Annotated in this window: 51 protein-coding genes (1 of these 51 cut by a window edge); 20 read left to right on the forward strand and 31 right to left on the reverse strand. The window is 71.3% G+C overall.

Features of this window, described 5'->3' with window-relative positions; genetic code table 11:
- On the forward strand, positions 1-282 hold a 282-nt coding region (locus ACZ3KP_RS13850), incomplete at its 5' end, for a hypothetical protein (protein WP_467499291.1).
- A gap of 138 nt (positions 283-420) precedes the next feature.
- Here ACZ3KP_RS13850 and ACZ3KP_RS13855 read toward each other — a convergent pair.
- Entirely contained in the window at positions 421-1,428 is a 1,008-nt protein-coding gene (locus ACZ3KP_RS13855) for a stage II sporulation protein M (RefSeq protein ID WP_467499293.1), read from the reverse strand.
- 130 nt (positions 1,429-1,558) lie between these two features.
- Between ACZ3KP_RS13855 and ACZ3KP_RS13860 the strand changes: the two genes are divergently transcribed.
- Complete coding sequence (locus tag ACZ3KP_RS13860) at positions 1,559-2,557, forward strand: RDD family protein (protein ID WP_467499295.1); 999 nt, start codon at positions 1,559-1,561, stop codon at positions 2,555-2,557.
- A gap of 29 nt (positions 2,558-2,586) precedes the next feature.
- Here the strand turns inward: ACZ3KP_RS13860 and ACZ3KP_RS13865 are convergent, their stop codons facing one another.
- From ACZ3KP_RS13865 to ACZ3KP_RS13895, 7 genes are all read right to left on the reverse strand, one after another.
- On the reverse strand, positions 2,587-3,204 hold the full coding sequence (locus tag ACZ3KP_RS13865) for a hypothetical protein (RefSeq protein ID WP_358977306.1): 618 nt from the start codon (positions 3,202-3,204) through the stop codon (positions 2,587-2,589).
- Between the two features lie 112 nt (positions 3,205-3,316).
- A complete protein-coding gene (gene ahcY / locus ACZ3KP_RS13870) occupies positions 3,317-4,774 on the reverse strand; it encodes an adenosylhomocysteinase (RefSeq protein ID WP_358977304.1) in 1,458 nt (485 codons plus the stop codon).
- 302 nt (positions 4,775-5,076) lie between these two features.
- Complete coding sequence (locus tag ACZ3KP_RS13875; RefSeq protein WP_467499298.1) at positions 5,077-6,057, reverse strand: cation diffusion facilitator family transporter; 981 nt, start codon at positions 6,055-6,057, stop codon at positions 5,077-5,079.
- A 135-nt stretch (positions 6,058-6,192) separates the two neighbouring features.
- Positions 6,193-7,344 (reverse strand): mannose-6-phosphate isomerase, class I, encoded by a 1,152-nt coding sequence (manA, locus tag ACZ3KP_RS13880; RefSeq protein ID WP_467499300.1) that lies wholly within the window; start codon positions 7,342-7,344, stop codon positions 6,193-6,195.
- A gap of 154 nt (positions 7,345-7,498) precedes the next feature.
- Entirely contained in the window at positions 7,499-8,626 is a 1,128-nt protein-coding gene (locus ACZ3KP_RS13885; RefSeq protein ID WP_467499302.1) for an SIS domain-containing protein, read from the reverse strand.
- A gap of 63 nt (positions 8,627-8,689) precedes the next feature.
- Positions 8,690-8,860 carry a Trm112 family protein gene (locus tag ACZ3KP_RS13890; protein WP_078633688.1) on the reverse strand — a complete coding sequence of 57 codons (171 nt, stop codon included), beginning with the start codon at positions 8,858-8,860 and terminating at the stop codon, positions 8,690-8,692.
- 239 nt (positions 8,861-9,099) lie between these two features.
- On the reverse strand, positions 9,100-9,576 hold the full coding sequence (locus ACZ3KP_RS13895; protein ID WP_358977296.1) for a DUF3499 domain-containing protein: 477 nt from the start codon (positions 9,574-9,576) through the stop codon (positions 9,100-9,102).
- A 237-nt stretch (positions 9,577-9,813) separates the two neighbouring features.
- On the opposite strand from ACZ3KP_RS13895, the gene ACZ3KP_RS13900 reads away from it, so the two are divergent.
- Positions 9,814-10,266, forward strand: a complete 453-nt coding sequence (locus ACZ3KP_RS13900) for a metallopeptidase family protein (RefSeq protein WP_467500249.1) — start codon at positions 9,814-9,816, stop codon at positions 10,264-10,266.
- Between the two features lie 45 nt (positions 10,267-10,311).
- Here ACZ3KP_RS13900 and ACZ3KP_RS13905 read toward each other — a convergent pair whose 3' ends face one another.
- The 3 genes from ACZ3KP_RS13905 to ACZ3KP_RS13915 all read right to left on the reverse strand — a co-directional run bounded on the left by ACZ3KP_RS13905 (position 10,312) and on the right by ACZ3KP_RS13915 (position 13,041).
- Positions 10,312-10,779, reverse strand: coding sequence for an NUDIX hydrolase (locus ACZ3KP_RS13905; RefSeq protein WP_467499305.1), 468 nt, complete (start codon positions 10,777-10,779; stop codon positions 10,312-10,314).
- Between the two features lie 92 nt (positions 10,780-10,871).
- Entirely contained in the window at positions 10,872-11,672 is an 801-nt protein-coding gene (locus tag ACZ3KP_RS13910) for an HAD-IIB family hydrolase (protein WP_467499307.1), read from the reverse strand.
- A gap of 40 nt (positions 11,673-11,712) precedes the next feature.
- The gene (locus ACZ3KP_RS13915; protein WP_467499309.1) at positions 11,713-13,041 is read right to left on the reverse strand and encodes a hypothetical protein; all 1,329 of its coding nucleotides are present in this window, start codon (positions 13,039-13,041) and stop codon (positions 11,713-11,715) included.
- Between the two features lie 214 nt (positions 13,042-13,255).
- Between ACZ3KP_RS13915 and ACZ3KP_RS13920 the strand changes: the two genes are divergently transcribed.
- Together ACZ3KP_RS13920 and ACZ3KP_RS13925 are read left to right on the forward strand one after the other, a co-directional pair.
- On the forward strand, positions 13,256-14,200 hold the full coding sequence (locus ACZ3KP_RS13920; RefSeq protein ID WP_467499311.1) for a GDP-mannose 4,6-dehydratase: 945 nt from the start codon (positions 13,256-13,258) through the stop codon (positions 14,198-14,200).
- Positions 14,201-14,235: 35 nt separating this feature from the next.
- Positions 14,236-15,294 carry a DegT/DnrJ/EryC1/StrS family aminotransferase gene (locus ACZ3KP_RS13925; protein WP_467499313.1) on the forward strand — a complete coding sequence of 353 codons (1,059 nt, stop codon included), beginning with the start codon at positions 14,236-14,238 and terminating at the stop codon, positions 15,292-15,294.
- A 13-nt stretch (positions 15,295-15,307) separates the two neighbouring features.
- Here ACZ3KP_RS13925 and ACZ3KP_RS13930 read toward each other — a convergent pair whose 3' ends face one another.
- From ACZ3KP_RS13930 to ACZ3KP_RS13940, 3 genes are all read right to left on the reverse strand, one after another.
- Complete coding sequence (locus ACZ3KP_RS13930) at positions 15,308-16,819, reverse strand: DUF5719 family protein (protein WP_467499315.1); 1,512 nt, start codon at positions 16,817-16,819, stop codon at positions 15,308-15,310.
- On the reverse strand, positions 16,816-20,496 hold the full coding sequence (locus ACZ3KP_RS13935) for a glycosyltransferase family 2 protein (protein WP_467499317.1): 3,681 nt from the start codon (positions 20,494-20,496) through the stop codon (positions 16,816-16,818). The genes ACZ3KP_RS13930 and ACZ3KP_RS13935 overlap by 4 nt, the downstream gene beginning before the upstream one ends.
- 182 nt (positions 20,497-20,678) lie before the next feature.
- Entirely contained in the window at positions 20,679-20,942 is a 264-nt protein-coding gene (locus tag ACZ3KP_RS13940; RefSeq protein WP_003975777.1) for a WhiB family transcriptional regulator, read from the reverse strand.
- A gap of 622 nt (positions 20,943-21,564) precedes the next feature.
- Here ACZ3KP_RS13940 and ACZ3KP_RS13945 point away from each other — a divergent pair.
- From ACZ3KP_RS13945 to ACZ3KP_RS13960, 4 genes are all read left to right on the forward strand, one after another.
- Positions 21,565-22,065 (forward strand): cysteine dioxygenase, encoded by a 501-nt coding sequence (locus ACZ3KP_RS13945; protein WP_360561794.1) that lies wholly within the window; start codon positions 21,565-21,567, stop codon positions 22,063-22,065.
- Between the two features lie 33 nt (positions 22,066-22,098).
- Positions 22,099-23,058, forward strand: a complete 960-nt coding sequence (cofD, locus tag ACZ3KP_RS13950; RefSeq protein WP_467499319.1) for a 2-phospho-L-lactate transferase — start codon at positions 22,099-22,101, stop codon at positions 23,056-23,058.
- Positions 23,055-24,368, forward strand: coding sequence for a coenzyme F420-0:L-glutamate ligase (locus ACZ3KP_RS13955; RefSeq protein WP_467499321.1), 1,314 nt, complete (start codon positions 23,055-23,057; stop codon positions 24,366-24,368). The genes cofD and ACZ3KP_RS13955 overlap by 4 nt, the downstream gene beginning before the upstream one ends.
- Positions 24,369-24,431: 63 nt before the next feature.
- The gene (locus tag ACZ3KP_RS13960) at positions 24,432-25,445 is read left to right on the forward strand and encodes a DNA-3-methyladenine glycosylase family protein (protein ID WP_467499323.1); all 1,014 of its coding nucleotides are present in this window, start codon (positions 24,432-24,434) and stop codon (positions 25,443-25,445) included.
- A gap of 87 nt (positions 25,446-25,532) precedes the next feature.
- Here ACZ3KP_RS13960 and manB read toward each other — a convergent pair whose 3' ends face one another.
- A complete protein-coding gene (gene manB, locus ACZ3KP_RS13965; protein WP_358977271.1) occupies positions 25,533-26,615 on the reverse strand; it encodes a mannose-1-phosphate guanylyltransferase in 1,083 nt (360 codons plus the stop codon).
- Between the two features lie 69 nt (positions 26,616-26,684).
- A complete protein-coding gene (locus tag ACZ3KP_RS13970; RefSeq protein WP_467499326.1) occupies positions 26,685-28,028 on the reverse strand; it encodes a peptidoglycan recognition protein family protein in 1,344 nt (447 codons plus the stop codon).
- Positions 28,029-28,157: 129 nt separating this feature from the next.
- On the opposite strand from ACZ3KP_RS13970, the gene ACZ3KP_RS13975 reads away from it, so the two are divergent.
- The 4 genes from ACZ3KP_RS13975 to ACZ3KP_RS13990 all read left to right on the forward strand — a co-directional run bounded on the left by ACZ3KP_RS13975 (position 28,158) and on the right by ACZ3KP_RS13990 (position 34,002).
- Positions 28,158-28,913 (forward strand): TIGR03089 family protein, encoded by a 756-nt coding sequence (locus ACZ3KP_RS13975; protein ID WP_467499328.1) that lies wholly within the window; start codon positions 28,158-28,160, stop codon positions 28,911-28,913.
- A 114-nt stretch (positions 28,914-29,027) separates the two neighbouring features.
- A complete protein-coding gene (locus ACZ3KP_RS13980) occupies positions 29,028-30,161 on the forward strand; it encodes an LCP family protein (protein WP_467499330.1) in 1,134 nt (377 codons plus the stop codon).
- 242 nt (positions 30,162-30,403) lie between these two features.
- The gene (locus tag ACZ3KP_RS13985) at positions 30,404-32,131 is read left to right on the forward strand and encodes an LCP family protein (RefSeq protein WP_467499332.1); all 1,728 of its coding nucleotides are present in this window, start codon (positions 30,404-30,406) and stop codon (positions 32,129-32,131) included.
- A 275-nt stretch (positions 32,132-32,406) separates the two neighbouring features.
- Entirely contained in the window at positions 32,407-34,002 is a 1,596-nt protein-coding gene (locus ACZ3KP_RS13990; RefSeq protein WP_467499334.1) for an LCP family protein, read from the forward strand.
- A 45-nt stretch (positions 34,003-34,047) separates the two neighbouring features.
- On the opposite strand, the gene ACZ3KP_RS13995 is transcribed toward ACZ3KP_RS13990, so the two are convergent.
- On the reverse strand, positions 34,048-35,082 hold the full coding sequence (locus ACZ3KP_RS13995; protein ID WP_467499336.1) for a glycosyltransferase family 2 protein: 1,035 nt from the start codon (positions 35,080-35,082) through the stop codon (positions 34,048-34,050).
- Positions 35,083-35,208: 126 nt separating this feature from the next.
- Between ACZ3KP_RS13995 and ACZ3KP_RS14000 the strand changes: the two genes are divergently transcribed.
- Entirely contained in the window at positions 35,209-36,720 is a 1,512-nt protein-coding gene (locus tag ACZ3KP_RS14000) for an LCP family protein (protein WP_467499338.1), read from the forward strand.
- A gap of 63 nt (positions 36,721-36,783) precedes the next feature.
- Here the strand turns inward: ACZ3KP_RS14000 and ACZ3KP_RS14005 are convergent, their stop codons facing one another.
- Entirely contained in the window at positions 36,784-37,332 is a 549-nt protein-coding gene (locus ACZ3KP_RS14005) for an acyl-CoA thioesterase (protein WP_366891963.1), read from the reverse strand.
- A gap of 119 nt (positions 37,333-37,451) precedes the next feature.
- Here ACZ3KP_RS14005 and ACZ3KP_RS14010 point away from each other — a divergent pair, with 119 nt between their 5' ends.
- The gene (locus ACZ3KP_RS14010) at positions 37,452-38,750 is read left to right on the forward strand and encodes an LCP family protein (RefSeq protein ID WP_467499341.1); all 1,299 of its coding nucleotides are present in this window, start codon (positions 37,452-37,454) and stop codon (positions 38,748-38,750) included.
- Between the two features lie 93 nt (positions 38,751-38,843).
- Here ACZ3KP_RS14010 and ACZ3KP_RS14015 read toward each other — a convergent pair whose 3' ends face one another.
- From ACZ3KP_RS14015 to ACZ3KP_RS14025, 3 genes are all read right to left on the reverse strand, one after another.
- Positions 38,844-39,206, reverse strand: coding sequence for a four-helix bundle copper-binding protein (locus ACZ3KP_RS14015; protein WP_467499343.1), 363 nt, complete (start codon positions 39,204-39,206; stop codon positions 38,844-38,846).
- Positions 39,207-39,404: 198 nt separating this feature from the next.
- The gene (locus ACZ3KP_RS14020) at positions 39,405-39,794 is read right to left on the reverse strand and encodes a VOC family protein (protein ID WP_467499345.1); all 390 of its coding nucleotides are present in this window, start codon (positions 39,792-39,794) and stop codon (positions 39,405-39,407) included.
- Positions 39,795-39,913: 119 nt separating this feature from the next.
- The gene (locus ACZ3KP_RS14025) at positions 39,914-41,071 is read right to left on the reverse strand and encodes an acyl-CoA dehydrogenase (protein WP_467499347.1); all 1,158 of its coding nucleotides are present in this window, start codon (positions 41,069-41,071) and stop codon (positions 39,914-39,916) included.
- A 177-nt stretch (positions 41,072-41,248) separates the two neighbouring features.
- On the opposite strand from ACZ3KP_RS14025, the gene ACZ3KP_RS14030 reads away from it, so the two are divergent.
- Positions 41,249-42,592 carry a UDP-glucose dehydrogenase family protein gene (locus ACZ3KP_RS14030; RefSeq protein WP_467499349.1) on the forward strand — a complete coding sequence of 448 codons (1,344 nt, stop codon included), beginning with the start codon at positions 41,249-41,251 and terminating at the stop codon, positions 42,590-42,592.
- A 134-nt stretch (positions 42,593-42,726) separates the two neighbouring features.
- On the opposite strand, the gene ACZ3KP_RS14035 is transcribed toward ACZ3KP_RS14030, so the two are convergent.
- A complete protein-coding gene (locus ACZ3KP_RS14035; protein ID WP_467499351.1) occupies positions 42,727-43,233 on the reverse strand; it encodes a CGNR zinc finger domain-containing protein in 507 nt (168 codons plus the stop codon).
- 113 nt (positions 43,234-43,346) lie between these two features.
- Here ACZ3KP_RS14035 and ACZ3KP_RS14040 point away from each other — a divergent pair, with 113 nt between their 5' ends.
- Both ACZ3KP_RS14040 and ACZ3KP_RS14045 read left to right on the forward strand, forming a co-directional pair.
- Complete coding sequence (locus ACZ3KP_RS14040) at positions 43,347-43,706, forward strand: VOC family protein (protein WP_358977233.1); 360 nt, start codon at positions 43,347-43,349, stop codon at positions 43,704-43,706.
- Positions 43,707-43,726: 20 nt separating this feature from the next.
- Complete coding sequence (locus ACZ3KP_RS14045; RefSeq protein WP_467499354.1) at positions 43,727-44,116, forward strand: VOC family protein; 390 nt, start codon at positions 43,727-43,729, stop codon at positions 44,114-44,116.
- 37 nt (positions 44,117-44,153) lie between these two features.
- On the opposite strand, the gene ACZ3KP_RS14050 is transcribed toward ACZ3KP_RS14045, so the two are convergent.
- From ACZ3KP_RS14050 to ACZ3KP_RS14065, 4 genes are all read right to left on the reverse strand, one after another.
- Entirely contained in the window at positions 44,154-45,242 is a 1,089-nt protein-coding gene (locus tag ACZ3KP_RS14050) for a dipeptidase (protein WP_467499356.1), read from the reverse strand.
- Between the two features lie 189 nt (positions 45,243-45,431).
- Entirely contained in the window at positions 45,432-46,610 is a 1,179-nt protein-coding gene (locus ACZ3KP_RS14055) for a dipeptidase (protein ID WP_467499358.1), read from the reverse strand.
- A 21-nt stretch (positions 46,611-46,631) separates the two neighbouring features.
- Positions 46,632-47,153: a 5-(carboxyamino)imidazole ribonucleotide mutase gene (gene purE, locus ACZ3KP_RS14060; protein ID WP_467499360.1), complete on the reverse strand. Its 522-nt coding sequence runs from the start codon at positions 47,151-47,153 to the stop codon at positions 46,632-46,634.
- Positions 47,150-48,289, reverse strand: coding sequence for a 5-(carboxyamino)imidazole ribonucleotide synthase (locus ACZ3KP_RS14065; protein ID WP_467499362.1), 1,140 nt, complete (start codon positions 48,287-48,289; stop codon positions 47,150-47,152). The genes purE and ACZ3KP_RS14065 overlap by 4 nt, the downstream gene beginning before the upstream one ends.
- Positions 48,290-48,496: 207 nt before the next feature.
- Here ACZ3KP_RS14065 and ACZ3KP_RS14070 point away from each other — a divergent pair, with 207 nt between their 5' ends.
- A complete protein-coding gene (locus ACZ3KP_RS14070) occupies positions 48,497-49,000 on the forward strand; it encodes a GtrA family protein (RefSeq protein ID WP_467499364.1) in 504 nt (167 codons plus the stop codon).
- Here the strand turns inward: ACZ3KP_RS14070 and ACZ3KP_RS14075 are convergent.
- Positions 48,997-50,268 carry an ATP-binding protein gene (locus ACZ3KP_RS14075; protein WP_467499366.1) on the reverse strand — a complete coding sequence of 424 codons (1,272 nt, stop codon included), beginning with the start codon at positions 50,266-50,268 and terminating at the stop codon, positions 48,997-48,999. The genes ACZ3KP_RS14070 and ACZ3KP_RS14075 overlap by 4 nt on opposite strands.
- Before the next feature lie 60 nt (positions 50,269-50,328).
- The gene (locus ACZ3KP_RS14080) at positions 50,329-51,006 is read right to left on the reverse strand and encodes a response regulator transcription factor (protein WP_132893872.1); all 678 of its coding nucleotides are present in this window, start codon (positions 51,004-51,006) and stop codon (positions 50,329-50,331) included.
- A 491-nt stretch (positions 51,007-51,497) separates the two neighbouring features.
- Here ACZ3KP_RS14080 and ACZ3KP_RS14085 point away from each other — a divergent pair, with 491 nt between their 5' ends.
- Positions 51,498-52,994, forward strand: coding sequence for an oligopeptide:H+ symporter (locus tag ACZ3KP_RS14085; RefSeq protein ID WP_467499369.1), 1,497 nt, complete (start codon positions 51,498-51,500; stop codon positions 52,992-52,994).
- 110 nt (positions 52,995-53,104) lie between these two features.
- On the opposite strand, the gene ACZ3KP_RS14090 is transcribed toward ACZ3KP_RS14085, so the two are convergent.
- The 3 genes in view from ACZ3KP_RS14090 to ACZ3KP_RS14100 are tightly spaced (at most 44 nt apart) and all read right to left on the reverse strand, a layout consistent with a single transcriptional unit that may run on beyond the window.
- Positions 53,105-54,418, reverse strand: coding sequence for a hypothetical protein (locus tag ACZ3KP_RS14090; RefSeq protein WP_467499371.1), 1,314 nt, complete (start codon positions 54,416-54,418; stop codon positions 53,105-53,107).
- Positions 54,419-54,420: 2 nt separating this feature from the next.
- The gene (locus ACZ3KP_RS14095) at positions 54,421-55,452 is read right to left on the reverse strand and encodes a hypothetical protein (protein WP_467500251.1); all 1,032 of its coding nucleotides are present in this window, start codon (positions 55,450-55,452) and stop codon (positions 54,421-54,423) included.
- Between the two features lie 44 nt (positions 55,453-55,496).
- On the reverse strand, positions 55,497-55,702 hold the final stretch of the coding sequence (locus ACZ3KP_RS14100; RefSeq protein WP_467499373.1) for a COG1470 family protein. 715 nt of this gene lie beyond the right edge of the window; the window shows 206 of its 921 coding nt (coding positions 716-921); its start codon lies beyond the right edge, outside the window; it ends in the stop codon at positions 55,497-55,499.

Genomic DNA, 55,702 nt, shown 5'->3' on the forward strand with positions numbered 1-55,702 from the left:
CTGGCGTTGACTTTTGGCACGCTGTTGAGTTCTCAAGGAACGGTCGCTTCCTTTGTACTCACCCTCTCGGGCTTTCCTCCGGGCTTCCCTTCGGTGTTTCCAACCTTACCAGATCCGTTTCCCGTTCCGTTTCCGGTCGGAATTCATTTCCGGTGGCCGCTGGAGGGCCTTTGCCTTTCAGCTTTTCCGACTTTATCAGAAGTTCCTGACCGGTCTGACCGGCCACTCATTTCTGAGTACATCGGAGTTTGCTTCGATGTTCGGAGAGACTCTCCGTTGTGAAGCAGATCGATTCTAACGATCGGCCCTGAACTTGTCCAGTTCTAGGCAACTGTTTGAATCTACCTCCCCACCCAACCCGTGTCAACAGGTTTTCCGGAGCGAAGAGGAGACTAGCAGCTCACGGGAGCTCTCCGCACATCAGGCGGCCGTGGGGAGGGACGCGCTGCGCTCGGTCTCCCCGAGGTCACCCGTCTCACCCGCCCGGGCGGCGCGGCCACCGAGGACGAAGACGTAGGCCAGGAAGGCCAGCTCAGCCACGATTCCAATGCCTATGCGGGCCCACGTCGGCAGGCCGGACGGGGTGACGAACCCTTCGATGGCGCCGGAGACGAACAGGACCAGGGCCAGGCCGATCGCCATGCCCACGGCCGCGCGGCCCTCCTCCGCCAGAGCCGTACGGCGGCTGCGCGGGCCGGGGTCTATGAGGGTCCACCCGAGACGCAGTCCGGTCCCCGCGGCGACGAAGACCGCAGTGAGTTCGAGCAGCCCGTGCGGGAGGACCAGGCCCAGGAAGGTGTCGAGACGGCCCACAGAGGACATCAGGCCGAACCCCACGGCCAGGTTGAGCATGTTCTCCAGCAGGATCCAGAGGACCGGCAGGCCGAGGAAGACGCCGAGGACCAGGCACATCGCGGCGGCCTGCGCGTTGTTCGTCCACACCTGGGCCGCGAAGGAGGCCGCGGGATGGCTGGAGTAGTAGGTCTCGTACTCACCGCCGGGACGGGTCAGCTCGCGGAGCTGGCCGGGGGCGGCGATGGTCGACTGCACGTCCGGGTGGGTTCCGATCCACCAGCCCAGCAGGATCGCGACGGCCGTGGATATGAGCGCGGTGGGCACCCACCAGCGGCGGGAGCGGTAGACGGCCGCCGGGAAGCCCTGTCCCAGGAAGCGGGTGACATCGCGCCAGGACGCACGGCGGGTTCCCGCCACGGCGCTGCGCGCTCGTGCCACGAGTTGGCTGAGACGTCCGGTGAGCTGCGGATCGGGCGCGCTGGACTGGATGAGGGACAGGTGCGTGGCGGTGCGCTGGTAGAGGGAGACGAGTTCGTCGGCCTCCGCGCCGTCGAGACGCCGCTGACGGCGCAGGAGGGCGTCCAGGCGGTCCCATTCGGCTCGGTGTGTGGAGACGAAGACATCGAGGTCCATCGGGTCTGCCTGCTCCTCGGCTGGTCGTCGGCTGCCTGTCGTAGCTGTCGGCTTGTCGTACTGCGGCGCGATGTGGGCTCAGCTTGGCAGACTTGCGCTGTACAAGGCAGACCAGGGGAAGGCGGCGGGCGTGAGTGAGCTGGTGACGGGCGAGGCGGTGGCGCTCGAACTGCGTCCCGCGAGGCTGCCCAGCAGGGCGCTGGCGGTGCTGCTCGACCTGGTCGTGGTCATGGCCGTGTACATCGGGGCGACAACGGGACTGGTCGCGGCCACGGCCTCGCTGGACGAGGCCGCGCAGACCGCGCTGTCGATCGCGGCCTTCCTGTTGCTGCTGGTGGGTGCGCCGATCGCGGTGGAGACGCTGAGTCACGGGCGTTCGCTCGGGAAGCTGGCGTGCGGGCTGCGGGTCGTACGCGATGACGGCGGGCCGATTCGGTTCCGGCATGCGCTGGTGCGTGGCGCTCTCGGTGTGGTGGAGATCCTGATGACGTTCGGGGTCGTCGCGTGTATCGCCTCGCTGGTGTCGGCGCGCGGTCGGCGGCTCGGGGACGTCTTCGCCGGGACCCTGGTGGTACGGGAGCGGGTGCCCGTCGGGCAGACCCGCTTCGTTCCGCCGCCCCCGCCCTGGCTGGCGGGACGTTTCACCGAGCTGGACCTGTCGGCCGTACCGGACGGGCTGTGGCTCGCCGTCCGGCAGTACCTGACGCGGATGCAGCAGCTGGATCCGCAGGTCTCCTGGGCGATGGCCGGGCAGCTCGCGGCCGATCTGGCGAACCGGACGGGTACTCCGGCGCCGCAGGACGTGCCGCCGGCCGCTTTTCTCGCGGCGGTGGTGCAGGAGCGCCAAGCCCGCGAGGCCCGGCGGGCCTTCGCCGGCCAGGGCCCCACGATGCCCGGCGCGCCCGTCGGATACGGCACGCCCGTCGGATACGGCCCCGCGGAGCCCGGTGCTGCCGGTGCCGCTGCCGGTTACGCCCCTCCGACGCCTTGGGTCCCCGCGCCCCCCTCGCCCGATCGGGCCGGGTCGGCCCCTGCCCAGCCGGGGGACCAGGCCCGGGCCTCCGCGTCTGTGGCCCCGCCCGCCCCGGCGGCCGAGCGGCCGTCCACCGGGTTCGTGCCGCCGGCCTAGGCACAGCCGGTCCGCTCGCTCGCTCCCGCTCAGTCGTCGAAGGCGGACGGGGGTGACTGCAGGTCCTCCAGTTCGATCCCGGGGGCTGCCAGCACCACGTCGCCGGCGAGGTGCACGGCGTGCCGCTCGCCGGTGTCCAGGGCTGTGACCTGGTATTCGTCCACGGTCAGCGGGCCGTTGTCAGTGGCGTGTGCTTCTCTTCTCAGCAGGGCCCAGGACTGGTCCACGGTGCGTGGGGCGAGCACCGGGTCCGTGAAGGCCACGAGGCGTACGCGGGTCGCGGCGGCGGAGGGGGTGAGGCGCAGCAGGCGGGCGGTGGCGACCAGGAACGCGGGGGACGTGCCGGTGAAGGCGTGGGCGCGCACATTGCCTTCGGTGGCATGAGTGCCGGTGGGGTCGGTGCGGACCCAGGTGACGCCGTCGAGGGCGGCGCCGCGCACCTGCCAGCTCCCGGCGTGGAGTTCGAGGCGGATGGGGCGGCCGAGGTCGTCGAGGGCGAGATCGACCGAACCGCTGTGGTCACCGGAGGGGGTGGTCACCTGGGAGACGTAACGCCAGCCGGAGGGGCCGGGGGCGCACTGGAAGTGTTCTTCGCCGAGGGGGGTGTGATCGTGCGGATCGTGGAGCGAATAGCGGCCGCGGGGCATGGGGGTCCTGGGTCTTGACGGGCTGAGGCCCGGCTGAGGCTCCGGTGGAAAGGGGCAGGCCCCCGGCACGGGGGTGCGGGGGCCTGCCTCGGTGAGCTTCAGCGGCGGTGTCTCAGTAGCGGTAGTGGTCCGACTTGTACGGGCCCTCGACCTTCACACCGATGTACGCGGCCTGCTCGGGGCGCAGCGTCGTGAGCTTCACGCCGAGCGAGTCGAGGTGCAGGCGGGCGACCTTCTCGTCGAGGTGCTTGGGCAGCGTGTAGACGCCCACCGGGTACTCGTCGGGCTTGGTGAACAGCTCGATCTGGGCCAGCGTCTGGTCCGCGAAGGAGTTGGACATCACGAACGAGGGGTGGCCGGTGGCGTTGCCCAGGTTCAGCAGACGGCCCTCGGAGAGAACGATGATCACCTTGCCGTCGGGGAAGGTCCAGGTGTGGACCTGCGGCTTGACCTCGTCCTTGACGATGCCGGGGATCTTGGCGAGGCCGGCCATGTCGATCTCGTTGTCGAAGTGGCCGATGTTGCCGACGATGGCCTGGTGCTTCATCTTGGCCATGTCCGAGGCCATGATGATGTCCTTGTTGCCGGTCGTGGTGACGAAGATGTCGGCCTTGTCGATGACCTCGTCGAGGGTCGTGACCTGGTAGCCGTCCATGGCGGCCTGGAGGGCGCAGATCGGGTCGATCTCGGTGATGATCACGCGGGCGCCCTGGCCGCGCAGGGACTCCGCGCAGCCCTTGCCCACGTCGCCGTAACCGCAGACGACCGCGGTCTTGCCGCCGATCAGGACGTCGGTGGCGCGGTTGATGCCGTCGATCAGGGAGTGGCGGCAGCCGTACTTGTTGTCGAACTTCGACTTGGTGACGGCGTCGTTGACGTTGATCGCCGGGAACAGGAGCTGGCCGTCGCGCTGCATCTCGTACAGGCGGTGGACGCCGGTGGTGGTCTCCTCGGTCACGCCGCGGATCTCGGAGGCCAGCTGGGTCCACTTCTGCGAACCGTCCGTGATGGTGCGGTGCAGGAGTTCCAGGATGACGCGGTGCTCGTCGGACTCGGCGGTGTCGACGGACGGGACCTTGCCGTCCTTCTCGTACTCGACGCCCTTGTGGACGAGGAGGGTGGCGTCACCGCCGTCGTCGAGGATCATGTTGGGGCCGCCGGTGGGGCTGTCCGGCCAGGTCAGCGCCTGCTCGGTGCACCACCAGTACTCCTCCAGGGTCTCGCCCTTCCAGGCGAAGACGGGGACGCCCTGCGGGTTGTCGGGCGTGCCGTTCGGGCCGACGGCGATGGCGGCGGCCGCGTGGTCCTGGGTGGAGAAGATGTTGCAGGACGCCCAGCGGACCTGCGCGCCCAGGGCGACGAGGGTCTCGATGAGGACGGCGGTCTGCACGGTCATGTGCAGGGAGCCGGTGACGCGGGCGCCGGCCAGCGGCTGGGCGTCGGCGTACTCCTTGCGGATCGACATCAGGCCGGGCATCTCGTGCTCGGCGAGGGTGATCTCCTTGCGGCCGAAGTCGGCCAGGGAGAGGTCGGCGACCTTGAAGTCCTGTCGGTTGTCGACAGTCGTCATGCGAGCTGCTCCTCGGGGTTGGGACGAGGGTGGATACGGCTGGTCTGCGCGGCGGCGGACACAGGGGTGCCCGAAGGAGGACACAGGCATGCCCGCGTACGCGCAGCGCAGTCCGTCGGAGGCCCTCTCTCCCTCGGCCGGCCCGCTTGCGGACCGCCCGACCGCCATCAGCAGCGACGTCTGGCTCCGTCCCAAGCTACACCGGAGCGGCGGGCCGCCCCCAGTCCAGCCCGAACAGTTCGCGCCGTTCCGGGGTCGGGAGCGGGGCCGGGGTGCGGGATACGGGCGGGGGATCGGGAGGCTCAGTGCCCGGCGGGGTGGGGGTTGGGGCCGCCGGGGGTGGCCTCCGGGTCGGGGCCCTTGGCGGCTTCGGCCTCGCTGTAGATGTCGGGTTCCAGGTAGATCACGCGGGCGATGGGGACGGCGGCACGGATGCGGGACTCGGCGGCGTCGATGGCGGTCGCGACCTCGGTGGCCGTGTCGTCGTGCTGAACGGCGATCTTGGCGGCGACGAGGAGTTCCTCGGGGCCGAGGTGGAGCGTGCGCATGTGGATGATGCCGGTGACGGTGTCGCCGTCGACGATCGCGGCTTCGATCTTCTTGACCTCTTCGATGCCGGCGGCCTCGCCGAGCAGGAGGGACTTGGTCTCGGCGGCCAGGACGAGGGCGATCATGACGAGCAGGACACCGATGCACACGGTGCCGACGCCGTCCCAGACGCCGTCGCCGGTGAGCAGGGCGAGACCGACGCCGCCGAGGGCGAGGACCAGGCCGATGAGGGCGCCGAAGTCCTCCAGGAGGACGACGGGCAGCTCCGGGGCCTTGGCGCGGCGGATGAACTGCGACCAGGACAGCTTGCCGCGCAGTTCGTTGGACTCCTTGATGGCCGTCTTGAAGGAGAAGCCCTCGGCGATTATCGCGAAGACGAGGACGCCGACCGGCCAGTACCAGTGCTCCACCGCGTGCGGGTGGCTGATCTTCTCGTAGCCCTCGTAGATGGCGAACATGCCGCCGACGGAGAAGAGGACGATCGAGACCAGGAAGGCGTAGATGTAGCGCTCGCGGCCGTAGCCGAAGGGGTGTTGCGGGGTCGCCTCGCGCTGGGCTCTCTTGCCGCCGATGAGCAGCAGGAACTGGTTGCCGGAGTCGGCGAGCGAGTGGACGCCCTCGGCGAGCATCGACGAGGAGCCGCTGAAGGCGAACGCCACGAACTTCGATGCCGCGATCGCGAGGTTGGCGCCGAGTGCCGCCACGATCGCCTTGCTGCCGCCTGACGCGCTCATGTGTCCGCGTGGTCCCTTCGGTGCTCGTCTTTGCCCGTGCTTTGCCGGTGGGTCATTCTTGCAGCCCTGCCCGGAGCCGGTTCGTCAGGTATCCACACCCCCGGTAGGACATTCCGACCGGCCGTGCGGTGCGGCTCAGACGATGACCGTGGCGCGGAACACCGTGCCCGGGCCGGACACTTCGGCCTTCTCGGCCGCCGGCACGAACACCGACTGCCCCGGGGCGAGGTCGTACTCACCCGCGCGGACCGTACCGGCCGTGCAGAGCAGGATCTGCGGGGTCGGCAGGGTCAGGTCGTGGGCGGCGGCGCCCTGCGGCAGGACGTACCGGGAGAGCCGGAACTCGTCGATCGGGGTCTCGTAGACCTCCTCGCCGTCCGGGGCGGCCTCGGGGCGCAGCACGCCCGGGTCGCTCGCCTCGAAGCGGACGACCCGCAGCAGTTCGGGGACGTCGACGTGCTTGGGGGTCAGGCCGCAGCGCAGGACGTTGTCCGAGTTGGCCATGATCTCGACGCCGAGGCCGTCGAGGTAGGCGTGCGGGATGCCGGCGCCGAGGAAGAGCGCCTCGCCGGGCTGGAGGCGGACGTGGTTGAGGAGCATCGCGGCGATCACACCGGGGTCGCCCGGGTAGTGGTGGGCGATGGCGGCGTAGGGGGCGTGGTCGCCGCCGAGGCGGGTGCAGGCGGCGGTGGCCTCGGCGACCGTGTGGGCCATCTCCTCGGGGTCCGCGGTGAGGATCGCGGTGAGGACCTCGCGCAGCGCCCCCTCTTCGGGGTGGGCGCGCAGTGCGTCGGCGTACGGCTTGAGGGAGTCGATGCCGAGGGCTTCGAGGAGTGCCGCGGCCTGCTCCGGGGCGCGGAAGCCGCACAGGCCGTCGAACTCGGTGAGCGCGCAGATCAGTTCGGGCTTGTGGTTGGCGTCCTTGTAGTTGCGGTGCGGGGCGTCGACGGGGATGCCGCGCCGCTCCTCGTCCTCGTAACCCTCCCTGGCCTGTTCCAGGTCGGGGTGCACCTGGAGGGAGAGCGGGGCGCCGGCGGCGAGGATCTTGAGCAGGAAGGGCAGCCGCGGGCCGAACTTCGCCACGGCGGCCTCGCCCAGTTCGGCCTTGGGGTCCGCGTCGATGACCTCGACGAGGGTGCCGCGCGCGGTGCGCGAGGGCGCGCCGGGGTGTGCGCCCATCCACATCTCCGCCTGCGGCTCGCCGCTCGGCTCGACCCCGAGCAGCTTCGGGATGGCGGTCGGGGAGCCCCAGGCGTAGGGGCGGACGGTGTTGTCGAGGCGGTCCATGGCTTCTCTCTGCCGGTTCTCTGTGCGTACTGCGGTGAGCGCGGGCAACGGCGCGGCGGGACTTACGTGTTCACCGTGCGTTCCGCCACCCGTTCGCCTCCGGTACGACGTTCACGTCGCCCTTCCTGCGGCGGGCCCGGTGCCGGTGTCCACCTCAGGCTCCCGAAGCGAGCGCGAGGTAAACGGCGGCGAAATCCGTGACGGCGATCAGTTCCGCCAGGGTCTCCAGCTCCTCGCCCGCCTCGGGTTCCAGTTCGCTGATCGGGGTGTCGTGGCTCAGCGCGAGGTCGCGGGCGGCGGGTGCGGCGGTGAGGCCGCCGAGGGGGCGGTCCCGGAGCAGCACCACGCGCGCGTGCAGCGCGGGCGGCTCGTCCACGCGGTCGCGGAAGAAGTCGTCGGGGTCGGCGCTGGCGGCGAGCGGTCCGGCGAGCAGGGCGTTGTGCGCGGCCAGGGCCTCGGGGAGCTCGGCGACCAGGGCGGGACGGCCGGCCAGTTCGGCGAGGGCGGCGGCGAAGCGGCGGCCGGCGGGACCGGCCGAGTCGCCCTCGGTCCAGACCACCGGGAGCGCGTCGGCGAGTTCCGCGGCGAGGGTCTTGGCGGGGTTGCTGTAGGTCACGATGGCCGGTCCGCAGCGTTCGGCGACGTGGTCGAGGCGGTCGGCGACCTTGTCCAGGGCTTCCGGCGGTGCGTTGACCAGGCCGATGCGGTCGAGGAGCGCGAGCAGGGGGGTGAGCAGCGCCCACAGGACGCCCGGGGAGGAGCCGGCCAGCGGCTCACCGTGGTCGTAGGGGGCGGTCGCCATCGGCAGGAACATGCCGTGGGCGCCGGCCACGGCCTCCGCGAGCGGGGTGCCGACGGGGGCCACGGCGGCTACCGAGCAGCCACGGCGGTAGGCCTGGTCGGCGAGGAGGGAGAGGCTGGGTTCGGCGCCGTCCGGGGTGGCGATCAGCAGCAGGTCGACCGAGCCGGCCCAACCGGGGAGTTCCCAGCGCAGGGCGCCCGCCGCCGGGGCGACTCCGGTGGCGGCGAGGCGGATGACGGGGCTGCCGGGTCCGGCCAGGCTGCCGAGGAGGTCGGCGGCGTGGGTGGCGGCGACGCCGGGACCCGCGATCAGGACGGCACGGGGACGGCCGTCCGGCTTGAGCCCCTGGACGCCGGCCTCGGTGGCGTGCCGGGCCGCGGTACGGACGCGGGCGCCCGCCTCGGCCGCGCCGCGCAGCAGACCTCGGCGGTCGGCCTCGGCGAGGCCCTCCGGGGTGTCGAGCAGCGATTCGTCGAGCATGGGAGCGGCCTCCGGTCCCGGGGTCCTGGTCCTTGGTCCTGTGCGGTTGTGGGGGGGGCTTGCCTACGCCGGGCGGCGGGCCTCGTCGACGAGGAGGACGGGGATCCCGTCGCGGACCGGGTACGCCAGGCCGCAGTCCTGGCCGGTGCAGATCAGCTCGGCGTCCTGCTCCTCGAGGGGGGCGTGGCAGGCCGGGCAGGCGAGGATCTCCAGGAGGCCGGCTTCGAGCGGCATGGGGTTTCCCTTCGGGGGCGTTTCTGGCGGGGCTGGACGTCAGCGGATGTGCCTGGTCAGCGTACCGCCGGTGAGAGTGATAGGTCGGAGTTGGCGGGGAGCCGGGGGCGGCGTCCCGGTATGAGGCCCTTGCCTGGCCGTCCCGACCGCTGAGGGCAGCGCGCCGCTTCCCGGTTCCGGGGTCGACGGGGCGCGAGCGGAGACCAACCACGCCGAACGGGAAGGGAATTACCCGGACGTCAGTTGTCCGGCGAACGCAGTACCCGCAGATGGCCGCGTCGCGCGACCTCCCGGGGGTCCGCGCCGCGTCCGCCGCCGCCCGCCTCCGCCGCCCGCTCCTGGGGGCGGGCCGCCTCGCGCACCGCGTTGGCGAGCGCTTCCAGGTCGTCACCGCTCGGCCGTGCGGGGGCGGAGCCGTCGAGGAGCCGGACGACCTCCCAGCCGCGCGGGGCGGTGAGGCGCTCGGAGTGCTCGGCGCACAGGTCGTAGCAGTGGGGTTCGGCGTAGGTGGCGAGCGGGCCGAGGACCGCGGTCGAGTCGGCGTAGACGTACGTCAGCGTCGCGACGGCGGGTCGGCCGCAGGCGGTTCGCGAACAGCGACGTACAGGGCTCACGACGTTGGACGGTACCGCACTCTTGAGCGGGCCGCGACGACTCTCCCCCAGGTCACTCCCCCGTGTCGTAGTGTGAAACGCCCCACACGCCCCTTCTGACATACCTTGCTGACCTGCGTTGACGGGGCCGTCCGAAATACCGGGCAGCGCCGCATCCGGTCATGATCCGGTACAAACACCGTCAATTGCCTTGAGCTCGTCGGACTTGTAGAGATACGGAAACGAGCCCGACCTTGGCCGGATCGGCCACCCTGCGAGGTGCCGCCGGGGCGGTGCCGGAGCGCTGTCGGTGCGTGGAACGGCGCGGGCGGCGCCCATGAGGACTACGCTTCAGCAGTGATGGACAACCGTGTACCGCCCCGTGCCGCCGGCCCCGGGCCTCGTCGACGCGATCGCCACGGTCGGGGGATGCGCGGGCCGATCGCACCGCCTCAGGTGCCGCTGGCCGCGAGCCGCGCCGACGTGTTCGCGGATCTGGTGCAGGACTCCGTGGAGCGCCTGGAGCGGCGCTGGCCGCAGCTGGCCGACATCGACTTCCTGGTGCTGGAAGTACCCCGGCTCCAGGACCGGCACGGCGAGGCCTGGAGCGACGAGGCGGTACCGCTGGGCGGTGTCATACCGGCGCGTGAGGGACGCCGGGCGCGCGTGGTGGTCTACCGGCGGCCGGTCGAGATCCGCACCAAGGGGCGTGACGAGCGGGCCGCGCTGGTGCACGAGGTCGTCGTCGAACAGGTCGCCGAGCTGCTCGGGCTCACCCCGGAGACGGTGGATCCCCGGTACGGCGAGGACTGAGCATTCCGATCTCCGCGCTGTCCGTCGGCGTGGGCGCGCCGCAGGTCACAGCAGACCCAGCGCGTCCAAGCCCAGGTACGCCAGGTCGACGTCGGTGACGTCCCCGGCCCGCAGCAGCTCACGGAGTTGCTGCGGGCGGACGCTCAGCACCTCGATGAACTCGGTGCCCTCCGGGTCCGGACGACTTCGCGGGGCGCAGGCCCGGCCGATCGCACAGAACTTCATGGACGAACTGTACGAATCGGCGAAACAGTGCCCCACCACCTCAAGGTCGCCGCCGTACCCGGTCTCCTCCAGCAGTTCGCGCTTCGCGGCGTCCAGTGGTGTCTCACCCGCATCCACATATCCGCCGGGCAATTCGAACAGGAATCGCCCGGGGCCGGGCCGGAACTGTCTGGTGACGAGGACCTCGTCCGTTGTGGTGAGGGCGAGAACCGCGACGCTCGGCCGGTCCTCACGAAGACTGAACGTGGCCTGCTCACCGGACGGCAGACGGTACCTCGCTTCCACCATGGATCGGCCGTGCGCCTCGTACACCGTGGTCCGGGAGAGCTGTTCCCAGCCCTCCGGCCCACCGGACGGGCGCCGGCCTGGCCAGGGTTCGGTCACCGCAGGTCCAGCGGCGCCAGGAGCGGGAGGACAGGGCGATCGACGTCCGTATTGAGGAGAGTGTCGATGTAGTCGGCCGTCTGCTCCCAGCCGGTGACGGCGACACACGGCACGCCCATCTCCCTGACGGGGTAGTCGTTCCCGCCCTCGTCGAGCCGGTCCCCGATGAAGAGGACCTCTTCCACCCGCAGGTCCAGGTACTCCAGCAGCCGCTGCATGCCGTAGGCCTTGTCGATGCCCTTCTTGGTCACGTCGATGGAGGTGGAGCCACCGCTACGGACCTCCAGGTCGGGCAGGCGCTTCGCGGTGTACTCCCGCAGCGCCCTGCGCCGCGACCCGTCGGGGTCCCAGGCGGCCTTCGCCTGATGGGGGGCCTGCTGCCCCAGCGCCGAGAAGGTGACCTGGCTGCCCCGGTCCTCGATCACCTCGCCCCAGGTGTCCTCCGCCCAGAGCCCGAGTGCCTTCGCCCCTTCGGTGAGCACACCGACGATGAGGGACTTCTCCTCCTCGGTGAGGTTCTCGCAGTAGATGTCCTGCCAGCCGTCCGACTCCCAGCGGAGGTAGCGCGTACCGCACGTCGGCATCAGGTGGAGTCGCTTCGCGAGGTCGGCCGTGAGCGGCAACTCCTCCAGCACCTGGGTCTGGAACTGTTCGTACCGGCCGCCCGAGATGATGCAGACGTGCCGCTGGGCCAGGAGACGCATCAAACAGTCGGCCATCCTGGGAGTGATCTTCGCCTTGGAGAGGGCGAGGGTGTCGTCCAGGTCGAACACCACGATGCGAGTCGACGGTTCCAATGCGCAATCCTTCTCTTCGTGCTCGTCGCCGGCCGGGAACTCATCGCCGGTAGCCGAGCTTGATTCTGCCGACCCTTGCGCCCGGCTTTACCAGGAACCCCTCCACATGGACCACGCCCTCCTCGTCGGGCCGTGGCCCGCTGACCCCGAGGGCGGGATTGTCCGTGACAGCGAACAGCGCGGACGCCCGGCTGGTTCCCGGTCGCACCAGATCTTTGCTCGTGTAGGGGCGGTCCTTGTCCCAGCCGGCCCCCCGGAGGGCAATCTCCTCATCTTCGGAAAAGTTGAACAAAGCGTCAAGATTCGTCAGGTCCGGCTCCGCCCGTGGGCCCGCGATCGAGGCGAGACGGAAGGTGAAGCCGAGATCAGGCGCGATCAGATCGATCAGGCCGGCGGCGAAGACCAGTTCCGACAGACCGATGGCACCGATCATGGTGTCGATCCGGGGCCGGCTCAGCCCGATGAGTGACAGGAGGTACGGCGGCTCGACGGTGACACGCTCGGGGACGAGCACCTCACTCCCCTGTCCTCGCATGAGTTCGATCAGAGTGCTGTGCATCGGTTTGGAAGCGACGGAATGAGTGGACACCGTCAACGAGTCCGGAGTCTTCCCGACGGCCTTCGCGATGCGGTCCAGCACCGGGATGACGGAGGCCTCGGGGCTGGGCCCGAGGTCGAGGTCCTCCAGCAGATGGTCGGTCGCGTAGGAGAGCAGCGCGGATATCTCCCAGGCGTAGTCGGCGGATTCCTCCACACCCCTGTACAGATCCCCGGTGGCCCGGTTCTGGGTCCCGTCGAGATTCCACACCTGGACAGCGATGGAGCCCTCCACGAGCCACGTCCTGTCGATGTCGTCGCGTGCCAGTCCGGCGGCTCGCGCCAGTTCCTCGGCAGACTGCTCGGCGAGGATCCGGGCGATGTCCGGGTCGCCCAGCAAGGAGACGAAACGGAGGAGCGTGTCGATCGTCAGAGGGGAGGACAGTTCGATCACAGCCGCTTCCTGCGTGATCGGTCCAGGAACGGAAAGGAGCAGGGGCAGGGCCGTCACCACGTACTCGCCGCCCAGCGTCACCGCAGCCTGCCGCAGTCCGGCGGAGTGACCGCTGCCGACGATCCTCGCGAGTGCCGCCGGCAGGGTCCCGGCGTCGAAGAGGGCGGAGTACATCAGCCCGGAACCAGGCCTCACCTTGCTCTGGTAGGAGCGGTCGTCCTCGATTTCGCGCAGACCTCCGCCCGTGAAGGCCTCCGGGAAGTCCGACCCCTCGGTCAGCCGATGCGCGAAATGGACGACGACCGAGCAACCACTGATGCGAAGCCGGTCGGCGGTGGGCGGCTCGGGCACATCGCCGATATCGGTGAGCACGGCCAACTGATGGTCCACTGCAGACTCCTCCGGCAGCCGCGGCGGCGAGCGACGATCCGTTTCGAAGGTATCGGCTCGGCAAGCGGATCGGGTGCTTTGACGACTACTCAACCCCGCTTCGTCAATGCCCTGTTGACCAGGTGCGGTAGCGGCCCTCTATGATTCCAGCCCGCTCGACGAGCAGCGTCTGGAGAGACATGATCTTGCCGAGTACCTTGCGATGAGAGTTGTCGTCACCGGGGCCTCGGGCTTCATCGGCTCTCAGTTGTGCGCTCTCCTGCGTTCCATGAACGAGGAGGTGACAGAGATCGACCTGCCGCACTGTGACATCAACGACACCGCACGACTGACGCGGGTACTGGACGAGGTCAGGCCGACGCGCGTCTACCACCTGGCAGCCCAGGCCAGCGTCCGGCGGTCGTGGGAGGACCCCGCAGGGACGTGGCTCACCAATGCCTGGGGCACCCTCTCGCTCCTCCGGGCCGTACGGTCCGCCTGCCCCAGCGCCAGAACCATCGTCATGAGCAGTGCAAGCGTGTTCGACGGGTCCCGCCTGGACTCGCCGATCGACGAGGAGCGGGTGCCCGCGCCGGTCTCGCCGTACGGAGCGAGCAAACTGGCCGTCGAATCGATGGCACACCACTACCTGACCAGGAACGGGCTGGCGACGATCGTCGTACGGCCCTTCAACGTGATCGGGCCCGCGCAGGGAGCGGACTACCTGGTCCCCGCCCTGACCCGCCGCTTGGCGGCCGCCAAGCGGTCCGGCGGTGCCCGCATCGACGTGGGAAACCTGGACGCTCGACGGGACTACCTGGACGTCCGGGACGCGGTGCGCGGCCTCCGTGTGCTGATGGAACGTGGCAGCCCGGGCGAGGTCTACAACCTGTGCTCCGGGATCGGCGTCCCGGTCCGCACCGTCGTCGAGACGATGATCTCTCTCGTGGACCCTCGGTTGCGGTACCGGCAGGACCCCGCTCTGCATCGCGGCGCCGACGCGCCGAGCCTGATCGGTGACACCAGGAAGACCTGGTCACGGACAGGATGGCGAGCCTCCACACCGCTCGCCGTGAGCCTCGCCGACATCCTCGGCGCCGCGGGTGTGATCACTTCCGGCGAACGGGTGGTCGCCGCTTCGGTCGTGGGCGACGCAACACCGCAGTGATCATCGACTGGCGAGCGGGTGCGAGGTGGGCCGGCATGAGGTTCCCGTTGTCCCAGCCGACGCTGGGCGGCCAGGAGTCCGAGAACGTCAGGGAAGCGATGGCATCGGGGTGGATATCCGGTACGGGTCCCTACGTCGACGTCTTCGAGCGAGCGCTGGAACAACGCACCGGCAGACTGTCCGCAACGGCCCTCTCCAGCGGCACCACGGCCCTGGAAATACTCCTCTCCGCACTCGGCGTCGGTCCCGGGGACGAAGTCGTCGTTCCCGCGCTCACCTTCGCGGCTCCCGCGGCCGCGGTGCTGAGCGTGGGAGCCACACCGGTTCTCTGTGACATCGACCCGGAGAGCTGGACCATCGCCCCCGAGGCGGTCTCCGCGCTGCTGACGCCCCGGACCAAAGCCGTCGTCGCCGTCGACCTCATGGGCCATCCATGCGACTACCGACGCCTCACCGAACTCGGTCCGCCGATCGTCGAAGACGCGGCCCAGGCCCACGGAGCACGGACCGCCGACGGGACCGCGGGCGCCTTCGGAACGGCGTCGGTCTTCAGCTTCCACGCGAACAAGGTCATCACCTCCGGCGAAGGCGGAGCCGTCCTCACCGACGATCCGGAACTTGCCGACCGGGTCCGCCTCATCGCGCATCACGGTATGCGGGCGGGGGACGGATACCGCCACCAAGTGGTCGGACGCAACGGCAGGATGACCAACCTGACCGCTGCCGTGGGTGCGGCTCAGGTGGCACGCTGGGACGAACTGGTGACCGGCCGGCTCGCGGCCGCTCGGCTCTACGACGCCCACCTCGCCGGCCACGGGTTCCTGCCACGGCCGAAAGCGTCATGGGCGTCGCCGTCCTGCTGGCTGTACTGCGTCACCTCCGACGAGCGCGACGCCGCCGTGCACCGGGCCCGGCGCAACGGCGTCGACGCCCGGGCTGTCTGGCCGGCCCTGTCCGATCTGCCGCTGTACCGCCGGTACGCCCCACGGCCCTGCCCCGTCGCCTCAACGGTCTCCAGCACCGCCATGTGGCTGCCGACCTGGTCACACATGACCCCCGAGGAGGTGACGGAAGTGGCCGAGCTGGTGCTGTGATCCCAGCACCGGTCTACTTCTGCAGCACCGCCACGTCCTGGTCCGCCACCGGTACGGCGACCGTGCCGCGGTCGTCCGGGAGGGTCTGGATCGTGAAGCCCGGGACGCCCTCCTCGGTGGCCGCCAGGGTGCGGGCGCCGTAGACCGGGCCGCCGGAGAGCGCCTCCACGGTCAGCGCGTAGGTGCCCTTCAGGCCGGACGGGACGGGGGCGTCGACGTCCTGGGTGGTGCCCGACTTGATCGTGAACGTCTTGGACACGGCCGTGCCGCCCTCGCTGCCCGCCGACGCCGTGACCTTCACCTGCGCGGTGCCGGTGGGGGCGGTCAGGGAGAGCGTGGTGCCCTTGCCGCTGTTGTCGGCGGACGTCGCGCGCGTGCCGACCGGCGCGGTCGCCGGGATGTACGCGGTCTCCTGCTTGGCGCCCTTGCCGCGGGTGACCCGCAGCGCGGCCACCACCGGCACCGACTGGTCGGTGGGCGTGAGGACGATGGAGCCCGCCTCGCCGCGCGTGACGGGGCCCAGGTCGGTCGCGGTGGTCATGCCGGCCTTCACGTGCAGCGTCTCGTTGCCGGCCGGGGTGATCAGGCCGTCCGGGGAGGCCAGGCGCACCTTCAGGTCGGCGTCGGAGTCGCCGGGGGTGAAGGCGATCAGCCGGACGTCGGTGGCGTCCTTGGGGATGCCCGGCAGCACCAGGCTGCCCGCCGGGTCGGCGGAGGCGGCCAGCCAGTCGCCGCCGCTCTTGTCGTCCAGGGCCTGCACGCTCGCGCCGACCCGTCCGCTGCGCACGTTCACGTGCACGGTCAGGTCGGTCTGCCGCTCGGCGCTGAGGGTGGACAGCAGGACCGGCTCGCTGGCGTGCGGCTGGACCGTGATGCCCTCCCCCACCGTCGACTTGAGCTGGCCGTCCTTGCCGTACAGCTCGACGTCGACCACGGCGGCGCTGTCGTCGGGGTTGGTGAGGTGCACGTAGTCGGTGCGGCCGGCGGCGGTGGAGGCGCCGGGGAACCAGAAGTCGGTGTCGGCGCCGGTGCAGTTGACCCCCTGGAGGCCGCGTCCGGTGCCGGCGGCGACCTCGGTGGTCTCCTGCACCGTCCAGCCGGGCGCGTACCTGCCCTCGGCCGTACCGACGTAGGCGGGCCCGTCGGCGCCCGAGGTGTCCCCGGTGGCCGGCGTCCCGGGCGCCTTCGGCGTCAGGACCGGCTTGGCGGTCTTCTTCTTGCCGCCGCTGCCACTGCCGTTGCCGTTGCCGTTGCCGCCAACCGACTGCTCGGTGGCCGCCTGGAGTTCGGCCTTGCCGTCGTTCGTGGTGCCCTTGGTGACGGGCGTGAACGACGTGTACGAGGTGTCGGCGATGTCGGACAGGCTCGGTGCCGGGCACAGCAGGCTGGTGCGCTCCACGGGCAGCTGGGCGGCCGCCTCGGCGGTGTGCGCGGAGGACGTGGCCGGCTGGTCGAGCACGGCGAACCCGGTGACCGCCGCGAGCGCGGTCGTACCGGCGAACAGGGAGAGGGTGGTGCGGTTCACTGCTGGCTCCCGTCATGGTGCTCGCCGCCGGTGCCGTGGTGCTGCTGGGCGGCCGGGTCGTAGGCGGGGTCGTAGCCCTGCTGGTACGTCGGGTCGTACGTCCCCTGCCCCTGCTGCCCGCCGTAGCCGTACGGGTCGTACTGGCCGGTCTGGTACGGGTCGTAGGTCTGCTGGTCGTAGCCCTGCTGGTACTGGCCGGCGTTCTGGTACGGGTCGGCGTAGCCGGTGTGGTAGCCGTCGGCCTGGGGGTAGGAGGCGGGGTCCCACTCGTCGTAGGACTGCTGCGGCGGGACCGCGGCCGGAGTCTGCTCCTGTGCCGCCGCCTCCGGGACGGCGGCCGGGTGGCCGGTGTCCTCGTCCGGCGGGGCCGCCTCCTCCTCGGCCTCGGCCTGGGCGCGCAGACGGCGGGCGCGGCGGCCCTCGCCCTCGGTGGCCTGGGCGGGGATCGGCTCCTCCTCGGGGAGGTCGTCGTCGACGTCGCGGCGGCGGCCGGGCAGGGCGAGGACGGTCAGGACGACGGCGAGCGCGCCCTGGGCCCACAGCCAGGCGGTGTGGGTGAACGGGGTGTCGTAGGTGACGTCCAGTCTCCCGCCGGCGGAGGGCAGGGCGAAGCCCTGGGCCCAGCCGTCGACGGTGGTGCGGGTGAGCGGCTTGCCGTCCAGGGTGGCCGTCCAGCCGGGCGCGGCCGTGTCGGCCAGGCGCAGGATCCGGCCGTCGGCGCCGCTCGGGATCGTGGTGTGGATGTCGACGGCTCCGGCGGGGACCGGGGCCGGGGTGCCGGAGCCGTTCGCGGAGACGATCATCGCGCGGGCGACCTGCTGGTCGACCCGCCACAGGGCGCTGCCGTCCTGCTGGCTGAGCCGGGTCAGGCCGGGCGTGGCGTCCAGCACGCGCGCGATGTCGCGCGGGGCGCCCTTGTGGACGAGGACGTAGCGCACCGCGAACCCGCCGAGCTGGTCGGCCTGGTCGGCGCCGGAACCTGCGACCAGGTTGGCGACGACCTTGTCGAGCTTGGCGTTCTCGCCGTCGGCGGCGACCGCCTCGGCGTCTCCCATGCGGGCGCCGGCGCCGCGTACCAGCATGTAGTCCACGTGTGCGGTGCTGTCGCTGTCCAGGACGAGGGTGCGGACCTGGTCGCTGGTGGTGCTGTCCTCGGCGACGAACGCGGGGACCTGGGCGGGGTTGCGGCGCTCGACCGGGCCGTCGGCGCCCGCGATCATCCAGCCGGCGGCGAGGAGCAGTGGGCCCGCGGCGGAGGCGAAGGCGATCAGGGCGGCGACCGGCTGGCGCCAGCCGAAGCTCTGCTCGGCGACCCGCGAGCGTGCGCCGTCGGCGCCGAGCGCGGCGGCGGACAGGATCGCGATGCCGTAGACGAGGGTGGCCGGGCCCGCCCAGGCGGAGCTGTTGGACAGGACCGCGAAGACCAGGCCGACCAGGGCGACCGCCCAGGCGGTGCGGATCGCGGTCTGGCGCTCGGAGCGCAGCAGCGCGGCCAGTGCGGCCAGGACGATGCCGATGAGCATCAGGCCGTCGAGCGTGCCGGGGCCGCCCGGGCTGGCGCCGAGCAGGTCGAGGGCGGAGGCCGCCGAGGCGCCGTACTCCAGTCCGGCTTCCTTGAAGAAGCCGGACGGCAGCAGGGTCAGCGACCAGGGGGCGAGGATCAGCAGCGGCGTGCCGAGCTGGGTCAGCAGCCGCAGTCCGGAGGCGACCAGGTCGGTGCGGCGGACGGCCGGCACGGCGACGCCGAGGACCAGGGCGATCGGCCAGACGATGGGGGTGAACGCGGTGGTGATGGTCAGCAGCAGCGCGTATGCCCAGGTGGCGCGCCAACTGCCGCGGGCTCCGGAGGAGTTCGCCAGGCCGCCGGCCGCGACGCCCGCGCGGGCGATGAGCGGCAGCAGGATGGCGAGGACGGCGGTGCCGATCCGGCCGCCGGCGAGGGCGCCGGTGGCGGCCGGCAGGAAGGCGTAGGCGACGGCCGCCCAGGCGCGCAGCAGCCGCGAGGTGACCAGCGGCCGGGAGGCGAAGTAGGCGGTGAACCCGGCCAGCGGCACGGAGGCGACCAGCAGGACGGTCACGGCGAGTCCGGTCGAGCCGAACAGCACGGTGGCCAGCGAGGCGACGATCGCGAGGTAGGGCGGCGCGGCCGGGGTGCCGCCGGCGCCGACCGCGTGCCAGGCGTCGAGGTAGCTCGACCACAGGGCGCCCGCACTGCCCGGGGCGGGCAGCAGGGCGCCGCCCGCGAGCGCGCCGCTGCCGAGCAGGGCCCGGCAGGCGGCCAGCGAGATCAGGAGCAGTGCCAGGAAGAGCACCGGGCCCGGTTTGCGGGCGATCCGCTTGAGGCGGGCGAACTGCTCGATCTCCAGGAAGTCGGCGTCGTCGCCGCCGGGTCCGGACTCGACGGCGCCGCCGTGCCGGCCGGCCGCGGAGATCTCGTCGTCGGCGCCGAAGAAGTTGCCCGCGACCTGTTCGACGGTGGCCCGGACGGTGGCGCCGGGCGGCGGGAACAGCGCGCGCAGCTCGCCCTTGTCGAGCCGGGAGGGGCCGCGCCGGCCCCGTCCCGCGATGATGCGCTCGGGCCGCAGCAGGGTGCCGAGCAGGCCGCGGATCTCGTCGATGGCCTGTCCGGGGACCTTGCCGACGAGATAGGCGACCGTGCGCAGCAGGGTGCCGAGGACCAGCCGGACCAGCAGCCAGGGCAGCGCGGCGGTACGGGCGTTGACGAGCAGGGTGTAGACCGCGCCGGCCTTGTCGACCTTGTGCGGGGAGGCGGTGGTACGGCCCGCGCAGTCGACGGCGCGGCGCTCGCGGGAGGCGGCCTCGGCGTGCCGTACGACGGCTTCGGGGGCGACCAGGACGCGGTGTCCCGCGTTGTGCGCGCGCCAGCACAGGTCGACGTCGTCGCGCATGAGGGGCAGCCGGCGGTCGAAGCCGCCGAGTTCCTCGAAGACGTCGCGGCGGATCAGCATGCCGGCGGTGGAGACGGACAGCACGGGCCGGACGTGGTCGTGCTGTCCCTGGTCCTGCTCGCGGCGGTCCAGGCCGGTCCAGCGGCGGCCGGAGTTGGCGATGGTGACGCCGACCTCCAGCAGCTGCCTGCGGTCGTACCAGCCGCGCAGCTTGGGGCCGACGACCGCCACGTCGTCGCGGCCCAGCTCCAGCTCGTTGTCGACGACCCGCAGCAGCTGGGCGAGGGCGTCGGGTTCGGGGGCGCAGTCGTCGTGGAGCAGCCACAGCCACTGGACCGGTTCGCCGTAGGGCAGTTCGGGCATGTCGTAGGCGTCGTCGCGCCACTGGCGGGTGACCGGGTCCCAGCCGCTGGGCCGCTTCAGGTACGGCAGCTCATCCGGGGTGAGGACGGGCGCGGTGCGGGCCGCCTCCTCGACGGCCTGGCCGAAGCCGGTGCGCCGGGCGAGGTGCACGACGTTGGCGTCGCCGAGGGACTCGGTGAGCAGCTGGGCGGAGTCGTCCGCGCTGCCGGTGTCGGCCGCGACCGCGTACTGGACGGGGCGCTCCTGGCCGAGCAGCCCGGCGAGCGCGTCGGGGAGCCAGCGGGCACCGTCGTGGGAGACGAGGACCGCGGTCACCACGTGACGCGGGAACTCGGGCGGGCGGGTCGGGTCAGACCCCGCTGGGGCAGCCGCCGCTTGGGCTGCCGTGTGACTGTGCACGGACATCGAGGTACGGGCCCCGGTTCGATGGACTGCGGTGGACTCCTGCGCCCGCTGGTGGCGGCGAGGCGTCTCGGACGAGCGCCCACACTATCGGCTGGTCATGCCGACGGCCCGCCGCCTGTGGATAACCCACGGGCGACGGGCCGTTCGCGCAGCTCAGATGTGTACGTCCGGTGGGCGTCCGGTCAGACGGCGGCCTTCTTGAGGCGGCGGCGCTCCCGTTCGGAGAGTCCGCCCCAGATGCCGAACCGCTCGTCGTTGGCGAGGGCGTACTCGAGGCACTCGGAGCGCACCTCGCAGGCGAGGCAGACCTTCTTGGCCTCTCTGGTGGAGCCGCCCTTCTCGGGGAAGAAGGACTCGGGGTCGGTCTGGGCGCACAGCGCGCGCTCCTGCCAGCCGAGTTCCTCGTCCGCGTCGTCGACCAGCAGTTGCTGCACCAGCTCGGTCATGTGCGCCCCTCGTCTGTCTTTCGCGTCCCCGTGCCTGGCCGTCACCGATGTCGGCTGAACGACACGAGTGAAATTACAAGTGTGCTGCTCCGGGCGAGTCAAGCCGAGATCTGCTATTGGGCCCGTTATTCACTCTGCGGAACCAAGGCCGTGCGGAAAGTGTTCAAATCGGCATAAACCTTGACATGCAAAAGGGGCCCGTCCGCGGGGCTCCGACCCCATACAGAGGTTGTACGGAGAAGGACGCCCAGATGTTCGATCGCGTTCCGCAAGGGCTCGCGCGGCCGGTTGTGCGCCATGTGTCCCGGGTACCCACTGAGCAAACCTTTCGGCAGCGAGGTGAACCGGATGAGGTGAAACATGTCCCACATACCGGGCGTCGAGTTGACACGGAAGGTGTGAACCGATGTCCTAGTGGGCATGCTCGCGAACTTGGCACTCACCTCGACCCGCACCGCCGGGTCCCACGGTGCTGCCCGCGCTCGCTGTAGCTGTTGCTGTTCCAGCTGTTGAGCCGTAGCCGCACCCCGGCCGCTCCAGTTGCAGACACCGAGTCCCCAGGGCTCGGTTTTTCGCATCACGTTCCCCTCTGACCTCCTTCACTGAGGAACCACCGCATCCCATGAACAGCGACAACGACCTCCAGATCGCCGGCGACATCCTCGAGGTCCAGCACCTGCTGCAGCCCCCGCGCGAGCACCCGGCCACCGTGGCCGAGTTCGTCGGCCTGGCCCGGGCGATCGCCGCCGACCGCGCGCAGTGGGAGCACCTCGTCGAGTACGACGCGACCAGCCGCTGGTACCACCGGCTGCGCACCGGCCCCGGCTACGAGGTGTGGCTGCTGTCCTGGGTGCCCGGACAGGGCAGCGGGCTGCACGACCACGGCCGCTCCGCCGGCGTGCTGACGGTTCTGGAGGGGACCCTCACGGAACGCACGGAGCGCGGCACGCGTGCGCTGTCCGCCGGCGCACAACGGGTCTTCGCACCGGGGTACGCGCACGAGGTGCTGAACGGCGCGCTGGAGCCCGCGGTGAGCCTGCACATCTACTACCCGGGCCTGACCGAGATGCCGATGCACCCGAGTGCCGGTGCCGCTTGCGAGGCCCGTCCGGCGGCTGTGTGACGCGTTGTCGCACCCGCCTGCAAGACTTGGCGCATGCGCATTGTGGTTCTGGCAGGCGGTATCGGCGGTGCCCGGTTCCTGCGCGGCCTCAAGAAGGCCGTGCCGGACGCCGAGGTGACCGTCATCGGCAACACCGGGGACGACATCCACCTCTTCGGGCTGAAGGTGTGCCCCGACCTCGACACGGTGATGTACACCCTCGGCGGCGGCATCAACGAGGAACAGGGCTGGGGGCGCGCCGACGAGACCTTCCACCTCAAGGAGGAGCTCGCCGCCTACGGGGTGGGGCCGGACTGGTTCGGGCTCGGTGACCGGGACTTCGCGACGCACATCGTGCGCACCCAGATGCTGGGCGCCGGCTATCCGCTGAGCGCGGTGACCGAGGCGCTGTGCGACCGCTGGAAGCCGGGCGTGAAGCTGATCCCGATGACCGACGACCGGGTCGAGACCCATGTCGCCGTGGAGGTCGACGGCGAGCGCAAGGCGGTCCACTTCCAGGAGTACTGGGTACGGCTGCGGGCGTCGGTGCCCGCCCACGCGGTCGTCCCGGTCGGCGCCGAGCAGTCCAAGCCGGCGCCCGGCGTCCTGGAGGCCCTCGCCGAGGCCGACGTGATCCTCTTCCCGCCGTCCAACCCGGTGGTCTCCGTCGGCACCATCCTCGCCGTGCCGGGCGTGCGCGAGGCGATCGCGGACGCCGGAGTGCCGGTGGTGGGCCTCTCCCCCATCGTCGGGGACGCGCCGGTGCGCGGGATGGCCGACAAGGTGCTCGCGGCCGTGGGAGTGGAGTCGACGGCGGCGGCGGTCGCCGAGCACTACGGCTCGGGGCTGCTGGACGGCTGGCTCGTCGACACCGTGGACGCCGGCAGCGTCGGGCGGATCGAGGCGGCCGGCATCCGCTGCCGGGCCGTACCGCTGATGATGACCGATCTGGACGCGGCCGCCCAGATGGCGCGGGAAGCGCTGGCGCTGGCCGAGGAGGTGCGTGGGGCATGAGCGACGCGGTGCCCGGGTACCGGGTGTGGGCGCTGGCCGGGATCCCCGAGGTCCAGCCCGGCGACGACCTGGCCAAGCTGATCGCCGCGACCGGCCCTGAGCTGGCCGACGGGGACGTGGTGGTCGTCACGTCCAAGATCGTGTCCAAGGCGGAGGGGCGGATCGTCGAGGCGACCGACCGGGAGGCGGCGATCGACGCCGAGACCGTGCGGGTGGTGGCCCGGCGCGGGACCCTGCGGATCGTGGAGAACCGGCAGGGTCTGGTGATGGCGGCGGCCGGGGTGGACGCCTCCAACACCCCCTCCGGGACCGTGCTGTTGCTGCCCGAGGATCCCGACGCCTCGGCCCGTGCCGTCCGCGCGGGGCTGCGCGACGCGCTGGGCGTCAATGTCGGGGTGGTCGTCACGGACACCTCCGGGCGGCCCTGGCGCACGGGGCTCACGGACGTCGCCATCGGCGCCGCCGGGGTGCGCGTGCTGGACGACCTGCGCGGGGGCGTGGACGCGTACGGCAATCCGCTGGTCGCCACGGTGGTCGCCACCGCCGACGAACTGGCCGCCGCCGGTGACCTGGTGAAGGGCAAGGCGACGGGGATGCCGGTCGCCGTGGTGCGCGGCCTCGCCCACGTCGTGACCGACGCCGACGAGGACGGGGACGACGCGCGGGCGCTGGTGCGGGACGCGGCCAGTGACATGTTCCGGCTGGGCACCTCCGAGGCGGTCCGCGAAGCGGTCACGCTCCGACGGACCGTGCGGGCGTTCACCGACGAGCCCGTCGACCCCGGTGCGGTACGACGGGCGGTCGCCGCGGCCGTGACCGCGCCGGCGCCGCATCACACGACACCGTGGCGGTTCGTGCTCCTGGAGTCGGCCGGGGCCCGGACCCGGTTGCTGGACGCGATGCGGGACGCCTGGGTCGCCGACCTGCGCGCGGACGGCAGGTCGGAGGAGTCGATCGCGAAGCGGGTGCGGCGGGGGGACGTGCTGCGCGACGCGCCGTACCTCGTCGTGCCCTGTCTGGTGATGGACGGGTCCCACTCGTACGGGGACCCGCGGCGGGACGCCGCCGAGCGGGAGATGTTCGTCGTCGCCGCCGGGGCGGGCGTGCAGAACCTCCTGGTCGCGCTGGCCGGTGAGCAGCTGGGGTCGGCGTGGGTGTCGTCGACGATGTTCTGCCGGGACGTGGTGCGGGAGGTGCTGGGGCTGCCGCAGGGGTGGGATCCGATGGGGGCGGTCGCGGTGGGCCGCGCCGCCGAGGAGCCGCGGCAGCGGGCGCCCCGGGAGGTGGGGGACTTCATCGAGGTGCGCTGAGTGCCGCGCTTGGGCACTTAGGCTCGTAGTCACAGCAGGCACCTCACACAACCGGGATCTTTCGTGGCTGGACGGTTCTCTCCGCGGCCCACTCGTACGACCGTGCGGGGCGGGCAGGTCGTCGTGCCCGCCGTGGGGGTGCCTCGGCAGGCCGTGGCGTCCGGACGGGTCCGGGTGTGGAAGCCGGACGGGGCGCTCGATCTGGGGCTCGTGCTCGGACCGTTGCGACGCGGGCCCGGAGATCCGACGTTCCGGGCCACGCCCGACGGGTCCGTGTGGCGGGCCAGTCGCACGCCTGCCGGGCCGGGGACGCTGCGGGTGCGGGCGTACGGCGGTGAGGTGCGCGGGGAGGCCTGGGGGCCCGGCGCCGAGTGGCTGCTGGAGCAGTTGCCCGAGCTGCTCGGTGCCGCCGACGACCCCTCCCTGTTCGTGCCCCGGCACCGGGTCGTCGCCGCTGCCCGGCATCGGCGGCCGGGGCTGCGGCTGACGCGGACCGGGCTGGTGCTGGAGTCGTTGATCCCCTCGGTCCTGGAGCAGAAGGTCACCGCCGACGAGGCGTACCGGGCCTGGCGGTTGCTGGTGCGCGGGTTCGGGGAGCGCGCGCCGGGGCCCGCGGGGGTGAGCGAGCGGCCGATGTGGGTGATGCCGGCGCCGCGGACCTGGGCGCTGATCCCGTCCTGGGAGTGGCACAAGGCCGGGGTCGACGACAAACGGGCCTCGACGATCCTGCGTGCGGTACGGGTCGCCGCGCGGCTGGAGCAGGCCGTGGGGATGGCGGCGGAGGCCGCGCGGGCGCGGCTGGAGGTGGTGCCGGGGATCGGGCCCTGGACGTCCGCGGAGACCGTGCAGCGCAGTCATGGGGCCGCGGACGCGGTGACGGTCGGGGACCTGCATCTGCCGGGGATCGTGGGGTGGGCGCTGGCCGGGGACCGGCACGCCGACGACGAGGTGATGCTCCGGCTGCTCGAACCGTACGCGGGCCAGCGGCACCGGGCGGCCCGGCTGATCCTGCTGAGCGGGAACACCCCGGCGAGGCGGGCGCCGAAGATGCCGCGGGGGGACATCAGCCGGTGGTGACGTGCGGGTGGGTGCCGGGACGGGGGTTCGGTTCACCGGCGCCGGCCGGGTGCCGGTGAGCCCGCCCGCACCGCCTCCACTGGACCCCTACTGGTCCGAGGAGAACCGCACCGCCCCCGCCGGGATCATCGCGTCGCACCACACCCTGGCGCCCTCGCGCAGCTCGTTGTCGGCGCCGATCACCGCGCCGTCGCCGATGACCGTGCCGGTGAGGACCGAGCGTTCGCCGACGCGCGCGTGGTTGCCGATCAGGGAGTCGGTGATGACCGCGCCGGGTTCGATCACGGCGCCCGGCAGGATCGTGGAGCCGAACACCCGCACACCCTCCGCCACGGACGCGCCCTCGCCCACCACCGTGCCGCCCGCCAGCTTCGCGTCCGCCGCCACCCGGGCCGTGGGGAGGATCAGCCGGTCGCCGCAGCGGCCGGGGACCGCGGGGGACGGGGCGCGGCCCAGGACGAGGTCCGCGGAGCCCCGGACGAAGGCCGCCGGTGTGCCCAGGTCCAGCCAGTAGGTCGAGTCCACCATGCCCTGCAGGTGCGCGCCGGCCGCCAGCAGCTCCGGGAAGGTCTCCCGCTCCACGGAGACCGGGCGGCCCGGCGGGATCGTGTCGATGACGGAGCGGCGGAAGACGTAGGCCCCCGCGTTGATCTGGTCGGTGACGATCTCCTCGGGCGTCTGCGGCTTCTCCAGGAACGCCCGCACCCGGCCGGTCCCGTCGGTGGGGACCAGGCCGTAGGCGCGCGGATCCGTCACCTTCGTCAGGTGCAGGGAGACGTCCGCGCCGGTCGACTCGTGCGTGGCCACCAGTGCGCGGATGTCCAGGCCCGTGAGGATGTCGCCGTTGAAGACCAGGACCGGGTCGTCGGGGCCCGAGCGCAGCCGGGAGGCGACGTTGCGGATCGCGCCGCCGGTGCCGAGCGGTTCCTCCTCGGTGACGTACTCGATGTGCAGGCCGAGCGCCGCGCCGTCACCGAAGTACGGTTCGAAGACCTCGGCGAGGTAGCTGGTCGCGAGGACGATGTGATCCACGCCCGCCGCTCTGGCTCTGGCCAGCTGGTGCGTCAGGAACGGCACACCGGCCGCCGGGACCATCGGCTTCGGGGTGTGGACCGTGAGCGGGCGCAGCCGGGTGCCTTTGCCGCCGACCAGGAGGATCGCTTCTGTCACCTGTCGTCTCTGCTTCCTGCCGGGACCGGCCGAACTCGGTGTCGGCCGGCCAGTGTATGCAGCCCGCGCTCAGCGTCCCTGGAGGTGCGCGGAGCTGGTCCGGGCCGACCCGAGTCTGGCGTACAGCTTGGCTCCCGGACAGTCGGTCGCATACCCGTCCCTATGACCCGAGATCACGTTCAGTCGTACGTTCTTCCCCTTTGGGTAGAGATTGCCACCCCCGGACCTCAGATATGTCTTCCCCTTCGGATTGGCCCCGTAGAGACCGAGCTTCCACGCGGTGAGCCGGGCGAGGGCGGTCACCGCGGCGGCGGGCGGCTGGTGCGAACCGAACGTGCCGATCACGGCGATCCCCGTGCTGTTGCTGTTGAAGCCCAGCGTGTGGGCGCCCTTGACGGCCTTCGCCACGCCCCCGGCGCGGCCCTCGTAGATGGTTCCGCACTTGTCGACGAGGAAGTTGTAGCCGATGTCCCGCCAGCCCATGCTCACCACGTGGTAGCGGTAGATACTGCGGATGACGGACGGGGCCTGTGAGCACTTGTAACCGTTGCCGGAGTCGGTGTGGTGGACGAAGGCCGCCTTGACCTTCCCCGTGTACACGAACCCCTTCTCGCGCAGCGACTCGTCGGCGCGCCAGCCGCGGCGGGTGACGATCCTCGGACGCGGTCCGATGTACGGCTTGCCGCGCGGGACGTCGACGCCGTCCAGATCCAGCAGTTCGCGTTCGGTGTCCGCGCGGTCCAGTTCGGGGATCTCGGTGGCGCCGAAGGGGGCGAGGTCGGCGTTGGTGGCGGCCGTCGTGTCGTCCTCGGTGGGCAGGCCGTCGGCGGGTGCGCCCTGGGGCGGGGAGTCGGCACCGGGGTCGACGAGTTCGAGGCGCAGCCCGGCGGGGAGCAGGTCGCGGCTGCCGTTGCCGAGCGGGCCGGGGCCCTCGTCGGCCTCGGCCCGCACGCGCAGGTCGACGCCGTCCGAGTCGCCGACCCACAGGGGTGCGGTGGCGCCGTGCACCCGGCCCGACTCGGCCTCCGCCGTGTCCGGGTCGGCACCGTGGTCGGCGTTGCGCGTGTCGACGTCCTGCCAGCCCGACCAGGTGCCGGTACCGGCGGACCGGGTGCGCACCTGGACCGTGCCGTGCAGTTGGGTTCCGGGGTTGTCCCAGACGACGCCGACGAGCGAGAAGTGCCGTACGTCCTGCCGGAACACACCCTGCTCGGGGGCCCGGCCGAGGACGCGTTCGCGGGTGCGGGGGGCGAGGGGCAGCGACTGGGTGCTGCCTGCCGTGCCTGTCGACAGGCCCCGTACCGGCACCGCCGCGGGCGCCGCGGCCGCGGACGGCGTGTTCAGGACGGCCGGCGGAAGGGCGAGGGCCACCACGCAGGTGATGCCGATCGAGGAAGTCAGGTATCCACGCATGCCCCTGATGTTGAACACAGTATGACAAATATGTCTATTGCGGATGTGACGGTCCGTCGGACGCGGTTGCGCCGAACCGGTGGCGTCGGCGGCCGGTGCGGACGGCGGCCGCGGCGTACCCTTGCGCGGGTGAACGCCACCGATCGCACCCCTGCCGACCTGCTGCGTTCCGCGCTCGCCGCGGACCCCGGACGCCCCCTGGTGACCTTCTACGACGACGCGACGGGCGAACGCGTCGAATTGTCCGTGGCCACCTTCGCCAATTGGGTGGCCAAGACCGCGAACCTGTTGCAGTCGGATCTCGCGGTGCAGCCCGGCGACCGGGTGGCGCTGCTGCTGCCCGCGCACTGGCAGACGGCCGTGTGGTTGCTGGCCTGTTCGTCGGTGGGGGTGATCGCCGACGTGGCCGGGGAGCCGGCGGCGGCCGACGTGGTGGTGAGCGGACCGGACGCGCTGGAGGCGGCCCGGGCCTGCCGGGGGGAGCGGGTCGCCCTCGCGCTGCGGCCGCTGGGCGGGCGGTTCCCGCGGACGCCGGAGGGCTTCGTCGACTACGCCGTCGAGGTGCCGAGCCAGGGGGACCGGTTCGTGCCGTTCTCGCCCGTCGACCCGGACGGGCCCGCGCTGATCGTCGCCGGGGCGGAGATGAGCGGGGCCGAGGTGGTGGAGCGGGCGGTCGGTGACGCGCCGGGGCTCGATCTGACCGGGCCCGGGTCCCGGATGCTCTCGGGGCTGGGGTTCGACACGTGGGAGGGGCTGAGCGCGGGGTTGTACGCGCCGCTGGCCGTCGGGGGATCCGTGGTCCTGTGCCGGCACCTGGACGAGTTGGGCGAGGAAGGGGTCGCCAAGCGGATCGAGAGCGAGCGGGTCACGGCCTCCGCGCGCTGAGGCCGTCGTGCGGGAGCCGCCCCTGAAGCAGGGCGGATGAAGCGGGGCGGACCGCTCGTCCAAGTGGCGTAGCCGCCACCGCCGTCACCTCCCGCCCCGGGGCACTGTGGAACCGTGACCGACGTCGTAGGGGCATCCGCCACCGGGTCCGGGCTCGCCCGGCGACGGCGTCGGCGCCTGCTCCGCGGTACGGCGCTCGCCATGGGGGTGCTCACCCTCGGTACCGTCGGCGGGGGCTGGGCGCTCTACGCCGGACTCAGCGACAACATCACCGCCGACGAGGCGGCCGCCGCCGAGCTCGCCCGGTACGAGCGGGAGCGGCCCACCGCGCTGGTGCGGGGCGCGCAGAACATCCTGGTGATCGGGTCGGACACGCGCACGGGCGACGGGAACCGCCGCTACGGCAGGGACTCGGGCACCGAGCGGTCCGACACCACGATCCTGCTCCATCTGGCCGCCGGCCGGCGCACCGCCACCGCCGTGTCGCTGCCCCGGGACCTCATGGTGCACGTGCCCGGGTGCCTGCGGCGCGACGGGCGGCGCAGCGAGCCCTCGTTCACGTTGCTCAACTCGGCTTTTGCGGTGGGAGGTTCGGCCTGCACCGTGCGTACCGTCGAGAAGCTGACGGACATCCGGATCGACCACTACGCGGTCGTCGACTTCAGCGGGTTCAAGGACGTGGTCGACGCCGTCGGCGGGGTGCAGGTGTGCCTGCCGAAGCCGATCCACGACGAGGCGGCGAAACTGCGGCTGCCCGCCGGGCGGGTCACGCTCGACGGAGAGCAGGCACTGGGGTACGTACGGGCGCGCAAGTCGCTGGGGGACGGCAGCGACACCGGCCGGATGGACCGTCAGCAGCGGTTCCTGGGGGCGCTCGTCGACAAGGTGCAGAGCGGCGGCGTCCTGCTGAACCCGGCGAAGCTCTACCCCTTGCTGGTCGCGGCGACCTCCGCCCTCACCACCGACCCCGAACTGGCCAGTCTGCGCGGCCTCTACCAGCTCGTGCGGGGACTCCGGGGCATTCCCACCGAGCACATGCAGTTCCTCACCGTGCCGCGGGAGCCGTATGTGTACGACTCCGATCGCGACCAGCTCCTGGCGGCGCGGGCGGACGCGCTGTTCGCGCTGCTGCGGGCCGACCGGCCCGTACAGGTCGGCGAGCAGGGCGGGGGTTCGGGCGGGAAGCCCGGTGGCTCTCCGGCGCCCGCGTTTCGCGGGAACACCGCCGCCGAGGACAGTTGCGAGTAAAGCACTCGCCAAGGCGGCGAACTTCCGTGCCGTTCGTTGTCAGTTAAATGGACGGGATTGCCCGCTTGTAGGGAGGAGGAATTTGTCACTGGCGTCACTCGTCGCCGAACCGGGCGGATAGTGTGAGCGTTCCGGTGCACCCGGCCACGAGGTCCGTCCTGGGGTCGTGCACTGCAATACGTGACCGAGCGCCTTGGTGGGGGGAAGGCGCCGCGTGGCCCCGACGGAGGATTCGGACAACCGTGGACGCGCAAGGCCGTGGGCGGGCGGACAACATCGATCCCGCAGACCAGTGGGTGCTCAATCCGGACACCGGCGAATACGAACTGCGACTGACGCCTTCCGCACCGCAGTCGGCGGCGCCGCAGGCGGCGGTACCGGGCCCGCGCAGGCCGTCGGCCCCGACGGCCCCGACCCGCACCGCCCCGAGCGGCACGCCCGAGGTGCCCGGGCAGCGCAGGCGGCGCGGCGAGCCCGAGCCGCCGCCCGGCCGCCGCTCCCGGCGGCAGCCGGTGCAGAAGAAGTCGAAGGCCAAGAAGGCGCTGCTGTGGACCGGCGGGTCGATGGCCTTCGTGCTGGTCGCCGTCTCGGCCGCCGGCTACCTGTACATCAAGCACCTCAACGACAACATCACGTCCGTCTCCGACGACGGCGCGAGCACCGGTGGCTTCAGCAAGGACAAAGCGATCAACCTGCTGATCATCGGTACCGACAAGCGCACCGGCAAGGGCAACGAGGGCTACGGCGACACAGGCAGCGTCGGGCACGCCGACACCAACATCCTGCTGCACATCTCCAAGGACCGCTCGAACGCCACCGCGCTGAGCATCCCGCGTGACCTGATCGTGGACGTCCCGGACTGCCCGACCGAGCAGTCCGACGGCACCACGAAGGTCATCGCGGGCACCCAGAACGTCCGGTTCAACACCAGCCTCGGCCAGGACGGCCGTACGCCCAGCTGCACCGTGCGCACGGTGACGGAGCTGACCGGGATCCAGCCGGACAACTTCATGGTGGCCGACTTCAACGCGGTCAAGACGCTGACCGACGCGGTCGGCGGGGTCGAGGTCTGTCTCGGCAAGAACATCGACGACAAGCAGTCGCACCTGAAGCTGTCCGAGGGCACCCACAACATCTCCGGCGAGACCGCGCTGGCGTTCGTGCGCACCCGGCACTCGGTCGGCTTCGGCGGCGACCTGAGCCGGATCCAGCTCCAGCAGCAGTTCCTGAGCGCTCTGATGCGCAAGCTCAGCTCCAACTCGACGCTCTCCAGCCCGACGAAGCTGCTGAAGCTGGCCGAGGTCGGCACCAAGGCGCTCACCGTCGACTCGCAGCTGGACAGCATCGGCAAGCTGAAGGACCTGGGTCTGGAGCTCGGCAAGCTGAACCCGAAGAACCTGACCTTCACCACCATCCCGGTGCTGGACAACCCGGCGGAGAAGGTGAAGGCGACGGTCGTGCTCAACGAGTCGAAGGCGCCCGCGGTCTTCCAGGCCATCAAGGACGACGTCTCCTTCACCCAGGTCAAGAAGAAGCAGGCGCAGGCCAGCAAGGACGCCGTGGCCGCCCGGCTGGAGGGCAGCAAGTCCGCGGCTTCCGAGGTGCGGGTGCGGATCCTCAACGGCGGGGCCGTGGCCGGAAGCGCCCAGGAGACCCTCAGCTGGCTGCAGAACGACGAGGGCGTCCTCAAGTCGGAGAACGCCGGCAACGCGCCCGCCGAACTCGCCAGGACGACCCTGGAGTACGCGCCCGCCCAGGCCGACCAGGCCCGTGAACTGGCCAGCCTGATGGGCCTGTCCGGCTCGGCGATGAAGCCGGGCAAGAGCGTGGTCAACTCCCAGGGGCTGCCCGCGATCACGCTCACCCTGGGCAAGGACTTCCAGGGGGCCGGGGTCTCCCTCACCACTCCGACGAAGGCGCCGGACGTGGACAGCAAGACCACCGCCGACAAGGTGACCTGCGCCAAGTAGCGAACGGCTTCGGGCGTCCGTAAGCGCGAAGTTGTCCGCAAATGGCGCCCGGTTGCTCGTAGTTGCCCTCGGGTGACACCAAGTCACACCAAATAAGTAGGTAACCCTATGGGTCCGTCACGCGTCTAACCGGGCGCGGGGCGGACCCGTGCGGTCCGTGGGACGTCCGACGGGGGGCGTGGCGGCGGGCCTGTGCGCGCAGGGCGCAGGGTGGGGAGGGCAGGGAGTTGACGCAGAGCGATGTGCGGGGGGAGGTGCCTGCGGTCGAGGACACGATGTCCCTCGCACCGAAGGCTCCTGCCACGCCTGGACGCGGCAGACGGCGCACGAGCGGCTCGCCGGCCCCGGACGGCTCGCGCGGCGGCCGACGGGTGCTGCGCTGGTCGGCGGCCGTGCTGTCGGTGGTGATCCTCGGCACGGCCGGTGCCGGCTACCTCTACTACCAGCACCTGAACGGCAACATCCACAAGGGCCGGCGCGATATCGGGGACGCCAAGGCGCAGAGGAGCGCGGCCAACGCGGCCGGACAGACCCCGCTGAACATCCTGCTGATCGGCTCCGACAGCCGTAACTCCGACGAGAACGTGAAGCTCGGCGGCGCCAAGTACGACCGGGGCAGCCCGCCGCTCGGCGACGTGCAGATGCTGATCCACCTGTCGGCGGACCGCAAGAGCGCCGCGATGGTGAGCATCCCCCGGGACACCCGGGTCGACATACCCAAGTGCACGGACCCCAAGACCGGCAAGGTGTACCCGGCGACCAACACCATCATCAACGAGTCGCTGGCCCGCGGCGGCGCCGGCTGCACGCTGGCCACCTGGGAGAACCTCACCGGGGTCTACATCGACCACTGGATCACGATCGACTTCTCGGGCGTGGTGAACATGGCGGACGCCATCGGCGGCGTCGACGTCTGTGTGAAGCAGAACGTGTGGGACCGGCCGACGGCCGCGGTGCCCGGCGGCTCCGGGCTGAAAATGACGGCCGGCACGCACATGGTGAAGGGTGAGCAGGCCCTGCAGTGGCTGCGCACCCGGCACGCCTGGGGCAGCGACCCGCTGCGGGCCAAGGCCCAGCACATGTACCTCAACTCGATGATCCGCACGCTGAAAGGGCAGAACGTCTTCACCGACACCGGCAGACTGATGGACCTGGCGGAGGCGGCCACCAAGTCGCTGACGGTCTCCGAGGAGATCGGCACCCCGAAGAAGCTCTACGACCTGGGCATGCAGCTCAAGTCGGTGCCCACGGACCGCATCACCTCCCTGACGATGCCGAACCTCCAGGACCCGCAGAACAAGGACCACCTCGTGCCGGACGGCGCCAACGCCGACAAGCTGTGGCAGATGCTGCGCGACGACGTGTCGTTCGACAAGAACGGCAAGGCCTCGGGCACCTCCGGCGCGAAGACGACCCAGGCGAGCACCCAACCCGCCAAGGAGCCGTCCGTCTCCCCCGCGAGCCTCGGCGTGCTGGTGCGCAACGCCACCCGGACCTCGACCGAGGCGCCGGTCCCCGGCCGGGCCCGGACGCTCGCCCGGGAACTGGCGGCCAAGGGCTACACCGGCGCGGCGGCGGACTCCTCCACGGCCGCGGAGGCGGCGGAGAAGACCGTCGTGCAGTACCCGAGCGCCGACCTCCAGGGCGATGCCCAGGCGGTCGCCAAGGCGCTGGGGATCCCGGCGGCCCAGGTCAAGCAGACCACCGACGTGTCGGGCGTCACGCTCGTCGTCGGCTCCGACTGGCGGGACGGGACGGCGTACCCGAAGCAGTCCGCGCCCAAGGCCGGTGACCTGCCCGAGAACGCCGACGCCATCAACGGCTCCGACACCAAGCAGTGCATGGACGTGTACGGCCCCTACCGCTGGTGACGCGGACGGCCGGGGGTCGCGTCCCGGTCGTACGACCGTCGGTGCTCAGTCGGCCGCAGGGCTGAGCACCGCCGGGCGACGGGACGCGATGACCCGCTTCGCCAGCGACTTCGGGCTGGTCAGGAAGCCGTACCCCCACGACATGTGCATGGTGGCGAGGGCCAGCGGGATCTGCAGCCGCGCCTTGAGCGGCAGCCCCTTGCCGGCCGGGACGGACCCGGCGACGATCGCCGCGAGGTAGGCGCCGGGCACCACGAAACCGAACGGGGTCACCAGGGCGCCGACCACGATCCCGGCCGCCATCGCGCACACCGCGGCCGGCGGGGCGAGGTAGCGCAGGTTGATGGAGCCCTCGTGGAAGCGGGCGACGACGTGCCGCCAGCGGCCGTAGTCCTTGTACTGCTTGGCCAGCGCCCGCACGCTCGGCCGCGGCCGGTACGACACCCTCAGCTCCGGAGAGAACCAGATCAGCCCGCCGGCCTCGCGGATGCGGAAGTTCAGCTCCCAGTCCTGGGCGCGGATGAACTCCTCGTTGTAGCCGCCCAGCCGCTCCAGCGCCTCGCGGCGGAAGACACCCAGGTAGACGGTCTCGGCGGGCGCCGCCTCTCCGCCCGTGTGGAAGGCCGCGTTGCCGACACCGATCTTCGAGGTCATGGCCGCCGCGACCGCCTGCTCCCAGGCGTTCTCGCCCTCGGCGTGCATGATGCCGCCGACGTTCTGCGCGCCGGTCTCCTCCAGGAGCCGTACGGCGGTGGTGATGTAGTTCGGCGAGAGCATGCCGTGGCCGTCGACGCGGACCACGATCGGGTGCCGGGAGGCCTTGATCGCGGCGTTCAGCGCGGCCGGGGTGCGCCCGGTCGGGTTCGGGACGGTGTGCACGCGCGCGTCTTCCGCCACGAGCCGGGCCGCTATCTCGTCCGTGCGGTCCGTGGACGGACCGAGGGCGATGACGACCTCCAGCTCGCCGGCGTACTCCTGCGCGAGGATCGCTTGGACGGCCCCGCGCAGGTGCCGCTCCTCATTGAGGACGGGCATGATCACAGAAACTGCGGGGTGCCGCACGTCGGGCTTGGCGTTCATAGGGGGCTCACGTTACCGCGAACGGGGGACAGCGGTGCGCGCCGCCGGGGCCACACCGCGGGCTGAAGGTCGTATCGGCCTACCGTGCTCATGGATCCCACGTACGGCCTCGTCCGGAGGTGTCCCTTGCCCGCCAGCCCGCCCCGGTCCCCCGCCCGGCCCGCCCGGCCCGCCCGGCCGCAGCGTCGACCACAGCCCACCCGTCAGGCCCCGCGGCCGCCGGTACGACCCACCAGGCCCCGGCGGCCGCGCTGGGCCATGCGGGCCGTGACCACACTCTCGGTGGTGGTGCTGGCGTCGGCCGGGATCGGACACTCGGTGATGGCCAGCCTGGACGCGGACATCGCGCGCGTCGACCCCTTCAAGGACATGAAGAACCGGCCCCGCGCGGGTCACGGCATGAACGTCCTGCTGGTCGGCACCGACGGCCGCGACAAGATCACCGAACGGGAGCGGCGGAAGTACCGCCTCGGCGGGGCGCCCTGCCACTGCACCGACACGATCATGATCGTGCACATCTCGGCGGACCGGGAGCGGGCCACCGTGGTCAGCCTGCCCCGCGACTCGTACGCCGAGGCCCCCGCGCACGTCGACGAGACGACCGGGCAGCAGCACGCCGCCCACCCGATCAAGCTGAACGCGGCCTACGCGGAGGGCGGCCCGCAGCTGACCGTCCGCACCGTCGAGAACATGACCCATCTGAAGATCGACCACTATCTGGAGGTCGACTTCATCACCTTCATGCGGACCGTCGACGTGCTCGGCGGGGTCCGGGTCTGCACGGCCCAGCCGCTGAAGGACTCGTACACCGGGCTCGACCTCTCCCCCGGCAGCCACCTCCTCAACGGCGGCCAGGCCCTCCAGTACGTCCGCTCCCGGCACGTCGACGGGGCGAGCGACCTGGGGCGGATGAAGCGGCAGCAGCGGTTCCTGGCCTCGTTGATCGAACGGGCGGCGTCGTCCGGGGTGCTGCTCAACCCGATCAGGTTCCGGGACGTGACCCGGGCGGTGCTCGGGTCGGTCCGGGCCGACACGGGCTTCGGCACGGACGAGCTGCTGGACCTCGGGCGGGCGATGCGGAACTTCTCGCCGTCCTCGTCCGAGTTCACGACCGTCCCCATCGGACAGCTGGCCTATCCGGTGAAGGGCATCGGTTCGACCCTGAAGTGGGACCAGGCCAGGTCCGACCAGCTGTTCCAGGCCCTGCGCGACGACCGGCAGCTGACCGCGCCGGCGGCGCCGAAGCGGCAGGCGGGGCCCGCGCCGGTGGGCGTGGAGGTGGCACCGGAGCGGATCCGGGTGCAGGTGGAGAACGGCACCGGGACGGCCGGGCTGGCCCGGCGGATGGACGCGGCGCTGGCCGGCACGGGGTTCGCGACGACCCGGCAGCCGGTGACGGCGGCGCGGCACGACGTGAAGCGGACGGTGATCTCGTTCGACCCGCGCTGGGACCGCTCGGCGCGGTCACTGGCGGCCGCGCTGCCGGGGAGTGAGCTGCGGGCCGTGCCCGGGCTGGGGCAGACGATGCGGGTGACGGTCGGGGCGGACTTCAAGGGGGCGGTGCGCAAGGTGCGCTTCGACGACCCGGCGCCGCAGGGGGAGGTGTCCGTGATGCGGGGGAACGAGTCGGTGTGCTGACCCCGCGCCCCTGAGGGGCGCGGGTGCCGACGCCCCTGTCATGGGCGCCCTTTCGGGCCCCGCTCAGTCCGCGTACCCCTCGGCCACCCTGCGTTCGCGCAGCTCCCTGATCTCCCGGCGCCTCGCCAGCCGGTGCGTCCGCCTGATCTGGGCCTCCTGGTAGCGGCGCCGGTCCTTGTCCGTCTCCGGTATCACCGGCGGCACCCGGCGCGGCTTCCCGTCGGCGTCCACCGCCGCGAAGACCAGGTACGCGGAGCCGACCTGGGTGGCGGGCGCCGACTCGTTCCAGCGCTCGGCGAGGACTCGTACGCCCACCTCCATGGAGGTCCGGCCGGTCCAGTTGACCTGCGCCTTGACGTGGACCAGGTCACCGACGCGGACCGGCTCCAGGAACGCCATCTCGTCCATGGACGCGGTGACGGCGGGACCGCCCGAGTGGCGCCCGGCGACCGCGCCCGCCGCGTCGTCGACGAGCTTCATGATCACACCGCCGTGCACCGTGCCCAGCAGGTTGGTGTCGTTGTGGGTCATGATGTGGCTCAGGGTGGTCCGGGAAGCGGAGGTCGGCTTGCCGGGGATGTCGGAATCCGCCTCGGGGGCCTGGTCTGTCATGGCCCCCACCTTATGCCGAACGGACAATCACGGAATTTGTGTCGGCTTGGCAACAGGGACGACCTGATTTCCCGACGACCCTTGTAAGAGGTACCGGCGCTGCCTGCACACTGGGGCCCATGAACGAATGGCCCGAGGGATGGTCGAACGACAGCCGCGGAAACCGGTACGGCCGCGGCAGCGCCGGCGCGCAGCCTGAGGGCGCCCGCGTGATGCGCCAGGTACGGCGCCAGGAGCCGTCGGCACCGCCGTACGGCAGCCCGCAGCAGGGCGGCGGCGGTTACGGCGGGGTCCCGCAGCAGCCGTCGTACGGCGGCGACGGGTACGCCGACGGCGGCGGGTACGACAGCTACGACAGCGGCTACAACACCGGCCAGGTCTACGGCGGCGGCCCCGGGGGCGGGGGACCCGGCGGCCTGCGCGAGCGGGGGCCGCGGTCGGCTCCCAACTGGCGCAAGCGGATCAAGTGGACGGCGATCACGGTCGCCGGTGTGCTGATCGTCACGTCGGTCGCGACCTACTTCTGGGCCGACTCCAAGCTGCACCGGGACGTCGACCTGTCGAAGGTGATCGACCGCCCCGCGACGGGCAAGGGCACCAACTACCTGATCGTCGGTTCCGACAGCCGCGCGGGCATGTCGGACGCGGAGAAGAAGAAGCTGCACACGGGGTCGGCCCAGGGCTCGCGCACGGACTCGATGATGATCCTGCACGTCGGGGACAACGGCGACACCCTGATCTCCCTCCCCCGCGACTCGAACGTCACGATCCCGACGTTCCGCGGGTCCGAGTCCGGGAAGCTCAAGGGTCCGCTCGGCACGAACAAGCTGAACGCGGCCTACGCGTACGACGGCCCGACCCTGCTGGTGCGCACGGTCGAGTACAACACCGGGCTGCACATCGACCACTACGTGGAGATCGGCTTCGCCGGCTTCGCGAACATCGTGGACGCGGTCGGCGGGGTCACCATCGACATCGACAAGGGCTTCAAGGACAAGTACTCGGGCGCGGACTTCAAGGCGGGCAAGCAGACCCTGAACGGGGAGGAGGCCCTCGCCTTCGTCCGGACCCGGCACGCCTTCGCGGCGTCCGACCTGCAGCGCACCAAGAACCAGCAGAAGTTCCTGGCGGCTCTGGCGCACGAGGTGGCCACCCCCTCGACGGTCCTCAACCCGTTCAAGCTCTACCCCACCCTCGGCGCGGGCCTGGACTCCCTGACCGTCGACAAGGACATGAGCCTGTGGGACCTGGCGTCGATGTTCTTCGCGATGAAGGACGTCAACGGCGGCAACGGCGTCTCCATGAACATGCCGATCTCGGGTTCCGCGGGCGGCAACCTCGTCTGGGACAAGGCGAAGGTGCAGACCCTGGTGACCGAGCTGAAGAACGACCAGAAGGTCACCGTCTCCGGCAACTAGGCGACGCCGGCAGAACTTCCTCAAGAGGGGCACCCGCTCGGGATGCCCCTCTTGCCTTGGCTCCGCCGTGGCGCGCCTTGGTTCAGGCGGACGTCACATCGCCACGCCGGACATCGAGCGGCACTTCTCGGCGCAGTTGCGGCTCATCTCCGCACAGCGCTTCAGCTGCGGGTCGTCCGGCATGGACATACACGCCTCGGCGCACATGTCGCAGGCCTTGGCGCACATCGCGCACATCTCGGCCGACAGCGGCGAGCGCCGCATCATCATGTCGGCGCACATCCGGGTCATCTCGGAGCAGTCCATCAGGGCGCGCATGATGCGCATGTGGGCCTGTCCGCCCTCCATGGACATGCAGGAGCTCAGGGTCTCCTCGCACATCGTGTGCATCGCCATGCACATGTTGACGCACTCCTGCATCTGCTTGCTCATGGCCTTCATGGGGGTCTGGGTCATGGCTCCTCCAGGGAGGGGAGAGGGGTCCGGGGCGGTCCCCGTGTGGTTCCCGTCCTAAGCCCGACCGGGCGGTAGTGCCATTCAGCCGTGGCATTGGGGACGAGAGCGGCACATGAGGCGTGCGGAAGCGCGTCCGCAAGACCGTGAAGGTTGGCATCGGCCGCTCGGCGACGTGCGGGTGCCTTTCGCGGGCTGGTTCTACGGTGCCAGGGTGCGGACGACGTCGAACTCGTTGCCCTCGGGGTCTGCCATGACCACCCACCTTCGGTCCGAGCCCTGGCCCACATCCGTCCTGGTGGCGCCGAGGCCGAGCAATCTGGCCACCTCGTCCTCGGTGCTGCCGTCGATCGGGCTGACGTCGAGGTGAAGCCGGTTCTTCACCGTCTTGTCCTCGGGCACCTGGATGAACACCAGGGTGGGAGGCATCTGGCGGGCCCGAACATCCTCGATGGTCGGCGTCCAGGAGCCGATCTCGACCTTGCCCTCGCTCCGGTCGATCACCTTGAAGTCCAGAACCTCGCACCAGAAGGCCGCGAGCCTCTCCGGATCACGGCAGTCAACGACCAACTCGGTGAACCTGCTTGTCATGGCTGTCCCCGACAGTGCGGACGGATTCAGAGTATGGACCCCGGCGATCAGAGGCCGCCCGGTGCGCGTACGACGACAGCCCCCGGCGTTGCGCCGGGGGCTGTGCTGTCCACACCCTGTTAGGGAAGGTTCCTTGCCATCACGATCCGCTGGACTTGGTTCGTGCCCTCATAAATCTGGGTGATCTTCGCGTCGCGCATCATGCGCTCCACCGGGTAGTCGCGGGTGTAGCCGTAGCCGCCGAGGAGTTGGACGGCGTCCGTGGTGACCTCCATGGCGACGTCCGAGGCGAAGCACTTGGCCGCCGCGCCCTGGAAGGTGAGGTCGGCGTCGCCGCGCTCGGAGGCGGCCGCGGCCTGGTAGGTGAGGGCGCGGGCGGCGGCGATCTTCATGGCCATGTCGGCGAGCATGAACTGGATGCCCTGGAAGTCGGCGATCGGCTTGCCGAACTGCTTGCGCTCCTGGACGTAGCCCTTGGCGTAGTCGAGGGCGCCCTGGGCGACGCCGAGCGCCTGGGCGGCGATGGTGATCCGGGTGTGGTCCAGGGTCTTCATCGCGGTGGCGAAACCGGTGCCCTCCGCGCCGATCATGCGGTCGGCGGGGATGCGGACGTTGTCGAAGTAGACCTCGCGGGTCGGCGAGCCCTTGATGCCGAGCTTCTTCTCCGGCGCGCCGAAGGAGACGCCCTCGTCGGACTTCTCGACGACGAAGGCGGAGATCCCCTTGCTGCGCTTGGTCGGGTCGGTGACCGCCATGACCGTGTAGTAGTCGGAGACGCCCGCGTTGGTGATCCAGCGCTTCACGCCGTTGAGGACGTAGTGGTCACCGTCGCGGACCGCCTTCGTCTTCATGCCGCCCGCGTCGGAGCCCGCGTCCGGCTCGGAGAGGCAGTACGAGAACATCGCGTCGCCCTTGGCGAGCGGGGTGAGGTACTTCTTCTTCAGGTCCTCGCCGCCGGACAGGATCACCGGGAGCGAGCCCAGCTTGTTCACGGCGGGGATCAGGGACGAGGAGACGCAGGCGCGGGCCACCTCCTCGATCACGATGACGGTGGCGAGCGCGTCCGCGCCGGAGCCGCCGTACTCCTCGGGCACGTGCACCGCGTGCAGGTCGTTGGCGACCAGCGCGTCCAGCGCCTCCTGCGGGAAGCGGGCCTCCTCGTCCACCGCGGCCGCGTACGGGGCGATCTTCGCCTCGACCAGCGCACGGACGACGTCACGGAGCATGTCGTGCTCCTCGGACGGGCGGTACAGGTCGAAGTCAGCCGATCCGGCCAAGGTCTCTCACTCCAGACGCAGTGGTGCTGACGCTAATTACTGTTAAGTAACTCAAAGTTTAGAACGTCGCCCACGCAGAGGTGACGTGAGCTTGGTGACAGCGGGAAAGTTGCCCGGAACACGGCCCGGTTATGCTCGGGCCGCAGCCCGCACCCACGTCCCCGAGCTGGAGCATCAATGAGCCTCAAGATCACCGTGATCGGCACCGGCTATCTCGGCGCCACCCATGCCGCGGCCATGGCCGAGCTGGGCTTCGAGGTGCTCGGACTGGACGTCGTACCCGAGAAGATCGCGATGCTGGAGCGCGGCGAGACCCCGATGTACGAACCGGGGCTCGACGAGTTGCTGCGCCGGCACGTGGCCGGGTTCGAGGGCTCCACCGGGCGGCTGCGCTTCACCACCGACTGGGCCGAGGTCGGCGCCTTCGGCGACGTCCACTTCGTCTGTGTGAACACACCGCAGAAGCACGGCGAGTACGCGTGCGACATGTCGTACGTCGACTCCGCGATCGCCTCGCTCGCCCCGCATCTCACCGGGCCCGCGCTGGTCGTCGGCAAGTCGACGGTGCCCGTCGGCTCGGCGGACCGGCTCGCCGCGTACCTCGCCGAGAACGCGCCCGCCGGCGCCGATGCCGAACTGGCCTGGAACCCGGAGTTCCTGCGCGAGGGCTTCGCCGTGCAGGACACCCTGCACCCGGACCGGGTCGTGGTGGGTGTGCGCAGCGAGCGCGCGGAGAAGCTGCTGCGCGAGGTGTACGCGACGCCGGTGGGCGAGGGCACACCGTTCGTGGTGACGGACTTCCCGACCGCCGAGCTGGTGAAGACCTCGGCGAACTCCTTCCTCGCCACGAAGATCTCCTTCATCAACGCGATGGCGGAGGTCTGTGAGGCCGGCGGCGGTGACGTGGTGAAGCTGGCGGAGGCGATCGGGTACGACGACCGGATCGGGAAGAAGTTCCTGCGGGCCGGGATCGGGTTCGGCGGCGGGTGCCTGCCGAAGGACATCCGCGCCTTCATGGCCCGGGCCGGTGAGCTCGGCGCCGACCAGGCGCTGACCTTCCTGCGCGAGATCGACTCCATCAACATGCGGCGCCGCGGGCAGATGGTCGAGATGGCCCGGGAGGCGCTGGGCGGGGGGTCGTTCCTCGGGAAGCGGGTCGCGGTGCTGGGCGCGGCCTTCAAGCCGGACTCGGACGACGTACGGGACTCGCCCGCGCTGAACGTGGCGGGGCAGATCCATCTGCAGGGCGGCCAGGTGACGGTGTACGACCCGAAGGGGATGAGGAACGCGCGGAAGCTGTTTCCGACGCTGGGGTATGCGGAGTCCGCGCTGGAGGCCGTGCGGGGGGCGCATGTCGTGCTGCACCTGACCGAATGGCGGGAGTTCCGGGAGCTGGATCCGGCGGTGCTGGGGGAGGTGACCGCGGCGAAGGTGATCCTGGACGGGCGGAACGCGCTGGACCCGGAGGTCTGGCGGCGGGCCGGGTGGACGTACCGCGCCATGGGACGTCCCACGGCGTAGTACGGCGGGTGCGGACCCGCGCACGGTGTTCACAGCGGACGACACCGGTTCGGCCGAGGCTCAGTCGGCCGAACCGGTGTCTTGTTGCATTCTGCACCACGCGGCACGGGCGTGAGCGGTGAACCGGCTGTGCGTTACCGGTCCTTGGCCCGGTAGCGGCGCATCTTCGCGCGCGACCCGCACACCTGCATGGAGCACCAGCGGCCACGTCCGGCCGGGCTGCGGTCGTAGTACGCCCAGTGGCAGGTGTCGTCCTCGCACGCCTTGAGCCGGGTCCAGGTGCCCTCGACCAGGGCGTCGGCGACCGCTGCGGCCACCCGGGAGACCAGGGGGCCGGAGTCGGCGGGGGCGAGGGTCGCCGAGCCGTCCGCGGGGTCCACGGCGACGTGGAGGGGGGCGGCGGCCAGCAGGTCGCCCAGCGGGGTGACCTCGCGGTGCGGCGGGTGGCCGGCGTGGGCGAGGAGCGTGGCGCGCAGGGACTCGCGCAGGGTGCGGGCGGCCGCGAGCTCGGCCTCCGTGATGCCGAGGCCCGCCCTGCCGTCCGGCGTGTCCAGGGCGTCGGCGCCGGACTCCAGGTCCAGGGTGTTCACCAGGGACTCCACCAGGGCCAGGCCGCCCGGCGCCGGCGATCTTCCACTCATCCCCGCGCGTCACCTCCGCAATCTCCTTGCGACGTTACCTCCACTGCGGGAGCATGCGGTAACCGTTACTGGTTACCCGCCATTACAGGTAACTCGGACCCAAGGAGGAAGTCATGGCTCTCGCCAAGCTCGGTGTCGTCGTCCTGGACTGTCCCGACCCCGCCGCGCTCGCCGGTTTCTACGCCGGGGTGCTGGGCGGAAGCGTGGAGGGAGAGGGCGACTGGGTGGACCTGAAGGTGCCCGGCGGGCAGGCGCTGGCGTTCCAGAAGGCGCCCGGTCACGTGCCGCCGAAGTGGCCCGCGCCCGACGACTCGCAGCAGTTCCACCTGGACCTGGTGGTGCCGGACCTGGACGCGGCCGAGAAGGGGGTGCTGGAGCTGGGCGCGAAGCCGCTGGACGCGACGGACCGGACCCGCAGTTTCCGGGTGTACGCCGACCCGGCGGGGCACCCGTTCTGCCTCTGCGCCTGCTGAGATAAGAGAGAGGCGGACCCATGGCGTCCATCGCCCGACTGCGCAACGTAGTGATCGACTGTCCCGACCCGCTCGCCCTGGCCGAGTTCTACGCGGCCGTGGCCGGCGGCTCCCCGGCGGCGGCGGAGGGCGACTGGGTGGTGCTGAAGCTGCCGGACGGGCTGCGGCTGTGCTTCCAGCGGGCCGAGGAGTACACCCCGCCGCAGTGGCCGCGCGCCGACCGCGACTCCCAGCAGTTCCACCTCGACTTCGACGCGGGGCCGACGTGGGAGGACGTCGACGCGGCCGAGAAGCAGGTGCTGGCGCTCGGGGCCCGGCTGCTGAGGGGGGAGGAGGATCCCGAAGCCGAGGACTTCCGGGTGTACGCCGACCCGGCCGGACACCCGTTCTGCCTCTGCCGCATCGACTGACCGGGGACGCGGTCCGTCGGCCGCCCGGCGTGGTCGGTCACTCCTCCGGGTCGGTCGGGCGGGGCTGGTTCGGGTCCCGGCGGCGTTGCGACGCGCGGGCTGTGAAGTCGGCGCTGCGTAGGGCCCGCTGGACGTTTCCCCAGGTCAGCAGGGCCAGTTCCGGCTCGGACCAGCCGCGTCCGAGCAGTTCGGCGATCAGCCGGGGGTAGCACGAGGTGTCGGCGAGGTCGCGGGGGTGGGCGGCGCCCGAGTCGTAGGTGCCGGACAGGGCGACGCACTCGGGGCCGGCCACCACCCGGAGGTGGTCGAGGTGGTCGGCGACGTCCGGGAGCGTCGGCCCGGTCTGCTCGGCGGTCAGCGGCACCATGCACACACCCTTGTGCTCCCCCAGCCGCACGAGCAGGTCGTCGGAGAGGTTGGCGGGGTGCGGGCGTACCGCCGCGGCCGCGGAGCGGGTGCACAGGACCGGTGTCTTGGAGAGGGCGAGCACCCGGGCGAGGGCGGCCTCCGGGGCACCGGACAGGTCGGCGAGCACCCCGAGCCGGTTCATCTCCCGCACCACCTCCTCGCCGAACCGGGTCAGCCCCTCCTCACCCGCCCAGTCGGCGCCCGCGAGGGAGAGCACGCGCAGGCCGAGGGAGTGCAGGACCCGCAGGATGCCGAGGGAGTCGTCGACGGCGGCGGCGGAGGCCGGCCCGAGCACCACGGCGACCCGGCCGCAGTGCCGGGCGTCGATGATCTGCCCGGCGGAGCGCACCATCCGCAGGCCCTCCGGATGTGCCTCGACGACCCGGCGGGCCAGGTCCAGCTGCTCCAGCGTGGCGCCCACGGCCCGCTCGTCCGGCGCCACCTGCAACGACCAGAACAGGGCGCCGACGTGCCCTTCGCGCAGCCGGGGCACGTCCGTGTCCACGGCGGCCTCGCCCAGCTCCAGGTCGTACCAGGGCAGTGGTTCCAGTGCCCGCGGCAGCCCGCTGTAGCCGTCCGCGACCGGGTGCTCGGCCAGCAGGGCGTGCGCCCGTCCCAGGAGTTCGCGGTCGGTCTCCGCCGGGAACGGATCGTCCGGGAGCCAGTCGCCCCGACCGACCTCGGTCGCGGCGGGGACGTCGTTCTGGAGGTCGGCCATGGGGGCTCCGTACGTCGTCGTGGGCTACGTCGTGAAGGGGCTGTAGTCCACCGTCGCACGCCCGGCCGGAAGGGTTCCTGGTGGACGGGGCGTTCGGGGTATCGCCGCCGCGGCACCCGTACGGGGGCGTGCGGGGCCGGGGCCGCGCCGTCCCCGCCGGGCGTGAGCCGCCGCGAGCCGGGCCGGGGGTCAGCCGTCCAGGGACTCGATCGTGGCGTGGGAGGGACCGCGGGTCGCCTGGAGATCGCGGGCCACGTCCTCTGCCGCGCCGAGCACGCGGACCGCGTTCTGCCAGGTCAGCTTGGCCAGGTCGGACGTGGACCAGCCGCGGTCGAGGAGTTCGGCGAGGAGGTTGGGGTAGCCGGAGACGTCGTTCAGGCCGTCGGGGGTGAAGGCCGTGCCGTCGTAGTCTCCGCCGATGCCGAGGTGGTCGATGCCGGCGACCTCGCGCATGTGGTCGAGGTGGTCGGCGACCGTGGCGGTGGTCGCGACCGGGCGGGGGTTGCTCTCCTCGAAGGCGCGGTGCACCTTCATCGCCGCCTCGGTGGTGTCGAGGTGGTGGAAGCCGTGGGCGCGCATGTTGTCGTCGGCCGCCGACGTCCAGTCGACCGCCGCCTGGAGCACGAACTTCGGCACGAACGTCACCATCGCCATGCCGCCGTTGGCGGGGAGGCGTTCGAGGACGTCGTCCGGGATGTTGCGGGGGTGGTCGCAGACGGCCCGGGCGGAGGAGTGGGAGAAGATCACCGGGGCGGTGGTCGTGTCCAGGGCCGCGCGCATCGTCGTGGCCGCGACGTGGGAGAGGTCCACCAGCATGCCCAGGCGGTTCATCTCCCGGACCACCTCACGGCCGAACGCGGACAGGCCGCCGACGTTCGGCTCGTCGGTCGCCGAGTCCGCCCAGTCGTTGTTGTCGTTGTGGGTGAGCGTCATGTAGCGCACGCCCAGCTCGTACAGACCGCGCAGGGTGCCCAGCGAGTTGTCGATCGAGTGGCCGCCCTCCGCGCCCATGAGGGACGCGATACGGCCTTCCGCGCGCGCCGCCTCCATGTCCGCGGCGGTCAGCGCGGCCCGCAGGTCGGCGGGGTAACGGGCGATCAACTGCCGGACGCAGTCGATCTGTTCGAGGGTCGCCGGGACCGCGCCCGGCAGGTCCGAGCGGACGTACACCGACCAGTACTGCGCGCCGACCCCGCCCTCGCGCAGGCGCGGGATGTCGGTGTGCAGGTGGGCGTTCTGGTGGGTGGCGATGTCGCGGGCGTCGAGGTCGTAGCGGACCTGCTCGCGCAGTGCGTACGGCAGGTCGTTGTGGCCGTCGACGACCGGGAACTCGCGCAGCAGGGACCGGGCTTCGTCGAGAGAGGTCATTGCGTATTGCTTCCCGGAGTCCTACTTGCCGAAGCCGAAGCCGGCCGTGCCCTCGACCTTGGACCGCAGGCGCTTGCCCTTCTCCGTCGCCTGGTCGTTGAGGTCCTGCTGGAACTCGCGCATCCGCTGCAGGAGGTCCTCGTCGTGCGCGGCGAGGATGCGGGCGGCCAGCAGACCGGCGTTGCGGGCGCCGGCGACGGAGACGGTGGCGACCGGGACACCCGCCGGCATCTGCACGATGGAGAGCAGGGAGTCCATGCCGTCGAGGTACTTCAGCGGGACCGGCACGCCGATGACCGGGAGGGGCGTGACCGAGGCGAGCATGCCCGGGAGGTGTGCCGCTCCCCCGGCGCCCGCGATGATCACCTTCAGCCCGCGGTCGGCGGCCCGCTCACCGTACGTGATCATCTCGCGCGGCATGCGGTGCGCGGAGACGACATCGACCTCGTACCCGATCTCGAACTCGTCCAGGGCCTTGGCGGCGGCCTCCATGACGGGCCAGTCGGAGTCGGAACCCATCACGATGCCAACAACGGGGCTCATTCGGTGATCGTGCCTCTCAGGTAGCCGGCTGCGTGACGTGCGCGGTCGAGTACGTCGTCCAGGTCGTCGCCGTAGGTGTTGACGTGGCCGACCTTGCGGCCGGGCTTCACGTCCTTGCCGTACATGTGGATCTTCAGTTTGGGGTCGCGGGCCATGCAGTGCAGGTACGCGGAGTACATGTCGGGGTAGTCGCCGCCCAGGACGTTGACCATGACGGTCCACTGCGCGCGCGGACGCGGGTCGCCCAGGGGCAGGTCCAGGACCGCGCGGACGTGATTGGCGAACTGGGAGGTGATCGCGCCGTCCTGGGTCCAGTGCCCGGAGTTGTGGGGGCGCATCGCCAGTTCGTTGACGAGGATGCGGCCGTCGCGGGTCTGGAACAGCTCCACGGCCAGGTGACCGACGACACCGAGTTCCTTGGCGATGGTCAGGGCCATCTCCTCGGCCCGCAGCGCGAGGTCCTCGTCCAGGTCGGGGGCGGGGGCGATCACCGTGTCGCAGACGCCGTTCACCTGCTGGGACTCGACCACCGGGTAGGCGACGGCCTGGCCGTGCGGGGAGCGTACGACGTTGGCGGCGAGCTCGCGGACGTAGTCGACCTTCTCCTCGGCGAGGACCGGCACGCCGGCCCGGAACGGGTCGGCGGCCTCCTCGGCCGTCTCCACGACCCACACGCCCTTGCCGTCGTAGCCGCCGCGGACCGTCTTGAGGACGACGGGGAAGCCGTCGCCCTCGGCCGCGAACCGGACCACGTCCTCCTGGTCGGCCACGATCCGGTGCCGTGGGCACGGCACGCCGATCTCGGTGAGCTTCGCCCGCATCACGCCCTTGTCCTGGGCGTGCACCAGCGCGTCGGGGCCGGGGCGCACGGGGATGCCGTCCGCCTCCAGGGCCCGCAGGTGCTCGGTGGGGACGTGCTCGTGATCGAAGGTGATCACGTCGCAGCCGCGCGCGAACTCACGCAGCGTGTCCAGGTCGCGGTAGTCGCCGACGACGACATCGCTCACCACCTGGGCCGCCGAGTCCTGAGGGGTGTCACTGAGGAGCTTGAACCTGATGCCCAGCGGGATGCCCGCCTCGTGCGTCATACGCGCGAGCTGCCCCCCGCCGACCATGCCTACTACCGGGAACGTCACACCCTCAGGGTATCGGCCGCGCCGGGGTGGCCGGATCGCACGCCCCCGACCGGCGCTCTTACCCGCCGCTTCGCCGCCTCTTGCCCCGGTTTTCCGGTCTTCTTCCCAAGCCGTTCCCCAGCTGTGTCGCCATCCACAGGCACGGACCACCCGGGGTCGTTAGCATGGCTGGGTCGCCAACACCTACGGACGGGAGCCCGCACAACCATGGAACGTCGTTCCTCGGGGCTGCAACGGCTCGTACGAGAGGTCGCCAAGTTCGGCGCCGTCGGCGGGGCCGGAATTCTCGTCAATCTCGGCGTCTTCAACCTGGTCCGGCACGTCACCGAGCTGCCGGTGGTGCGTGCGAGTGTCATAGCCACCGTCGTCGCCATCGTCTTCAACTACCTGGGCTTCCGCTACTGGACGTACCGGGACCGTGACAAGGGCGGCCGCACCCGGGAACTCACACTGTTCCTGCTGTTCAGCGCGGTCGGTCTGGTGATCGAGAACGGTGTGCTGTACCTGGCGACCTACGGGTTCGGCTGGGACAGCCCGCTGCAGAGCAACGTCTTCAAGTTCGTCGGCATCGGCGTGGCGACGTTGTTCCGCTTCTGGTCGTACCGCAGCTGGGTGTTCAAGACGCTGCCGGCCCGGGAGACGGTCGCGGACGCGGAGGCCATCCTGGAGCAAGCCGCCGACTCACGGAACCCCAGGCAACGGGTCCGCTAGCGGACCGTCGGGAGGCCGTCGTCGGGTTTGTGCTGGGGTGGGGTTCGGGAGAGGAACAGGCCGAACACCGGGGGCTGGGCCTGGAGCAGTTCGAGGCGGCCGCCGTCCGCCTCGGCGAGGTCGCGGGCGACGGCCAGCCCGATCCCGGTGGAGTTGCGGCCGCTGATGGTCCGCTCGAAGATCCGGTTGCCGAGGTCGGCGGGGACCCCGGAACCCTCGTCGGTCACCTCGACCACGGCCTGGTTGCCGGTGACCCGGGTGCGCAGCGCGACCGTGCCGCCGCCGTGCATCAGCGAGTTCTCGATCAGCGCGGCCAGCACCTGCGCCACCGCACCCGGCGTCCCCACGGCCCGCAGATGCCGTTTGCCCGAGCTGACGATCGCCCGGCCCACCCCGCGGTAGGCGGGCCGCCACTCGGCGAGCTGCTGCTGGATGACCTCGTCCAGGTCGAAGGAGACGGCGGAGCCGGTGCGCGGGTCGCGGGAGTTCGTCAGCAGCCGCTCGACGACGTCCGTGAGCCGCTCGACCTGCGTGAGCGCCACGTTCGCCTCCTCCTTCACGATGTCCGGGTCATCCGTGAGGGTGATCTCCTCGAGGCGCATGGACAGCGCGGTGAGCGGGGTGCGCAGCTGGTGGGAGGCGTCGGCGGCGAGCCGCCGCTCGGCGGTGAGCATCCGCCCGATCCGCTCGGCGGAGGAGTCCAGGACGTCGGCGACCCGGTCCAGCTCGGGAACGCCGTACCGCTTGTGGCGGGGCCGCGGGTCGCCGGAGCCCAGCCGCTCCGCGGTCTCCGCGAGGTCGGTGAGCGGGGAGGCGAGCCGGTTGGCCTGCCGGATGGCCAGCAGCACGGCGGCGATCACGGCGAGCAGCGCGACCGCCGCGATGATCAGCAGCGTACGGCCGACCTCCCGGGTCACCGTGGAGCGCGGCTCCTGGACGGTGACCGTCTCGCCCTCCTCACCGTCGGCGGTGAAGTGGATGACGTCGCCCTCGGGCTTCGTGCCGAGCTCGATCACCGGCTTCCCCGGGATCCGGATGACGGCGTACTGCTCCTTGGAGACCTGGCTGCGCAGTATCTCGGCGGTCACGTCCTCGTCCCCGAGGATCCGGCTGTCCACGATGCTGGCGAGCCGCAGCGCCTCGGAGTCGACGCGCTCCTGGGCGCTGTTGCTGATGGTCCGCGACTCGACGATCACGAGAGAGACGCCGAACACGGCGATGACGACGAGTACGACGGCGAGGGTGGACTGGATCAGACGACGACGCACGGCACTCTCCGGGAAACGACCACATCAGCACCCCGGGAGGGGGCGCGCGGCGTGACCGACCTAGCTCTTCTCGAAACGGAACCCGACGCCCCGCACGGTGGCGATGTACCGCGGGTTCGCGGCGTCGTCGCCGAGCTTCTTGCGCAGCCACGAGATGTGCATGTCGAGCGTCTTGGTGGACGACCACCACGTCGTGTCCCAGACCTCGCGCATCAGCTGGTCCCTGGTCACCACCCGGCCGGCGTCCCGCACCAGCACCCGCAACAGGTCGAACTCCTTGGCGGTGAGCTGGAGTTCCTCGTCCCCCATCCAGGCCCGGTGCGACTCCACGTCGATGCGCACACCGTGCGTGGCCGGCGGCTGCGCGGGCTCCGTGGCGCCCCTGCGCAGCAGCGCCCGCACCCGGGCGAGCAGTTCGGCGAGCCGGAACGGCTTGGTGACGTAGTCGTCGGCGCCCGCGTCGAGACCGACGACGGTGTCCACCTCGTCGGCCCGCGCGGTCAGGATGAGGATCGGCACGGCGTGGCCCTCGGCCCGCAGCCGGCGCGCGACCTCCAGGCCGTCCATGCCGGGCAGCCCGAGGTCCAGGACGACCAGATCGATGCCGCCCTGCATTCCGGCGTCGAGCGCGGTCGGTCCGTCCTCGCGCACCTCGACCTCGTAACCTTCCCGGCGCAGGGCGCGGGCCAGCGGCTCCGAGATGGACGCGTCGTCCTCGGCGAGCAGTACACGGGTCATGAGCTGATGGTAGACCGCTCACGCGCTGTAAAGGAGTGTGATCGGCACCCGGGATTCTTACCTTGGGGCACAGTGGTACGAACCTGTGGGTGAAGGGTGCGATCGTAGAAGGGACCTTCGAAACCCGTCCTGAGGTTCCCCCGACACCTGTGATCCGTGTCTCAAGTCCTTCCATATCCGGCAGTGTCCTGACGTAGAGTGAAGTGAACGCCTGTAGTACACCGGGGACCTTTGGCGGGCATCTCGTCGCTGAAGGTCTCTTTTGTGTGCGGGCCGGTTCGATCCGGCCTCGAAAGGAATGACCTCTGGCCGGGCCCCGGACGCGACGCAGCGTCACGGGGCGTGGATCCCGGTGGTCGCCGTCCGCCGCCCCGCGACCCGGGACGGGCTCCCCCCGGGCGTGGGGTGGACGGTCCGACCCGCCGGTGCCGGCCGCTCCCCCCACGGGCGCGCAAAGCCCCGCCGCGCGCTCCGACCAGCAAGGAACGACCATGGCGTCCAGCCTGACGAAGGACTCGGTCCGACCGGGCACCCCCGGTTCCGAGAAGACCTTCTTCGGCCACCCCCGCGGACTGGCCACCCTCTTCATGACCGAGATGTGGGAGCGATTCTCCTACTACGGCATGAAGGCCCTGCTCCCGCTGTACCTGGTCGCTCCCGGCGGCCTGCACATGAGCGCGGCCACGGCGACGGCGATCTACTCGGTGTACCTGTCGCTCGTGTACCTGCTCGCCCTGCCGGGCGGCTGGTTCGCCGACCGCGTCCTCGGCCCCCGCAAGACGGTCGCCGTCGCGGGTACGGTCATCATGCTCGGCCACCTGACGCTGGCGCTGCCCAGCGCCGGCACGTTCTTCGCGGGCCTCGGCCTGGTCGCGATCGGTTCCGGTCTGCTGAAGGCCAACATCTCCACGATGGTCGGCCACCTGTACGACGGCCCGGACGACCCGCGCCGTGACGGTGGCTTCACGCTCTTCTACATCGGCATCAACCTGGGCGCGTTCGCCGCGCCGCTGGTCATCGGCACCGTCGGCGAGAGCTACAACTGGCACCTCGGCTTCGCGCTGGCCGCGGTCGGCATGGCACTGGGCCTCGCCCAGTTCCTGCTGGGCACCCGCCACCTGAGCTCGCGTTCGGACATCGTCCCGACGCCGCTGTCCGCCGCGGAGAAGAAGGCGACGTTGACGAAGGCCGGCCTCTGGGCCGCCGTCGCCGCGGTCTTCTACCTGGTCGTGGGTGTCTCCGGCGTCTACACGCTGAACTGGCTGCTGGTCCCGATCACGATCGCCGGTCTGCTGATCCCGGTGTTCGTCATCGCCCGCATCAAGCGGGACAAGGACCTGGACCGCGCCGAGCAGTCCAAGATGAGCGCGTACATCTGGTTCTTCGTGGCCGCCGCGGTCTTCTGGATGATCTACGACCAGGGTGGCTCGACCGTCTCCCTGTTCGCCGACGCCTCCGCGAAGAACACGATCTTCGGCTGGAACTTCCCGGTCTCCTGGTACCAGTCCGTCAACCCGGTCATGATCATGGCGTTGGCGCCGGTGTTCGCCTGGGCGTGGCTGGCGCTGGCCCGCCGGGGCAAGGAGCCGAGCACCGCCGTGAAGTTCGCCGGTGGTCTGGTGCTGATCGGTGCGTCGTTCTTCCTGTTCCTCGCGCCGCTGTCGATCGCCGACGGCGGTCACAAGGCCGCGGCGATGTGGCTGGTGGGGATCTACTTCGTCCAGACCGTGGGTGAGCTGATGCTGTCCCCGGTGGGTCTGTCCGTGACGACGAAGATGGCTCCGGCGAAGTACGCGTCCCAGATGATGGGTGTGTGGTTCCTCGCGGTGACCGCGGGCGACGCGACGACCGGGTTGCTGTCGATCGCCGGGGTCGACCTGAACAAGACGGGGATCGTGGCGCTCCAGGCGGCGCTGGCGGTGCTGGCCGGTGCGGCCGTGTGGATGTACCGGAAGAAGGTCCGCGAGCTGATGGGCGACGTTCACTGATCGTCTTCTGACGGAGGGCCACCGGGATTCTGGATTCCGGTGGCCCTCTTACGTTTTCGACTAACGGTTCGTGGGGGCTGAGCGCGCAGTTCCCCGCGCCCCTGGGTTTCTCATCGCGTCCTTCGTTTTGGCATGAAGGTGAACACCGCGCCGCCCAGCAGGATCGCCGTTCCCGCCACCAGACCCAGCGCCTTCAGTGCGCCATTGCTGTTGTCACCGGTCTCCGCCAGGCCGCCGCTGCTCGATGACGATGAGCCGCCTGAGGTCGACGTGCCGCCCGACGCTCCGCTCGCCTGCTGCGTCGTGTCCAACGTCAGCGAGACCTGCGTCTTCGTCGGTGTGCACGTGGTGGTCGTGCCGAGGGCCTGGACCGTCAGGACGCCCGGTGACAGCGTCGACGTACCGCTCGCGCCCGGCTTGTACGTGCCCGTCAGGTCCGGGATCTCGATGGGGGCGCCGGACTTGATCGCGGTGGAGTTGGTGGGGCCCTCCACGTGGACCGTGCCCTTGTCGGCGCCGCCCAGGACCACCTCCATCGACGGCTTCACCGAGTCCGCCGGGATGTCCACCGGGCTGTCCATCACCGACTTCTTGAACTGCACGGTGAGGTCGAAACCGCCGCCGTCCTTCTTGGCGTTGATCTGCACCGGCGAGGTCGCACTCTTGTCGCCGATGGGCGTCTTGCAGGCGTAGGGGATGTCGACCTCCTTGCCCGTGAAGTCGGTCTGGCCGCTGCCCGTGCCGTCGGAGGCGGACGCGGACGCGGAGGCCGACGCGGACGCCGACGCGGAGTCGGAGGGGCTCGCCGGGCCGGAGGGTGAGGCGGAGGGGGAGGCGGACGTGGTGTCCGTCGGGCTCGCCGAGCCGGTCGGACCGGTTCCGGTCACCTCGATCGTCGCCGCCTTCGGGACCGACCCGGAAGGGGTGCACACGGTGTTGGTGCCGTACGCGTTGACCGTGTACGCGTCCGGGGTGAGCGTCACCTCGCCGGGGGACGTCAGTTTCAGCGTGCCCGTCATGTCGGACAGCACCATGTCGCCGCCCTTGGGGATCGCCGGGTTCTTGCGCGGTCCCTGCATCGCGATGTCGGCGCTCTGGGCGCCGGCCGCCTTGAGGGTGCCGGACGGCTGGACCGTGTCGGCGGGCAGGTCGATGATGTTCGGGTTCTTGGACGCGGCCTGAACGAACTTCCAGGTGACGTCGACCGTGTCGCCGACCTTGGCGGTGGCGGGCGCGGTGATCCCGACCTTCGTGGTCCCGTCGATCGGGTCGGCGACCCCGGCGGGCGGAACGCAGTGCGTCGCGTACGACACCTCGGCGGCCTGGGCGGTACCGGCGGCCGCGCCGAGCAGGACACCCGCCCCGCCGAGGACCAGCGCGGCCGCCGCCGCGCCCGCTCTGACCGGTGTCACTCTCCTTCGCATGCTCACGTGGGTCCTTTCGTGGTGGGAGTCGTGGGTGGCGTGGGAGTCGTGGGACTCGCCGGGTTGTCGTCGTGCGGTGCGGAGAGCCGACCGGCCGTCGCACCCGGATCGTCGTCCGGGGTGAACCACGGCAGGGTCGAGGTCGTGGCGGGCCCGGGGTCGGGCGCGGGCGCGCGTCGCAGGCGGGGGACGCGGAAGGCAGGGCGTGGTGCCGGCCGGTGGCCGCGGGGCGGTCGTACCCGGTCCACGACGGCCATGCCGATGCGGAAGACGGCGGTCGGTACGACCACGCAGAGCAGGAGCCAGAACAGGGTCACCCCCCAGGGGCGGCCGACGCCCCAGGGCTGTTCGGCGAGGGTCTTGCCGTCGTACCTCAGGGAGACGGTGTAGTCGCCGTGCGCCCCCGCGGAGAGCTCGAAGGGCAGCCGGATCTGGGCCTTTTCACCGGGCGCGAGGGTGCCGTGCCACTGCTGCTCGTCCCACTGGGGCGCGAACAGGCCGTGGGCGGTGCCCACCTGGAAGACGGGGTCCTTGAGCGGGGCCGACCCGGCGTTGCCGATGGTGAAGACGAGGGTGCGGGAGGGAGGTGCGCCGAACCAGGTCAGCAGGCCGGAGGAGCCCTCCAGGCGGGTGTCGGTGAGCATCGAGAGGCGGCCGTCGGTGGTCGCGGCGGGCAGCGGCTTCACGGCGTGTCCGGCGACCTGGAAGGCGGCGTCCGCGTCGGCCGCGGCGCCGGTCACGGTGGCCACGTGGACGACGCAGGGGCAGGGCACCGGCGGTTCGGCGACCGGGAGTTGCCTGCTGAAGCGGCCGTCCGCGTCAGTGGTGACGGCCCGTCCGGCGGAGTTGGCACAGGAGTTGGTGCCGTCGATCACGCCCCGGGCAGGGGTGGCCTGGCCGCAGATGAGCATCATCAGCAGGGTGCCCGGACGCCAGCCGGTGCCGCTGACGGTGACGGAACCGCCGGTGCCCGCCTGCGTCGTGGACACCTTGACGGCCGGCCCGTCGGCGGCGGCCGCCGCCAGGGGGGTCATCAGCAGCGCGAACACCGCCGCCAGTACCGGGAACGCTCGCGCCCTCACCTCGCTGCTCCCGTCAACTCGACGTCCGGGGAATGGGGTTCGGCCACCGGTTCGACACGGCGCCCGCGCAGTCGTACGACGGTCACGGCGGCCGCCGCCGTCAGCGCGGCCGCGGTCCCCGCCACCGCGCCCCAGGGCACGAAGTGGGCCCGGGTGCTCGCCGTGGCGTGCGCGCCGCCGGCCGCCGTCGCCGTCAGCCGGA

The organism is Streptomyces sp. NPDC020958 (genome assembly GCF_055562175.1).

Excerpts from the sequence above, each read along its gene's own strand:
- ACZ3KP_RS14035 (WP_467499351.1), bottom strand. The coding sequence starts at position 43,233 with ATGAGTGGAAGATCGCCGGCGCCGGGCGGCCTGGCCCTGGTGGAGTCC.
- ACZ3KP_RS14010 (WP_467499341.1), top strand. The coding sequence starts at position 37,452 with ATGAACGAATGGCCCGAGGGATGGTCGAACGACAGCCGCGGAAACCGG.
- ACZ3KP_RS13945 (WP_360561794.1), top strand. The coding sequence starts at position 21,565 with ATGAACAGCGACAACGACCTCCAGATCGCCGGCGACATCCTCGAGGTC.
- ACZ3KP_RS13935 (WP_467499317.1), bottom strand. The coding sequence starts at position 20,496 with ATGTCCGTGCACAGTCACACGGCAGCCCAAGCGGCGGCTGCCCCAGCG.
- ACZ3KP_RS13925 (WP_467499313.1), top strand. The coding sequence starts at position 14,236 with ATGAGGTTCCCGTTGTCCCAGCCGACGCTGGGCGGCCAGGAGTCCGAG.
- ACZ3KP_RS14030 (WP_467499349.1), top strand. The coding sequence starts at position 41,249 with ATGAGCCTCAAGATCACCGTGATCGGCACCGGCTATCTCGGCGCCACC.
- ACZ3KP_RS13920 (WP_467499311.1), top strand. The coding sequence starts at position 13,256 with ATGAGAGTTGTCGTCACCGGGGCCTCGGGCTTCATCGGCTCTCAGTTG.
- ACZ3KP_RS13875 (WP_467499298.1), bottom strand. The coding sequence starts at position 6,057 with ATGAGCGCGTCAGGCGGCAGCAAGGCGATCGTGGCGGCACTCGGCGCC.
- ACZ3KP_RS13970 (WP_467499326.1), bottom strand. The coding sequence starts at position 28,028 with ATGCGTGGATACCTGACTTCCTCGATCGGCATCACCTGCGTGGTGGCC.
- ACZ3KP_RS14020 (WP_467499345.1), bottom strand. The coding sequence starts at position 39,794 with ATGACAAGCAGGTTCACCGAGTTGGTCGTTGACTGCCGTGATCCGGAG.
- ACZ3KP_RS13995 (WP_467499336.1), bottom strand. The coding sequence starts at position 35,082 with ATGAACGCCAAGCCCGACGTGCGGCACCCCGCAGTTTCTGTGATCATG.
- ACZ3KP_RS14015 (WP_467499343.1), bottom strand. The coding sequence starts at position 39,206 with ATGACCCAGACCCCCATGAAGGCCATGAGCAAGCAGATGCAGGAGTGC.
- ACZ3KP_RS14040 (WP_358977233.1), top strand. The coding sequence starts at position 43,347 with ATGGCTCTCGCCAAGCTCGGTGTCGTCGTCCTGGACTGTCCCGACCCC.
- ACZ3KP_RS13895 (WP_358977296.1), bottom strand. The coding sequence starts at position 9,576 with ATGTCAGAAGGGGCGTGTGGGGCGTTTCACACTACGACACGGGGGAGT.
- ACZ3KP_RS14005 (WP_366891963.1), bottom strand. The coding sequence starts at position 37,332 with ATGACAGACCAGGCCCCCGAGGCGGATTCCGACATCCCCGGCAAGCCG.
- ACZ3KP_RS14045 (WP_467499354.1), top strand. The coding sequence starts at position 43,727 with ATGGCGTCCATCGCCCGACTGCGCAACGTAGTGATCGACTGTCCCGAC.
- ACZ3KP_RS14090 (WP_467499371.1), bottom strand. The coding sequence starts at position 54,418 with ATGCGAAGGAGAGTGACACCGGTCAGAGCGGGCGCGGCGGCGGCCGCG.
- ACZ3KP_RS13900 (WP_467500249.1), top strand. The coding sequence starts at position 9,814 with ATGGACAACCGTGTACCGCCCCGTGCCGCCGGCCCCGGGCCTCGTCGA.
- ACZ3KP_RS13955 (WP_467499321.1), top strand. The coding sequence starts at position 23,055 with ATGAGCGACGCGGTGCCCGGGTACCGGGTGTGGGCGCTGGCCGGGATC.
- ACZ3KP_RS13940 (WP_003975777.1), bottom strand. The coding sequence starts at position 20,942 with ATGACCGAGCTGGTGCAGCAACTGCTGGTCGACGACGCGGACGAGGAA.
- ACZ3KP_RS14085 (WP_467499369.1), top strand. The coding sequence starts at position 51,498 with ATGGCGTCCAGCCTGACGAAGGACTCGGTCCGACCGGGCACCCCCGGT.
- ACZ3KP_RS14095 (WP_467500251.1), bottom strand. The coding sequence starts at position 55,452 with ATGACCCCCCTGGCGGCGGCCGCCGCCGACGGGCCGGCCGTCAAGGTG.
- ACZ3KP_RS13885 (WP_467499302.1), bottom strand. The coding sequence starts at position 8,626 with ATGCTCGACGAATCGCTGCTCGACACCCCGGAGGGCCTCGCCGAGGCC.
- manA (WP_467499300.1), bottom strand. The coding sequence starts at position 7,344 with ATGGACCGCCTCGACAACACCGTCCGCCCCTACGCCTGGGGCTCCCCG.
- ACZ3KP_RS13890 (WP_078633688.1), bottom strand. The coding sequence starts at position 8,860 with ATGCCGCTCGAAGCCGGCCTCCTGGAGATCCTCGCCTGCCCGGCCTGC.
- cofD (WP_467499319.1), top strand. The coding sequence starts at position 22,099 with ATGCGCATTGTGGTTCTGGCAGGCGGTATCGGCGGTGCCCGGTTCCTG.
- ACZ3KP_RS14070 (WP_467499364.1), top strand. The coding sequence starts at position 48,497 with ATGGAACGTCGTTCCTCGGGGCTGCAACGGCTCGTACGAGAGGTCGCC.
- ahcY (WP_358977304.1), bottom strand. The coding sequence starts at position 4,774 with ATGACGACTGTCGACAACCGACAGGACTTCAAGGTCGCCGACCTCTCC.
- ACZ3KP_RS14080 (WP_132893872.1), bottom strand. The coding sequence starts at position 51,006 with ATGACCCGTGTACTGCTCGCCGAGGACGACGCGTCCATCTCGGAGCCG.
- ACZ3KP_RS13990 (WP_467499334.1), top strand. The coding sequence starts at position 32,407 with ATGTCCCTCGCACCGAAGGCTCCTGCCACGCCTGGACGCGGCAGACGG.
- ACZ3KP_RS13905 (WP_467499305.1), bottom strand. The coding sequence starts at position 10,779 with ATGGTGGAAGCGAGGTACCGTCTGCCGTCCGGTGAGCAGGCCACGTTC.
- ACZ3KP_RS14050 (WP_467499356.1), bottom strand. The coding sequence starts at position 45,242 with ATGGCCGACCTCCAGAACGACGTCCCCGCCGCGACCGAGGTCGGTCGG.
- ACZ3KP_RS14055 (WP_467499358.1), bottom strand. The coding sequence starts at position 46,610 with ATGACCTCTCTCGACGAAGCCCGGTCCCTGCTGCGCGAGTTCCCGGTC.
- purE (WP_467499360.1), bottom strand. The coding sequence starts at position 47,153 with ATGAGCCCCGTTGTTGGCATCGTGATGGGTTCCGACTCCGACTGGCCC.
- ACZ3KP_RS13855 (WP_467499293.1), bottom strand. The coding sequence starts at position 1,428 with ATGGACCTCGATGTCTTCGTCTCCACACACCGAGCCGAATGGGACCGC.
- ACZ3KP_RS13865 (WP_358977306.1), bottom strand. The coding sequence starts at position 3,204 with ATGCCCCGCGGCCGCTATTCGCTCCACGATCCGCACGATCACACCCCC.